64 protein-coding genes, 2 pseudogenes and 1 other annotated feature (2 of these 67 running past the window's edge) are annotated in these 57671 nt (G+C 38.2%); of the genes and pseudogenes, 9 read left to right on the forward strand and 57 right to left on the reverse strand.

Going from position 1 to position 57671, the window contains the following annotated elements; genetic code table 11:
* From ANG_RS06050 to ANG_RS06065, 4 genes and pseudogenes are all read right to left on the reverse strand, one after another.
* Positions 1–135, reverse strand: the 5' portion of a protein-coding gene (locus ANG_RS06050; protein ID WP_025271799.1) for a PTS sugar transporter subunit IIC. 1194 nt of this gene lie to the left of the window's left edge; only the first 135 of its 1329 coding nucleotides appear in the window; the start codon lies at positions 133–135; its stop codon lies off the left edge, out of view.
* A 156-nt stretch (positions 136–291) separates the two neighbouring features.
* A pseudogene (locus ANG_RS06055) lies at positions 292–1221 on the reverse strand (hypothetical protein).
* 359 nt (positions 1222–1580) lie between these two features.
* On the reverse strand, positions 1581–2447 hold the full coding sequence (gene thrB, locus ANG_RS06060; RefSeq protein ID WP_025271800.1) for a homoserine kinase: 867 nt from the start codon (positions 2445–2447) through the stop codon (positions 1581–1583).
* Between the two features lies 1 nt (position 2448).
* Positions 2449–3735, reverse strand: a complete 1287-nt coding sequence (locus ANG_RS06065) for a homoserine dehydrogenase (protein ID WP_025271801.1) — start codon at positions 3733–3735, stop codon at positions 2449–2451.
* A 178-nt stretch (positions 3736–3913) separates the two neighbouring features.
* Between ANG_RS06065 and ANG_RS06070 the strand changes: the two genes are divergently transcribed.
* Entirely contained in the window at positions 3914–4864 is a 951-nt protein-coding gene (locus ANG_RS06070; protein ID WP_003036720.1) for a polysaccharide deacetylase family protein, read from the forward strand.
* A gap of 32 nt (positions 4865–4896) precedes the next feature.
* On the opposite strand, the gene ANG_RS11105 is transcribed toward ANG_RS06070, so the two are convergent.
* The 5 genes from ANG_RS11105 to ANG_RS06090 all read right to left on the reverse strand — a co-directional run bounded on the left by ANG_RS11105 (position 4897) and on the right by ANG_RS06090 (position 9550).
* The gene (locus tag ANG_RS11105; protein WP_025271802.1) at positions 4897–5058 is read right to left on the reverse strand and encodes a hypothetical protein; all 162 of its coding nucleotides are present in this window, start codon (positions 5056–5058) and stop codon (positions 4897–4899) included.
* Positions 5059–5072: 14 nt separating this feature from the next.
* Positions 5073–6383, reverse strand: coding sequence for a GTPase ObgE (gene obgE / locus ANG_RS06080; RefSeq protein WP_020999630.1), 1311 nt, complete (start codon positions 6381–6383; stop codon positions 5073–5075).
* Between the two features lie 57 nt (positions 6384–6440).
* Positions 6441–6575, reverse strand: coding sequence for a DUF4044 domain-containing protein (locus tag ANG_RS10715; RefSeq protein ID WP_003024272.1), 135 nt, complete (start codon positions 6573–6575; stop codon positions 6441–6443).
* Positions 6576–6817: 242 nt separating this feature from the next.
* Entirely contained in the window at positions 6818–8299 is a 1482-nt protein-coding gene (gene galT, locus ANG_RS06085; RefSeq protein WP_003036692.1) for a UDP-glucose--hexose-1-phosphate uridylyltransferase, read from the reverse strand.
* A 72-nt stretch (positions 8300–8371) separates the two neighbouring features.
* Positions 8372–9550 (reverse strand): galactokinase, encoded by a 1179-nt coding sequence (locus tag ANG_RS06090; protein ID WP_003036724.1) that lies wholly within the window; start codon positions 9548–9550, stop codon positions 8372–8374.
* Between the two features lie 241 nt (positions 9551–9791).
* Between ANG_RS06090 and ANG_RS06095 the strand changes: the two genes are divergently transcribed.
* Both ANG_RS06095 and birA read left to right on the forward strand, forming a co-directional pair.
* Positions 9792–10793: a LacI family DNA-binding transcriptional regulator gene (locus tag ANG_RS06095; protein ID WP_003036635.1), complete on the forward strand. Its 1002-nt coding sequence runs from the start codon at positions 9792–9794 to the stop codon at positions 10791–10793.
* A 2-nt stretch (positions 10794–10795) separates the two neighbouring features.
* Entirely contained in the window at positions 10796–11731 is a 936-nt protein-coding gene (birA, locus tag ANG_RS06100; protein WP_003036860.1) for a bifunctional biotin--[acetyl-CoA-carboxylase] ligase/biotin operon repressor BirA, read from the forward strand.
* A gap of 61 nt (positions 11732–11792) precedes the next feature.
* Here birA and ANG_RS06105 read toward each other — a convergent pair whose 3' ends face one another.
* The 17 genes from ANG_RS06105 to ANG_RS06180 all read right to left on the reverse strand — a co-directional run bounded on the left by ANG_RS06105 (position 11793) and on the right by ANG_RS06180 (position 28443).
* Positions 11793–12209, reverse strand: a complete 417-nt coding sequence (locus ANG_RS06105) for a YjdF family protein (protein ID WP_003036787.1) — start codon at positions 12207–12209, stop codon at positions 11793–11795.
* Between the two features lie 231 nt (positions 12210–12440).
* Positions 12441–12635: a DUF3272 family protein gene (locus ANG_RS06110; protein ID WP_003024260.1), complete on the reverse strand. Its 195-nt coding sequence runs from the start codon at positions 12633–12635 to the stop codon at positions 12441–12443.
* A gap of 38 nt (positions 12636–12673) precedes the next feature.
* Complete coding sequence (gene dnaX, locus ANG_RS06115; protein ID WP_003036733.1) at positions 12674–14338, reverse strand: DNA polymerase III subunit gamma/tau; 1665 nt, start codon at positions 14336–14338, stop codon at positions 12674–12676.
* A complete protein-coding gene (locus ANG_RS06120) occupies positions 14338–14835 on the reverse strand; it encodes a GAF domain-containing protein (RefSeq protein WP_003031196.1) in 498 nt (165 codons plus the stop codon). Before ANG_RS06120 ends, dnaX begins: the two co-directional genes overlap by 1 nt.
* 65 nt (positions 14836–14900) lie before the next feature.
* A complete protein-coding gene (locus tag ANG_RS06125) occupies positions 14901–15524 on the reverse strand; it encodes an SAP domain-containing protein (RefSeq protein WP_003036853.1) in 624 nt (207 codons plus the stop codon).
* A 308-nt stretch (positions 15525–15832) separates the two neighbouring features.
* Positions 15833–18439 (reverse strand): pneumococcal-type histidine triad protein, encoded by a 2607-nt coding sequence (locus ANG_RS06130; protein ID WP_025271803.1) that lies wholly within the window; start codon positions 18437–18439, stop codon positions 15833–15835.
* A gap of 8 nt (positions 18440–18447) precedes the next feature.
* Positions 18448–19371 (reverse strand): metal ABC transporter solute-binding protein, Zn/Mn family, encoded by a 924-nt coding sequence (locus ANG_RS06135; protein ID WP_025271804.1) that lies wholly within the window; start codon positions 19369–19371, stop codon positions 18448–18450.
* A gap of 143 nt (positions 19372–19514) precedes the next feature.
* Positions 19515–20240, reverse strand: coding sequence for a tRNA (guanosine(37)-N1)-methyltransferase TrmD (gene trmD, locus ANG_RS06140; protein WP_003036718.1), 726 nt, complete (start codon positions 20238–20240; stop codon positions 19515–19517).
* Positions 20230–20748, reverse strand: a complete 519-nt coding sequence (gene rimM / locus ANG_RS06145) for a ribosome maturation factor RimM (protein WP_003036664.1) — start codon at positions 20746–20748, stop codon at positions 20230–20232. The genes trmD and rimM overlap by 11 nt, the downstream gene beginning before the upstream one ends.
* A 236-nt stretch (positions 20749–20984) precedes the next feature.
* Positions 20985–22559: an ATP-binding cassette domain-containing protein gene (locus tag ANG_RS06150; RefSeq protein WP_025271805.1), complete on the reverse strand. Its 1575-nt coding sequence runs from the start codon at positions 22557–22559 to the stop codon at positions 20985–20987.
* Between the two features lie 334 nt (positions 22560–22893).
* Positions 22894–23682: a hypothetical protein gene (locus tag ANG_RS06155; RefSeq protein WP_003036681.1), complete on the reverse strand. Its 789-nt coding sequence runs from the start codon at positions 23680–23682 to the stop codon at positions 22894–22896.
* Positions 23683–24016: 334 nt separating this feature from the next.
* A complete protein-coding gene (gene rplL / locus ANG_RS06160) occupies positions 24017–24385 on the reverse strand; it encodes a 50S ribosomal protein L7/L12 (protein ID WP_003024225.1) in 369 nt (122 codons plus the stop codon).
* 72 nt (positions 24386–24457) lie between these two features.
* Positions 24458–24958 carry a 50S ribosomal protein L10 gene (gene rplJ / locus ANG_RS06165; RefSeq protein WP_001287274.1) on the reverse strand — a complete coding sequence of 167 codons (501 nt, stop codon included), beginning with the start codon at positions 24956–24958 and terminating at the stop codon, positions 24458–24460.
* Positions 24959–24996: 38 nt separating this feature from the next.
* Positions 24997–25132: a sequence feature (ribosomal protein L10 leader region), on the reverse strand.
* A 145-nt stretch (positions 25133–25277) separates the two neighbouring features.
* Positions 25278–25703 carry a hypothetical protein gene (locus tag ANG_RS11450; protein WP_003033648.1) on the reverse strand — a complete coding sequence of 142 codons (426 nt, stop codon included), beginning with the start codon at positions 25701–25703 and terminating at the stop codon, positions 25278–25280.
* Entirely contained in the window at positions 25696–26130 is a 435-nt protein-coding gene (locus ANG_RS11455) for a MerR family transcriptional regulator (RefSeq protein ID WP_003033567.1), read from the reverse strand. Before ANG_RS11455 ends, ANG_RS11450 begins: the two co-directional genes overlap by 8 nt.
* A gap of 294 nt (positions 26131–26424) precedes the next feature.
* The gene (dapA, locus tag ANG_RS06175) at positions 26425–27306 is read right to left on the reverse strand and encodes a 4-hydroxy-tetrahydrodipicolinate synthase (RefSeq protein ID WP_025271806.1); all 882 of its coding nucleotides are present in this window, start codon (positions 27304–27306) and stop codon (positions 26425–26427) included.
* Between the two features lie 60 nt (positions 27307–27366).
* The gene (locus tag ANG_RS06180; protein WP_003033542.1) at positions 27367–28443 is read right to left on the reverse strand and encodes an aspartate-semialdehyde dehydrogenase; all 1077 of its coding nucleotides are present in this window, start codon (positions 28441–28443) and stop codon (positions 27367–27369) included.
* 346 nt (positions 28444–28789) lie between these two features.
* Between ANG_RS06180 and ANG_RS06185 the strand changes: the two genes are divergently transcribed.
* A complete protein-coding gene (locus tag ANG_RS06185; RefSeq protein WP_003033549.1) occupies positions 28790–29491 on the forward strand; it encodes a YoaK family protein in 702 nt (233 codons plus the stop codon).
* 161 nt (positions 29492–29652) lie between these two features.
* Here the strand turns inward: ANG_RS06185 and ANG_RS06190 are convergent.
* From ANG_RS06190 to ANG_RS06200, 3 genes and pseudogenes are all read right to left on the reverse strand, one after another.
* Positions 29653–30123: pseudogene (locus tag ANG_RS06190) on the reverse strand (DNA alkylation repair protein); the annotation flags it as partial.
* 1 nt (position 30124) lies between these two features.
* On the reverse strand, positions 30125–30667 hold the full coding sequence (locus tag ANG_RS06195; protein WP_003033609.1) for a GNAT family N-acetyltransferase: 543 nt from the start codon (positions 30665–30667) through the stop codon (positions 30125–30127).
* A gap of 103 nt (positions 30668–30770) precedes the next feature.
* A complete protein-coding gene (locus ANG_RS06200) occupies positions 30771–32441 on the reverse strand; it encodes a formate--tetrahydrofolate ligase (protein WP_025271807.1) in 1671 nt (556 codons plus the stop codon).
* Between the two features lie 138 nt (positions 32442–32579).
* Between ANG_RS06200 and ANG_RS06205 the strand changes: the two genes are divergently transcribed.
* From ANG_RS06205 to ANG_RS06225, 5 genes are all read left to right on the forward strand, one after another.
* A complete protein-coding gene (locus ANG_RS06205; RefSeq protein WP_003033644.1) occupies positions 32580–33272 on the forward strand; it encodes a phosphopantothenate--cysteine ligase in 693 nt (230 codons plus the stop codon).
* Entirely contained in the window at positions 33269–33820 is a 552-nt protein-coding gene (gene coaC / locus ANG_RS06210; RefSeq protein WP_003033596.1) for a phosphopantothenoylcysteine decarboxylase, read from the forward strand. Before ANG_RS06205 ends, coaC begins: the two co-directional genes overlap by 4 nt.
* Positions 33804–34367: an ECF transporter S component gene (locus tag ANG_RS06215; protein WP_003033598.1), complete on the forward strand. Its 564-nt coding sequence runs from the start codon at positions 33804–33806 to the stop codon at positions 34365–34367. Before coaC ends, ANG_RS06215 begins: the two co-directional genes overlap by 17 nt.
* A 178-nt stretch (positions 34368–34545) precedes the next feature.
* Entirely contained in the window at positions 34546–36264 is a 1719-nt protein-coding gene (locus tag ANG_RS06220; RefSeq protein ID WP_003033584.1) for a phospho-sugar mutase, read from the forward strand.
* 256 nt (positions 36265–36520) lie between these two features.
* Positions 36521–36868, forward strand: a complete 348-nt coding sequence (locus tag ANG_RS06225; RefSeq protein ID WP_003024197.1) for a thioredoxin domain-containing protein — start codon at positions 36521–36523, stop codon at positions 36866–36868.
* A 113-nt stretch (positions 36869–36981) separates the two neighbouring features.
* On the opposite strand, the gene mutY is transcribed toward ANG_RS06225, so the two are convergent.
* The 28 genes from mutY to ANG_RS06345 all read right to left on the reverse strand — a co-directional run.
* Positions 36982–38151, reverse strand: a complete 1170-nt coding sequence (gene mutY, locus ANG_RS06230) for an A/G-specific adenine glycosylase (protein WP_025271808.1) — start codon at positions 38149–38151, stop codon at positions 36982–36984.
* A 147-nt stretch (positions 38152–38298) separates the two neighbouring features.
* Positions 38299–38847 (reverse strand): site-specific integrase, encoded by a 549-nt coding sequence (locus ANG_RS10950; protein WP_003033629.1) that lies wholly within the window; start codon positions 38845–38847, stop codon positions 38299–38301.
* Between the two features lie 21 nt (positions 38848–38868).
* Positions 38869–39435: a site-specific integrase gene (locus ANG_RS10955; RefSeq protein WP_003033619.1), complete on the reverse strand. Its 567-nt coding sequence runs from the start codon at positions 39433–39435 to the stop codon at positions 38869–38871.
* A 61-nt stretch (positions 39436–39496) separates the two neighbouring features.
* Positions 39497–39721 (reverse strand): hypothetical protein, encoded by a 225-nt coding sequence (locus tag ANG_RS06240; protein ID WP_025271809.1) that lies wholly within the window; start codon positions 39719–39721, stop codon positions 39497–39499.
* Positions 39722–39831: 110 nt separating this feature from the next.
* Complete coding sequence (locus tag ANG_RS06245; protein WP_003033670.1) at positions 39832–40227, reverse strand: hypothetical protein; 396 nt, start codon at positions 40225–40227, stop codon at positions 39832–39834.
* Positions 40228–40246: 19 nt separating this feature from the next.
* On the reverse strand, positions 40247–40558 hold the full coding sequence (locus tag ANG_RS06250; protein ID WP_231847258.1) for a hypothetical protein: 312 nt from the start codon (positions 40556–40558) through the stop codon (positions 40247–40249).
* Between the two features lie 180 nt (positions 40559–40738).
* Positions 40739–41002 (reverse strand): hypothetical protein, encoded by a 264-nt coding sequence (locus ANG_RS06255; RefSeq protein ID WP_003033614.1) that lies wholly within the window; start codon positions 41000–41002, stop codon positions 40739–40741.
* Between the two features lie 20 nt (positions 41003–41022).
* On the reverse strand, positions 41023–41385 hold the full coding sequence (locus tag ANG_RS06260; protein ID WP_003033578.1) for a hypothetical protein: 363 nt from the start codon (positions 41383–41385) through the stop codon (positions 41023–41025).
* Between the two features lies 1 nt (position 41386).
* Entirely contained in the window at positions 41387–42181 is a 795-nt protein-coding gene (locus ANG_RS06265) for an LPXTG cell wall anchor domain-containing protein (RefSeq protein WP_003033553.1), read from the reverse strand.
* A gap of 34 nt (positions 42182–42215) precedes the next feature.
* A complete protein-coding gene (locus ANG_RS06270; RefSeq protein WP_003033561.1) occupies positions 42216–43286 on the reverse strand; it encodes a phage tail tip lysozyme in 1071 nt (356 codons plus the stop codon).
* Positions 43267–43455 carry a hypothetical protein gene (locus tag ANG_RS11460; protein ID WP_003033662.1) on the reverse strand — a complete coding sequence of 63 codons (189 nt, stop codon included), beginning with the start codon at positions 43453–43455 and terminating at the stop codon, positions 43267–43269. Before ANG_RS11460 ends, ANG_RS06270 begins: the two co-directional genes overlap by 20 nt.
* A 36-nt stretch (positions 43456–43491) precedes the next feature.
* On the reverse strand, positions 43492–45669 hold the full coding sequence (locus tag ANG_RS06275) for a hypothetical protein (protein ID WP_003033652.1): 2178 nt from the start codon (positions 45667–45669) through the stop codon (positions 43492–43494).
* Positions 45669–48176, reverse strand: a complete 2508-nt coding sequence (locus tag ANG_RS06280) for an ATP-binding protein (protein WP_025271810.1) — start codon at positions 48174–48176, stop codon at positions 45669–45671. Before ANG_RS06280 ends, ANG_RS06275 begins: the two co-directional genes overlap by 1 nt.
* Entirely contained in the window at positions 48154–48588 is a 435-nt protein-coding gene (locus ANG_RS06285) for a TcpE family conjugal transfer membrane protein (RefSeq protein ID WP_003033543.1), read from the reverse strand. The genes ANG_RS06280 and ANG_RS06285 overlap by 23 nt, the downstream gene beginning before the upstream one ends.
* Before the next feature lie 10 nt (positions 48589–48598).
* Complete coding sequence (locus ANG_RS06290) at positions 48599–48826, reverse strand: TcpD family membrane protein (protein ID WP_003033602.1); 228 nt, start codon at positions 48824–48826, stop codon at positions 48599–48601.
* 16 nt (positions 48827–48842) lie between these two features.
* The gene (locus tag ANG_RS06295; protein ID WP_025271811.1) at positions 48843–49718 is read right to left on the reverse strand and encodes a conjugal transfer protein; all 876 of its coding nucleotides are present in this window, start codon (positions 49716–49718) and stop codon (positions 48843–48845) included.
* 133 nt (positions 49719–49851) lie between these two features.
* Complete coding sequence (locus tag ANG_RS06300) at positions 49852–50331, reverse strand: hypothetical protein (protein WP_020999650.1); 480 nt, start codon at positions 50329–50331, stop codon at positions 49852–49854.
* A gap of 41 nt (positions 50332–50372) precedes the next feature.
* Positions 50373–50600, reverse strand: coding sequence for a hypothetical protein (locus tag ANG_RS06305; protein ID WP_025271812.1), 228 nt, complete (start codon positions 50598–50600; stop codon positions 50373–50375).
* Positions 50601–50669: 69 nt separating this feature from the next.
* Entirely contained in the window at positions 50670–50879 is a 210-nt protein-coding gene (locus tag ANG_RS11465; protein WP_229031557.1) for a hypothetical protein, read from the reverse strand.
* Complete coding sequence (locus tag ANG_RS11470) at positions 50870–51037, reverse strand: hypothetical protein (protein WP_229031558.1); 168 nt, start codon at positions 51035–51037, stop codon at positions 50870–50872. The genes ANG_RS11465 and ANG_RS11470 overlap by 10 nt, the downstream gene beginning before the upstream one ends.
* Before the next feature lie 50 nt (positions 51038–51087).
* On the reverse strand, positions 51088–52023 hold the full coding sequence (locus ANG_RS06315) for an IS30 family transposase (protein WP_020999450.1): 936 nt from the start codon (positions 52021–52023) through the stop codon (positions 51088–51090).
* A gap of 350 nt (positions 52024–52373) precedes the next feature.
* Entirely contained in the window at positions 52374–52853 is a 480-nt protein-coding gene (locus ANG_RS11475; protein ID WP_003038037.1) for a LysM peptidoglycan-binding domain-containing protein, read from the reverse strand.
* 3 nt (positions 52854–52856) lie between these two features.
* Positions 52857–53321: a GH25 family lysozyme gene (locus ANG_RS11480; RefSeq protein ID WP_003037990.1), complete on the reverse strand. Its 465-nt coding sequence runs from the start codon at positions 53319–53321 to the stop codon at positions 52857–52859.
* Between the two features lies 1 nt (position 53322).
* Positions 53323–53727 (reverse strand): phage holin family protein, encoded by a 405-nt coding sequence (locus ANG_RS06325; RefSeq protein WP_003038002.1) that lies wholly within the window; start codon positions 53725–53727, stop codon positions 53323–53325.
* Positions 53724–54065 (reverse strand): hypothetical protein, encoded by a 342-nt coding sequence (locus ANG_RS06330; protein WP_003038021.1) that lies wholly within the window; start codon positions 54063–54065, stop codon positions 53724–53726. Before ANG_RS06330 ends, ANG_RS06325 begins: the two co-directional genes overlap by 4 nt.
* On the reverse strand, positions 54031–54276 hold the full coding sequence (locus tag ANG_RS06335; RefSeq protein ID WP_003038024.1) for a hypothetical protein: 246 nt from the start codon (positions 54274–54276) through the stop codon (positions 54031–54033). The genes ANG_RS06330 and ANG_RS06335 overlap by 35 nt, the downstream gene beginning before the upstream one ends.
* Before the next feature lie 12 nt (positions 54277–54288).
* The gene (locus ANG_RS06340) at positions 54289–57582 is read right to left on the reverse strand and encodes a phage tail spike protein (protein WP_025271813.1); all 3294 of its coding nucleotides are present in this window, start codon (positions 57580–57582) and stop codon (positions 54289–54291) included.
* On the reverse strand, positions 57582–57671 hold the 3' portion of the coding sequence (locus ANG_RS06345; RefSeq protein WP_003038040.1) for a hypothetical protein. Its footprint extends 639 nt past the window's final position; only the last 90 of its 729 coding nucleotides appear in the window; its start codon lies beyond the right edge, outside the window; it ends in the stop codon at positions 57582–57584. The genes ANG_RS06340 and ANG_RS06345 overlap by 1 nt, the downstream gene beginning before the upstream one ends.

Below are 57671 nucleotides of genomic sequence, written 5' to 3' on the forward strand. Positions count from 1 at the left end.
TAGCAAGAAAAAAGGAAATAGTGATACCAAGGTTTTTTGCGTAATTTTAATAAAACTATTCCGTCGAAAAGCAATCATCTTTTTCAGTAAATATTGATTTACAAATTTTTTTCTACCTAATTTATTGAAGATCATAGCTTGATTGTAGCATAGTTGAGACAACAATTCAATTAGACTAAGTAAAAATAACATGCTAAATATTTTGACGAATAACCATAGCAAATATTCAATAGTTTGTAAGTTAAATCTAAAAAGGCTCAGATAAAAATCCAAGCCTTAAAACATTTAAACTTACCCTAATTTTCTTGTAAGATATTTCTGTGATTGTGCGGAAAGAGCACTGATAATCGTTCCCACAGCCCCAGCACCTGTGAACAATAATAGCAAACCAAGATTTGTCCAATAAGAGATATGTACTTCATTGCCATTTAAGATATAATTTATCAGATAAGTAAAAGCGGTAAAAACATCTGCTCTTTCTGCTTTTGCAAGCTGAATTGCATAGTCAAATTGGTGCGCAACCAACATCATGATAAGCATAAAAACAACACTAATCGCGATACCAACTTTAGACAACTTTTTACCTAACAATTCGTACCCTTTTACTGTACAAACTCCCATGACAATTCCTGAGACAACAGCTACATAACCAAGTTGAGCAATCACTAAGGTAACAATTCCCCCTATCAAGCTTCCCAGAAATGCCCCTACTGTACCTGCTAAGATACTTTCTTTTTGATGATCATAAGCTTGATTGGCGATAGACAAATCCGAACTTAATTCCTGAAAGGCTTCTGGTGAAAGAAGCAACAAATTTCCTCCTACCTGATAAACATCCACTTGTCCTGCTTTTCCTGTCTGCTCGCACACATTTGTAAAATTTCTTTCTTTCAAAAAAGAGATAATATCTTGTAAGCCCTGACGAATATGCTCACGTGTTTTTCCTTTGGTCATACATACTTTAATATAAAAGCTTTATTTATACAAATTAACTTGATAGGTTTTCAATGCCTTAGAAGACTTCGTCAACTCTTTAAATTCTTCCAAAGAGGGTAACGCTTCGCCATTTTTTACCGAACAACAAATACGGTATTGATTTTTTTGATTCATTTGTTCAATATAGAAAGTATAACCATCTTTCTGTCCAAAAATAACGGTTGATGTTTCATCAAGCTGCAATCCCAACTCATCCGCAAGTGCCTGCAAATCAAGTTTATTCATAATTACACCCCTTTATATATTCTTTATTTGTTATAGCATACATTTGAATAAATAGACAAGAGGGAATTTTTTGTAAGAATATTAAAAGAGGTTAGGACAAAAATTCCCAACCTAAAAGCATACTATGTAATAAATCAACGATGCAGCGACTGATTGCTCAAAGTACTGCCTTGAGGTGGCAGATAGAGCTTTCCAAGCGGGTTCACTTTTCAAGCTCGGAAGAGCCACTTTTGGCGAAAACTTCGTTTTCCTTATCTGCCACTTCAATAGGTGCTCAGACTATTGAGCAACCTTACGAAAGTAGGATTACGAACTAAATTTTCGTTTCATTAGTTCTGTTCTCCTCCTCTTCACTCTTCTCATTTTTCTACTCGAACGCCTTGGCAATCAACTTGAAGTTCAAAAACTTGTCCTTTAAATTGTTGCTCTTCTATTTTCTCTTTTATCATATTCGACTGTTCTTTTGGTGCTAGAACCATCACAGTAGGTCCTGCTCCTGATAGATAAGTCGCATACGCACCGTTTTTCTTTGCCAACATCTTGATTTTTGGAAATTCCTTAATCAAACCTTGGCGAAAATGCTCATGAAAACGGTCGGACTCAATAGCACGCCCCGCTGTTACCATATCGCCCTTCATTAAAGCGGCAATAGCCACATTCGCTACAGAGCTTGCAGTGACAGCTTCACGATAAGATAAACCTTTTGGAAGAACGCTACGGCTGTCTTTAGTACGCAATTCATAATTTGGAACATAGGCAATAAAGCTTACTTCTGGAAATTCCGTCACTACAGTTGAAACTTTCTCGTTTAAATAACTAGAAATCGTCAAATTACCATAAATAGCAGGTGCTACATTATCTGGATGTCCCTCAATTTTCGTCGCAAAATTCAATTTTTCAGCATTTGACAACTGCAAATTTGCCAATTGATTTGCAAGTTCAATCCCTGCAACAATAACGGAACTAGAAGAACCCAAACCACGCGCTAAAGGAATATCACTTGTCATTTTTAAATGATGAGGTTGAATAGCTGGAGCAATTCTGCGCGCCACTTTAATCAATAAATTCCGTTCATTTGAAGGAATACGCCGCTCCAAATCATGCTCAATTAGCCAACGGTCGATTTCTCCCAAAACTTCAATGGTTAGATATTTACTGACAGCTACACCAACCGAGTCAAATCCCGGACCAATATTTGCGCTCGTTGCAGGTACAATAATTTTCATTTTATTCTCCTAATACTTTGAAGGTGTTCAATAATTTAAAATCAGAAGTTGCCTGCAATTTTCGAGTGACATTTTCTAGCTGCGTTTTGTTGACAGCATGGGTAATAATCACAACACGTGCGGTATTTCCGTCTGTTTCTTGTTGCAGAATTTGTTTAAAGGAGACATTTTCAGCATTAAAAATTTCTGCTAAGCGTAAAACTTGTCCTTTCGCATCAGGTGCCAATATCGAAAAGTAGTACGGGCTCTTACGATCTTCTGGTTTAGCCAGAACTAATTCACGCTGAAACTCATTAAAGGCTTTTCCAACAGTTCCTTCGTTAATCCGTCGAACAATCCGAATAATATCTGCGACAACACTTGTTGCAGTGGGTTTTTGTCCCGCACCTGGACCGTAATACATCGACTCACCAATACCGATAGAGTCTACAAAGATTGCATTCATCACGCCATTCACACTAGCAAGAGGATGAGTTTTTGGTAAAAAGGTCGGTGTGACTTCTGCAGCGAGACCTGATTCCGTTTCTTCAATGGAACCAACTAATTTGACAACATAGCCTAATTGCTGCGCAACCGCTACATCTTCTGGTGTAATATTGCGAATGCCTTGGTGGGCGACATCTTCAAATTTAACCGTCATTCCAAAGGCAAATTGACTTAAAATAACCATTTTATATGCAGCATCAATTCCGTCCACATCATTGGTTGGGTCACTTTCTGCAAATCCAAGTCGTTGTGCTTCAGCAAGTGCCGCCTCATAAGACCAGCCTTCTTCTACCATTTTGGTCATCATGAAGTTGGACGTTCCATTGACCACACCGAGAATACGCGTAATTTTATCAGAAGCTAGGGAATTAACAAGCGTGCGTAAAATCGGAATTCCTCCCGCTACTGTCGCTTCATAATAAAGAGCTACCTTGTGTTTTGCAGCAATCTCAAGCAACTCAGCGCCATGAACTGCCAGCAAGTCTTTATTTGCAGTGACAACATGCTTACCTGCCTCTAACGCTTGAGTGATGAAAGTTTTTGCTGGTTCAATACGCCCCATCAACTCAACAACAATCGTTACTTCTTTATCATTTACAATTTCGTCAATCGTTGTGACAAAATTAAAATGATTTCCTGCTGCTAACAAGCGTTCTTTTTCAGCATCATCTTTTACCAATACTTTCGCAATTTCAATTTCTGAATGAGCTGCTTGCACAATCTTTTCACTATTTTCTTTCAATAAAAATGGAACACCACTAGCAACTGTCCCAAAACCAAGTAAAGCAATTTTAATAGACATGACTACTCCTTGAGATTTTATGCTTTTTATTATAGCAAATAAACTTATTTTTTTCTAGTAAGCAGACTTCAGGATTTTTATAAAAATAATAGAAATCTATTTTAAAAAATTGTGAACGGTTAGTCAGAAATATGGTAAAATATACATAGTGATTTAAAAGTAAAAGGAGTTCCACATAATGGGAAAACATTCTGGTAATCGTTCTGTACGAAATCGTATTCGTAAGAGGAGACAACGGCGTGCTATTATAAGCTTTATCTTATTGGTTGTTCTGGTGATTGCAGGAACATTTATGTGGAAACGCTCTGGAACAAATCTGGCTAATAACCATACAAGAACTGCCACTTCAAAAGTGAGAAAATCTTCTACTTCTCAAGCAACTACTAAAGAAATATCTGGATCTAGTGAAAAAGTAAGCAAAGTGAAATGGATAAAGCAAGATCAGCCTGTTAAATTCCCTATTTTGATGTACCATGCGATTCACAATATGGATCCTTCTGAAGCAGCAAATGCTGGTTTGATTGTCTCGCCTGAAACGTTTGAAAGTCATTTGAAAGCTCTAAAAGACGCTGGCTATTATACTCTCACGCCAAAGGAAGCCTATAAAGTTTTGACTGAAAATGTCCTTCCGAAAAATAAAAAAGTCGTTTGGTTGACCTTTGATGATAGTTTGAGAGATTTTTACACCAATGCTTTCCCACTTCTTCAAAAATACCAAATGCGGGCAACCAATAATGTCATTACTGGTTTTGTCGAAAATGGGCGCGAGGATATGCTGACGCTTGAGCAAATCAAGGAAATGAAGCAAAAGGGAATGTCTTTTGAAGATCATACCGTTAACCATCCGGATTTATCCCTTTCAAGTGCAGAAACACAAACGACAGAATTGCAAGCCTCTAAGCAGTATCTAGACAGCAACCTATCACAAAATACAACGACGGTTGCTTATCCTTCAGGACGTTATAGTGAAACAACGACACAAATTGCTGAAAGCCTCGGCTATAAAATGGGATTGACAACCAACAACGGACTAGCTTCTCTTAATGACGGACTTTTAACCCTCAACCGTGTTCGTATCAATCCAACAACGACTGCACAAGACTTATTAAATGAAATTGCTACAAATTAAAGAATAGGACTTGGCTCAAAAATGAGCAAGTCCTATTCTTTTTTCTTTTGTGCTAATTTCTCACGTTCCAAGCGAAATTTTCGGTTCGGATTGAGTTTGTTAAAAAGTTTTTCGAGATTTTCTTTATTCCAAACGTCAGCTGCAGAAACGAAATTGCCATTTTTATCACGAAAGGATATTGGTTTATCACCCATAAAATCGCTCCTTTTTAGTCTACAAATTCAAATTCAAATTTGCCGATACGAACCAAGTCACCATCTTTAGCACCACGCGCCCGTAATGCTTCGTCTACCCCCATACCACGTAGTTGCCGTGCAAATTTCATGACAGCCTCCTCACGGTCAAAGTTTGTCATGGTAAAGAGTTTTTCCAACTTATCACCAGATAAAACCCAGACAGCGTCATCATCGCGTGAGATTTCAAATGCTGGAGTATCTTCATCAAAGCCATAGTAGGCTTCTTCTTCCATTTCGGACTCATCATAAAGCAGAAATTCAGGTGTTTTATCAAGCAATTCTGCAGTTGCATCCAAAAGCGTTGACAAGCCTTGTTTCGTCAAACTTGAAATTGGAAAAATCTGTGGCAGTTCATCAAATTCATCATAATTTGCTACTAATTTTTCTTTAAAGACTTTTAGATTCTCTGCACTTTCAGGCATGTCCATTTTATTAGCAACAATAATCTGTGGACGTTCCATTAAGCGAAGATTGTAGGATTCCAATTCCTTATTGATAGCAAGATAATCTTCGTAAGGATCACGTCCTTCACTAGCTGACATATCAATGACATGCAAGATGACACGAGTTCGCTCAATATGGCGAAGGAATTGTGTTCCAAGTCCTACACCTTGGCTGGCTCCTTCAATCAAGCCAGGCAGGTCTGCCACAGCAAAGGATTCACCGGACTGCGTCCGAACCATTCCAAGATTAGGTACAATAGTTGTGAAATGATAAGCGCCAATTTTCGGCTTAGCAGAAGTGATAACACTCAAAAGAGTGGATTTCCCAACAGACGGAAACCCAACCAAACCAACATCTGCCAAAATTTTCAGTTCCAACTGGAGTTCACGCTCTTGTCCCGGTTCACCGTTTTCAGAAATTTCTGGTGCTGGATTTTTAGGCGTCGCAAAGCGAATATTGCCACGACCGCCACGACCGCCACGAGCTACGACGAACTTTTGCTCATTTTCAATCAAGTCTGTCAGGATTTTCCCTGTTTCAGCATCACGAACGGTTGTCCCTTGTGGTACATGAACAATCAAATCTTCTGCACCACGACCGTGCATTCCCTTGGTCATTCCCTTCTCACCAGACTGAGCCTTAAAATGACGATTGTAGCGAAAATCCATCAAAGTGCGAAGCCCTTCATCTACGACAAAAACAACATTGCCGCCACGACCACCGTCACCGCCCCAAGGTCCACCATTTGGGACATACTTTTCACGGCGGAAAGCTACCATGCCATCACCGCCATTGCCAGCCTTGACTTTTATCTTAGCTGTATCCAAAAACATACTCATATTTTTCTCTTCTCTCGTTTTTCACTCTAAAAAAACGCTCTTTCAAGCGTTTGAGGATTAGAAATTGCTCAAAGCACCAAGTGCACTTGCAAAGATTGCTCCAACCGTTACCAATAACATGATAACAACTACAATCAAAGTCAATTTTTCAAATCCTGTTTTTTTCCGTTGTCCATTATCACCAAAAGCCACGATATTACCTCTATGTATTTAATTTGTTCTCTTAATTGTAACATGAAGGTGAGAGTTTTTCAAATGCTAGCTGAAAAGAATGCATTTCAATTGCAAATTTCCGCAAAGAAAAATCCAGCAAAGTTCCTACTGGATTTTGGTATCAAACATTGTAACTATCAGGATTGTCAAAGACTGTTTTCAAGTTGTTTCTATCATTATCTTAACATAAGCCAACTCACCCTATTATCATAAAATGAGCATTATTTCACAAGACCTATAGACTCAATGAAGCGCATAAAAGCCGCTTGCCCCTCTTTTGTTCGCTTGTAAACACCCGCATCTTCCAAGACGCTTTTAAAAATCCGACCGACTGAAGCGCGCACGATTGTTTGCGCTGATTCTAGTGTTGCATCTGGATGATGAGCTTTTAACTGGTCAGCCCATGCCTGATGATAAGGAGCCACTTCTTCTCTTTGTCCCAAAAGAAATTCTTCAACTTCTTTTAATTCATTTTTCAAACGAGGTGGGAGAATCGCCAAACCCATGACCTCAATCAAGCCAATATTTTCTTTCTTGATGTGCTGAACATCTTTATGAGGATGATAAATACCATCTGGATGCTCTTTTGACGTTTGATTGTCCCGCAGAACCAAATCTAACTCAAACTTACCATTTTTTTGACGTGCTATTGGAGTAACCGTATGATGTAGTTCACCATTTGACTCAGCTACAATCTGAACAGTCGAATCGGAGTAACTGCACCATTTCTGTAAAATTTTATCCGCCAAATCTATCAATACGGATTTATCAGTTGATTGCAACCTTAAAACCGACATGGGCCAGTTGACAATACCAGCTTCTACATTTTCAAAACCTGCAAAGATGAAAGTTTTGTCCAGCTCTGCCTTTTCCATAGGAAAAGTATGTCGTCCACCTTGATAATGGTCGTGAGTGAGAATGGAGCCTCCTACGATAGGAAGATCCGCATTGGAGCCTGCAAAATAACCCGGAAAAGTCTCTACAATGTCCAAAAGACGTTCAAAAGTAGCACGACTGATAGCCATAGGAGTATGCTTGCTATCTAAAAAGATACAATGCTCATTAAAATATGCATAGGGCGAATACTGAAAGCCCCATTCTCGTCCGGCTAAATCAAAGCGGATAATTCGATGATTCACTCGCGCTGGATGATCTAGTCGCCCTTGATACCCTTCATTTTCAAAACAAAGCTGGCAGGCTGGATAGTGGCTCGTCTTGGCTTTCTTAGCTGCTGCAATTTCCTTGGGATCTTTTTCTGGCTTAGAAAGATTGATCGTCATCTCCAAATCACCATATTCAGTCGGTATTTGATAGGCAATATTCTTAGCAATGGCTTTGACCTTGATATAATCATTGCGCTTACTAAGCTCATAAAAATCAGCAATAGCCCGCTTGGGATCTTGTTCATAAGTCTGCCAAAATTGCTGATTGAGCTGACCGGGTGCTGGCGTGACTAAATTCATCAACTCTGCCCCAAGAATATCCTGTTCTGCAAGAGTTGAGCCGATTTTTCCAACTGCTAAAGCAACTTCTAGTAAATCATCTTTGAGATCAATTAAGCTGGTTGCTGCTGTCTCTTGCTTTGCAGCTTCTTCTCCAACCAGACTCATGACGCGATTTGCTAGATAAATCCGGTCGATTTCTGTAAAAGAGCTATTTGCTATGACCTCCGTTACAAAGGCATTCAGTAAATTTCGTGCCATTGATTTTCCTTTCTTTTATAGAAAGGGCTGAAATTCTCGTCAGCCCTCATTACTATTATGTAAAACGCTTGCTTAATCCAATACGCGACTGCCACCAGCAATTTCAGCAATATAGAAGCTCGGTGCATAACCTACGACTTCTTCATATTTTTGACCAACATTTTTTTGAAAAGCTTCCACTGCGTCTTTACGAACCAAAGCAATGGCACAACCGCCAAATCCTGCTCCTGTCATGCGGGCGCCCAGCACTCCTTCTTGCTCCCATGCAGTATGAGCCAAGGTATCCAACTCTAATCCTGTGACTTCATAATCATGTTCAAGTGAGACATGAGATGCATTCATTAAGCGACCGAATTTTTCCAAATCGCCAGCTTGCAATGTAGCTTGAGCTTGAAGTGTCCGTTGATTTTCCAACACAGCGTGACGAGCGCGTTTGAGTCGATTTTCATCTTGAATTAGGTAGCTGTATTTATCAAAATCCCACTCATTTAATTCACCCAAGGTTGCAATAGAGAGTTTTTGTTTTAATTCCTCGACTGCTTTTTCACACTCTGCACGGCGTTCATTGTATTTGGAGTCTGCTAGTTCACGACGCTTGTTTGTATTCATGATGACAACCACATTGTCTTTGAGATCAAGCGGTACCAAGTCGTATTCGAGCGTGTTCGTATCTAAGTAAATTGCCCGTTGATCTGCTCCCATGCCAATGGCAAACTGATCCATGATTCCAGAATTAACACCGATAAATTCGTTCTCTGTTTGTTTACCGATTTTTACTAAATCTAAACGGTCTAATTTTAAATTAAACAGTTTCTCTACAATAATTCCTGTCAGTAGCTCTAAAGAAGCAGATGAAGAGAGACCCGAACCATTTGGGATATTTCCAAAAACATAGACATCCATCCCTTTATCAATAACATGTCCTGCTTTTTGCAAGAAATGAAGTACCCCTTTTGGATAATTCGTCCAATTATGCGCTTTTTCAAAACGAAGATCTTCTAGCGGCACCTCAATAATTCCCTTGTCTTCAAAGTTTGCTGAGTAAAAACGAAGTAAGTTATCGTCACGCTTGCGCGCTGCCCCATAAGTTCCTAGCGAAATAGCTGCCGGAAAGACGTGACCACCATTGTAATCTGTATGTTCACCAATCAGGTTAATGCGTCCCGGTGAAAAGAATGTGTGATCTGCTTCTGCCCCAAAAACTGTTGCAAAATCTGAACGTAATTGTTGAATAGAAAGAGTTGTTGACATAAAAAGTCTCCTTTTGTTTTGTTAGGTCTTGTAACCGTTTTATTATCTTTATTATAAAATATCATTAGTAAAATTTCAAGTATTTTAGTAAATTTTTACCAACATTTTATCAATCAAGTTGTAAAAAATAATACTCATCAATCTTTCATACTAAACTTTAGGAAATTTACTAAATATTTTTGTATTTTACTAATTTTTAAGATATAATAGACATATTCTTTAAAGAAATTAGGAAACAATCATGGCAACAATTAAAGATATTGCAAAAAGTGCTGGTGTCTCTCCAGCAACTGTATCACGCGTTTTAAATCACGACCAATCCATGTCTGTGAGTGACGAGACTCGCCAAAAGATATTTGACATTGCAGAAGAATTAGAATATAAAAAAACAAAAAGAGGAAGCAAGCGAAATTCCCAAAACCGCAGAATTGCGATTGTAGAATGGTACACAGAAGAGGAGGAACTAGACGACCTCTACTACTATGCCATTCGTCTTGGGGTAGAGAAAAAAGCTCAAGAATTGGCCTATGATGTTATGCGCTTTTTCAATAATGAAGAATTAAATCATCTCGATCAAGTTGACGGCATCATCGCGATTGGAAAATTTAGCACTCAAAAAATTAAAGAACTAGAACTCTATACAAAACACCTTGTTTTTATTGATAGCAATACACTTGCCTATGGACATAGCTGTGTGATGGCTGACTTTGAAAATTCTGTTATAGCTGTTCTTAATCACTTTTTAGAAAAGCAACACCAACAAATTGGACTGCTGATTGGGCAAGAACAGACTTCTGACAAAACCACTATCCTATCTGATCCACGCTTAGTAACCTTTAAAAATTTTCTAACTGAAAAACAACTCTATCAAGAAAAATATGTCAAAATAGGAAACTTTTCATCTGAATCAGGTTATTCTATGATGAAAGAATTGATTGAAAATTTAGGTGACCAATTTCCAACTGCATTTTTCATGGCAAGTGACGCCTTAGCTGTTGGCGCCCTTCGAGCACTTCAAGAAGCGGACATCCCTGTACCAGATCGTGTTAGTTTGATTGCTTTTAACGATACATCTATTGCAAAGTACGTCTATCCACCACTCAGTACGGTTACTGTCTTTACAGAAGAAATGGGCAGACAAGGCTTGCAACTGCTGCACGAGGAATTTCAACATCCTGGCTCGACCATTCCACGCATGGTAACACTTGCTACCACCCTAACCCTTAGAAAGAGCAGTTTATAGAAATGAAAACATACGAAATTTTATTTGACATTTTAAGTCGAGAATCTGACTATATCAGTGGTGAAAAATTAGCACAGGAGTTAGGAATTTCACGCACTTCTATCTGGAAAGCCATTCAACATTTGGAAAAAGAAAGCATTCATATTGAATCGATAAAAAATAAAGGCTATAAGCTCCTTTCAGGTGATTTATTGATTGCTAAAAAAATCGAAGAAACTGCTCCCATTCAAGTTTCCTTCAATCCAAACTGCAAATCCACTCAACTTGATGCCAAAGCAGGAATTGAAGCTGGTAATCCTGCCAACACGCTCTATCTGGCTTCTTCTCAGACAGCCGGTCGTGGACGCTTTGGCAGAAGTTATTTTGCTCCAGTTCAAGGCGGGATTTATATGTCTCTTCACTTGAAACCCAATCTCCCTTTTCAACAAATTCCCGCCTATACTATCCTGACTGCTGGAGCCATTTATAAGGCTATTAAAGACCTCACTTTAATGGAAATGGACATTAAATGGGTCAATGACATTTGCTACAAGGGCAAGAAAATAGCCGGCATTTTAACCGAAGCTATTACTTCTGTCGAGACGGGCTTAGTCACTGATGTGATTATTGGAGTGGGCATCAATTTCGCAATCTCTGATTTTCCGAAAGAGTTAAAAAATAGGGCTGCCTCTCTCTTCCACGAAAAGCAACCTATCACACGCAATGAACTCATTGCTGAAATTTGGAAAGATTTTTATGAATGTGATCCAGACGAGCTGATTTACCTTTACAAACAACACTCCCTTGTCTTAGGTCGGACAGTCACTTTTTGCCAAAATGACAAAGACTACAAAGGAGTTGCCAAGGAAATATCAGATACCGGGCAGCTATTGATCCAATTAGATACCGGACAAGAAATGTGGCTAAACAGCGGTGAAGTTTCTTTAACAAGTTGGTAAATAAAAGAAGGAGATAAATTGAATAAACATCAACTTGTCTCCTTCTTTTTTCGGCACAAAATCAATGACCTTTGTGCTTTTCTTTGCGTTTTTGCTGTTTTAATTGGAATTTTCTATTTTGCATATATTCTTTTTGAGCTTTCAATCTGGAACGTTTAGCTTGTTTATCTAACTCTTGTTGCAGTTTTAGTGCATCTTGTGATTTCGTTGAGCGTTTTTCACGCTTCATTTCTTTTTTTGCTAATCGCTGCAAGCGTTTGGGATTTGCACAATGTCTTTTTTTCTTTAGTGCAACAGCCGGGCTAAATTGTAGTTGTGAAAACTTCTGATTAACAAATTCCAAAACCTCGTTCATCTGGGGTTCAACTCCAAATGTCACCCGACAAACAGACAAACCTTGAGCATTTTCTTGCTCAAATAAGCCATAATAAAAGCCATTTTCAAAGTATATGGTCAATTCTAATGAAACATGTTCCATACAGCATCCTCCTTAAATACATTACAAAGAAGGGACAACCAAGGAGGAGGGTTACTGATAGTCGTGACCTACTTCAATTGTCATTAGAAAAACAAATCTAGCATTTCACGAATATATTCGGACTACCAACCGAAACTGTGTTTTTATCTTTGCACTTTTATTCTATCGCAAGTAGAATATTTTTTCAAATTGAAAAGAAAAGGTTGAGGATTTTTGCCCCAACCTTTCTTGTTATTTTTTACGTTTGATATGTTTGTCAATTTCGTCCACTATTTTACCCATGACATAGCTCACCTGTAAATTGCGAATCACTAAAAGTGCCCAGAAAACAGCGAATAAATAGTGTCCTGACATCATTGCTTCGTTAAAAAAATACGTTTCAATTGCTGTGAAGAAAGCTGTTGTAAGAAATTGTTGTCTTGTCATGATTCTATTATAGCACGAAACAGCAGAAAAATCTAAATTCAGTCCTCCTGAACGGTAATTTTTTCCGCTAAGAAATCAAATCCTTCTGGAATGACTGTATTCTCCTTTTCTTCAGCTTGTGGTGCGTTTTCTCCACGCGCTTTAGCCGAAAATTCAGCCCGAATCTCTATCCAATCCGTCATAGAAACCGCCAAGATGTCTGGTGAAAATCCAGCCGCATTGCTCAAGAGATTTCCAAACATGGTGTTGAGATTTTCCCGTTTCATGGTTTGTTCTGCATTAAAGCTCGACTCAAATGCCAGAATAGCGTGGTTTTCGTTAGCTGCGACGGGTTGTGAGCCGACTAAAAGTGCCTTATCTGCTCCGGCTAAACTTTCAATAATTTCTCCCCAAGCATTCTGCAACTTGGTTAAATTACTGCGAGCCAGGCTAGGATTTTCAACTGCTTCTTGCAGAATGGCATTCACTTTATGGCGGTCTACTCGATAACCCTTGCTTGTTTTGGCTGGGTGTGTTGTATGTACTGGCTTACTAGGTGCAGAACTTGACTGCAAACTTGCCAATTGATTCTTAAGCTGGTTGATTTCTTCTTTGAGCGTTTCTATCTCGCCTGCTATATTGGAGGGTAATTCTGCTTTATCTTGCCCTTCTGCCAGTCGAATGGTCATCATTTCTGTATAAATTTTGGGTTGCAAGCTGTTCTTGATTTCCGCAAGGCTCTTCGTTGCAATCTCAATCAACTCAAACAATCTTTCCTGCGGAGTCTTGAGGTTTTCTAAAAAGCTTTCACTCGTATGCGTATTTTCTCCACCCGTTTTAACGATGAGCAAATCTCTAAAATAGTGCAGCAGGTCTGTGACAAAGCGAGCCATATTTTTGCCGCTGTCGAATATGACATCAAGATTTTTTAATGCCACTGACGTATCATGCGCTAATACAGCTGCTACATACGCGTCTAATGCTCCTAAACTGATAGAACCCGTGATTTCTTCAGAAATAGCCGTTGTCAGCTGATTGTCTTGGGTTAGGCTGAGAGCTTGATCCAAGATAGATAGAGCGTCTCGCATACCGCCTTCTGCTCGTCTTGCGATAATCTGCACCGCTTCATTTTCAAAGTCAATATTTTCTTGCTGCAAAATCCACTCAATGTGCTCTACAATATCTTTGGTTTTAATCGACTTGAACTCAAAGCGCTGAACACGCGAAAGAATGGTTGCTGGTATTTTATGCAGTTCTGTCGTTGCTAAAATAAAGACGACATTTTCTGTCGGCTCTTCCAAAGTCTTAAGAAGCGCATTAAAAGCGCCCGTTGAGAGCATGTGAACCTCATCAATAATATAAACCTTGTGCTTCGCTAGACTGGGAGCGTAAGTAGATTTATCACGAATATCTCGGATTTCGTCCACACCATTATTGGAAGCCGCGTCAATCTCGATGACATCTTCTAGGCTTCCTTCGGTAATGGCTTGGCAAATATAGCACTCATTGCAAGGCTCGCCACCCTTTTGGTTAGGGCAATTCATCGCCTTAGCGAAAATCTTAGCTACGCTGGTCTTCCCAGTTCCTCTGGGACCTGAAAAGAGATAGGCATGACTGATCTTATCTTGTTCAACTGCCTGCCGCAAGGTTGTCGCCACAACCTCCTGACCGACTAGCTGACCAAAGGTTTGGCTTCTATATTTTCGATATAAAGCTTGATACATTAGGCTTTGTCTCCAAACATTTCAAAATTCCAACTTGTTTTCTCTAGTAAGAGAGCCACAAAATTTTCCAGATATTCTCGGTCAATCTCATCATAATCTGCCACCAGATGAGAATCCAAATCCAACACCCCTACTAGGCTGTCGTTTTTGACCATTGGTACTACAATCTCGCTGCGAGCTCTGCTATCACAGGAAATGTAATTGCCATGTTGGGTCACATCTTCTACAATCATCGTCTGCCGTTTGGCTGCTGCTTCACCGCAGACTCCTTTTCCTAGCGCAATATGTACACAGGAGACACCACCTTGAAAAGGTCCTAAAATCAACTCGTTTCCGTCATAAAGATAAAAGCCAGTAAAGACAGAATGAGGCAAGGCTTGGTTTAGCAGGGCAGAGCTGTTTGAGAGATTCGCCAACGCATTGCTTTCGCCCTCTAGTAATGCTTCAAGCTGCGCTAAAAGTAATTGATAATTTGAAATTTTTTCTGATTGATTCATACTTTCTATTATATCAAAAAAACAGCCTCGTGACTGTTTTTTCGCAAGTGGACAAATCATTCTTCTTATTTCCCTTTCCAATACATAGAAATATCATCCCAAAAGTTCTTTACTAGCTGCTGGTGATAGACTTTAGAAGCAGTTGAATGTTTCACTTTCTGCCAAAGAATAGCTGCAACTTTAAGTTTTTGTTGGAAAGTAGCATTATTTTTATCAGCACAGAAATCTTTGACAAATTGATTCCATTGACAGCTGGTATTGTCATACTTAGCGTAAGTTGATTGACCTTGATAAATTGCTAACATATCTCGCAGTGTAAACTCGACATCCTTTTCTGCTTTTACCTTCCGCCAAGCTGCCGCCATGTCCGCTGTAAACTTGAATGAACTAACACCTGTCTGCTGGGCGAAAAACTCCCGAAAGCGGGTATTAAAGGCAAAACCACAGGATAACAAGGGCGTGTCTAAAGTAAGCTCTATGCCTTGCTTTTTCTTGGTTTTTAAAGGAACTTTCTTCTGAACAACATTCCCTGCAAAATACTGTTTGATTTCCTCTTCTAGCTCTGTTTTGATACCTGAATACTCCAATCCCAATTGTTTACAAATATCTGCTAATTCTGTACGATACCAATAATATTGTGAAAACTCTTGATAGGTTTTCATCGTTGTAAAATCTGGTCTATCTTTCATTGCATGTATCCCTTTTTTCTTTCTCTATGACCTATTATACCACCAGTAAAGTAATTCCTCAAAAATGATAGATTTGTCAATTTATAGAAGATCGTCCGACCCTCGGATGGAGCAAGCTACTTTTACTTGAAGCAATCTGACCCTCGGACGAAGCAAATCAATTGTGATTAAGGCTAGCTGACCCTCGGACGGTGTGAATCTCTTTTAGTTTATCTTATCCGCCCGGCGGACAAGATAAACTTCCCTTTATAAACATAGAACAACAAAAGAGGTGGAAAATAAATTTCCAACTCTTGAGGGGGGCGTTGTTAAGAAACCAATTCTCCTGTGAGTACATTGATAGACTTGACAGTACCTGTTGTATCAGTATAGCTGACCGTCTTGTTTTCAGGATGATAGGTAAACTTTTCTAAGCTCAAACCATATTTAAAAGCAATTTTAATCATTTTTGCTCGGAAATCTTGCAGAGACAATCCATAGCTTGCTGCGCGTGCCTTTTCAGCTTCTTCTTCAGCATTAACTGTTGGTTTTTCAGTCCCTTTTGAATTTTCCTTTTCATCATCTACCTCTTTACTTGCAGAGTCGTCTTTCTTATCTTCTGGCTCTTCATTTGGTGCATAGTTCTTTCCGTTATCTGATTGATTTTTCTTACCATGCTGACTAGAATTACCAAAACCATTGTCAGAATGCGGACGGTCTCCTGGATGAGTGACGTAATATTTCACGGTCGCAAGGAAATCTTCCATACTGTAGCCGTCAGGTGCTTTGTAAAGTCCTTGATCAAACCAAGAAAGAGAGATATTATGATAATGGTCATGATGCGGAATAATGAGCTGACCGTTTTTCATGTCTACAACATAGGCTGTGTTATAAGGCATCGCTTCAACCGGCACCTTTTTAGCTGGGGTTACACGATTGTAAATAGACAAAGCTGTTTCCTTATTTGGATTCGTTTGGTTATCTTCAGATTTTTGAGGCTTTTTATTCTTCATATAAGCTTCTGCCGCCTGTCTTTCTGACTTGGACAAATCGCTCTTAGGAATATAATGACTGTGATTCATGTGCGGAGCTGTATAGCCATCGCCTTGGTCTTCCGTCAAATCATGTGGATCAAAGATATAACCGTCTGATGTTGCATAACGACCTGCAGCTTTAGCTAATGCTACTTCATCAGCCGTATAAGCAATTTGCGAATTTGCTTTGCCTGCGCGTTCAGGGTGCTGTACCTCACTTGACAATTTCAAAACCTTATCCAATAAGGCAAGCTTATCCACATTCGGATTGGCAGCCTGTTGCATGAGGTCTTCAACCGTTGCCAGTTGTGCTTTATCCCCTTTGCTTTCAAGCGTTTGACGAATTGGTGTTAAGACTTTCTTGAAAGCAGCAACGATTTCAGCATTTTTCTTTGTCAGTCCCGCTTGTGTTTCCGGATCAACCGCCTTGACGATTTCAGACAACAAATCTTTCACTTTTTGAAGCACTGTTGCTTTTTCTTCTGTTCCAAGAGTGAAGCCAGATTTGATACCAGCGAGTTGCTCTTCAAAGTTTGCCTTTTGACTAGCATTTGTCACCTTACTCATCAAACTTTCAGCCTTATTGATAAAGGTTTGAATCTGTTCATCCGTCACTTCTGTCTCAGATGGTTCTTCTTTTGGCTTTTCAGGCTCTTTGCTTGGCTCAGTTTGCTTGCCATCATTAGGTTTGTTTGGCTGTGTTTGGTCCTTGCCCGTATCTTGGTTCGGTTTACTTGGGTTTGTCTGTTGATTACTTTGACCAGCTAGCTTTTTCGCTTCTGAATAGTCCATACCAGGAACAATCATCCGCGAAATTTTTTCTTCTAGTGGCGACATTTGACTATAGTAAATGAAATGATAATGATTACCATGTGGCACTGCCACCCCACTAGAAGATTTTTTAGTAATCTGTGCCGGGTCAAATATCAAACCATCAGATTCCACATGACGTTGGTTTAACGGCATCAAGTACAGTTGTTTTAACAGATTGATGATTTCTTGATGAGCAGATGGAGTATTCTGATGACTTGGTTGTGATGGCTGCGCATGATAATTATTGCCCTGATGGGTCTGTGTTCCCGGCGTTGATGGTTGGTAATGAATAGAAGGTAGTGTAGTTCCGCCATTTGATGGTCTTGATGGCGTTGGACTTGGACTCGGAGTTGATGTCGTACCGCCAGATTTGTGTTTGTTGTCCCAATAGCTCTGAGCAGCAGCTAACTCACTAGGAGACAAATCTTTCTTTGGAATATAATGGAAATGATTACCATGCGGTACGATGAAGCCATCTCCAGTATCTTCTATCACATCTGTCGGATTGAAGACATAGCCGTCATCCGTCGTATAACGACCTTGCGCACGAGCTTCTTTGACAGCTGTTGTTACAGCACCACCTTTCGCTCCCTTATGGCCTTTGCCACTATATTCTGCCCTTTGGCGAGCAATTTCTTCTTTTGTACGAACATTACTGGTATGATTTGGATCTTTCAAGTAAAGGTAATATTTCCCATTTACCTTGATAATGTAGCCATCTTTCACTTCGTTGATAATATCAGACTGCTGCAAGGTATAGTTTGGATCCCGCATAATCAGCTCTTCACTGATAATCGCATCATAAGGGACTTTCCCATTATAATAATGATAATGATCACCGTGAGAAGTTACGTAACCTTGGTCTGTAATTTTGACAACAATCTGTTCCGCATTGATTCCTTCTTTTGCGCTCACTTCATCAGGCGACAAATTCTCTGCTTGCTTGCCCTTGTTTGCTTTAGATTTTCCATTTACATAAGCAACACGGTTATTTTCCTTGCTAGATACTGTCTGATGACGCCCCAGCTCATAGCTACACAAACTTAGGACAACAACTGCAACAGAACCGATAAGATATTTTTTCTTCATGATTCTCCTCATTTTTTCAATTCTTTTGCCAATGTCGCTAGATTGGCTTCTAGATTTTCAAGATAAGTATGATTATTTTGCGGATCAGCTTCCAAAGGGTTTAATTGTTTTAGTTTAACGCCTGTAGATTTGACCAAAGTTTTCGCAACTTTTGATGAAGCATTACTTTCCACAAAAATGGTTTTAACTTTATAAGTTTTGACAAATTCTTCAATTTCCGTCAATTGGCGCGGACTTGGTTCCTGCTCTGGAGAAATCCCGGCAATCCCCAACTGCCTCAATCCAAATCGCTTCGCCAAATAAGAAAAGGCAGTATGCTGCGTCACAAATGTTTTTTGCCTTGCAGCTTTGAAAATCGGTTGATATTTTTTAGTCAATTCTTTTGCCTTACCTGCCAGCTCTTTCGCGTTTTTTTGATAGGTTTCTTTATTTTTACTATCAATCTTCGAAAGTTTATCAGCGATAATCTGTGCTTCTTCTGCCACTTTTTCTGGGTCTAACCACGTGTGTGGATCGTAAAGAGTCTTTTCATCCACTCCTTCACCAGCAGCTACATCTTCTAATCCCGGCACACGCTCCAGCTTCATCCCTTCTGAAGCTTCAAGTACCTTCACTTTAGATTTTTTTAGATTTGGATCCAATTTTCCTGCCCATGACTCTAGTGTATGAGAATGGTAAACAAAGACATCCGCATCATAGATAGCTGCTACATCGTTGGCTGATGGTTCAAAGGAATGAATACCGCTACTGGATTGAATCATCCGAACATCGTTTAAATCGCCTGATACTTCTTTGACCATGGCATAAATCGGGTAAAAACTTGTTACAATTTTCATTCCCTTGCTCTGCTTTTTGCTACCTGCACCGCACGCCGTCAGCAGCAAAACCAGTCCTGCCACAAAAATAGAAAATAAATATTTCCTTAATTTCATATATCACTCCTTAACTAGTGTTTAACCAGTTTATTAACTGGTTAATATGATACCATGATAGAAATTAGCTGTCAAGAATTTTTTATCTGTTTTTTTAACAATAATAAAAAAGCTTTCTAAATAACATTAGAAAACTTTTACTCTTACCAATCGCTTTTTTCTTTACGAATCTCTTCCAGCATTTCAGCTTCTTCTGCTGTGAACTCATATTTTTCTAGCAAATCTGGACGACGCTCGTAAGTCTTTTTCAAACTCTCATACAGACGCCATTTTCGGATATTTTCATGATGACCACTCATCAAAATATCTGGCACAACCATTCCACGAAAATCATACGGGCGAGTATATTGAGGATATTCTAAAAGCCCTGATGAAAAACTATCATCAGTATGACTGGCTTCCTTACCAAGAACTTCAGGAATCAGCCGTACCGTCGCATCGATCATCGTCATGGCAGCCAATTCTCCACCGGTCAAAACATAGTCTCCAAGCGAGATTTCGTCTGTCACCAAACTTTTAATCCGCTCATCATAACCTTCATAATGTCCACAAATAAAAATCAATTCTTCTTCTTGGGAAAGCTCTTCCGCATAGGCTTGATTAAATGTTCGACCAGCAGGATCCAACAAAACGACTCGTGGCTGCTTTTTTTCAATCGCATCATAAGCATCAAAAATTGGTTGCGCTCTGAGCAGCATTCCCTGACCGCCCCCATAAGGCTCGTCATCAACGTGTCTCGATTTCTCTGCATTTTCTCGAAAATTATGATAGTGAATCTCTAGTAATCCTTTTTCGCGCGCCTTGCCAACTATTGAATGCTCTAAAGGGGCAAACATCTCCGGAAATAGGGTCAAAATATCAATCTTCATCGTCCAGTCCTTCCGGAATTTCCACATCTACTCGACTATTTTCAAGATCAATATTCAATACAACAGGCGGAATATAAGGCAACAGTAAATCACGCTTGCCTTTGCGCTTTACCACCCAGACATCATTAGCACCGGGCTGCAAAATTTCTTTAATTGTTCCAATCAAAATATCCTGTTCATAAACATTCAAGCCAATAATTTCATGATAGTAAAATTCGCCTTCATCTAAATCCGATAAATCTTCTTCAGCCACTTTCAAAGTAAAATCCCGATATTTCTCAATGTCATTGATATGGTACATTCCTTTGAATTTGATAATATCAAAATTTTTCATCTTACGATGACTAGCAATTTCCACATTCATGACAAAATTATCTTTCTTATCAAAAAGTCCCAACATACTTCCCTTTTTAAAACGTTCCTCTGCAAAATCCGTCACCGATAGTACACGCATTTCACCTTGCAAACCTTGCGTATTCACAATCTTTCCAACATTATAATAGTTCATTTTCTCTCCAAGTACTAGCATTATCTTTTTTATTTTATCATTAATAAAGGGAATTCTCAAGAAAACAAAAACCCACCCACGCCATGATATGATATACTCCCCTTATAGTGGACAATGAAAAAACAAAAATTCACTAAAACTATAAGGGGAGTTTTTCTATACTTTCTATAAATTAGCTCAAGCGTATTATATATAGCTTGGAGCTTCTATCACAAAAAAGAGCTATCAAAAATAGCTCAATATTTTCCTAAGTCTAAAATTTGATTATATCTACTTTCATCCTCAATATGGTGAGCAATTTCTAGCATCATAACAGGTAGAGAAAACAGTAGATCACGCACCATCTGGCTGTTTTCCTCGTCCAAGGCAGCAGTTACCTCATCTACTAGTAAAACATCCTTTTTACGCAGAAGAAATCTTGCCAGTTCAATCCGAACCCTCTGACCACCCGAAATATTGTCACCATTGTTACTGACAACAAAGTCCAACCCTTCTGTTAATTCATTGTCGAGCTTGACTTGTTTTAAAACAAACCACAAATCTTCATCAGAAAAGACTTGTCCCAAAGTCAAATTATATCGAACTGTGTCATTAAAAAGGAATGGATGCTGGCTAATAATACCAACACTAGATACAAAATGAGATGTATAGTTATTAGTTGTTGTCACACCAGTAATCTGACCTTCATCAGCCTGCTCCTCACCAATAATTATCCGAAACAAGGTCGATTTCCCACAGCCACTCGGTCCCTTGATTAAAACTTTCTGACCAGTTTGGATGTCCAAATTCAGATGGGTAAAAAGCTGTCTGCTACCATAAGATTTACTTAAATTTTGGATGTGCAGGGCACGAAGTTCTTGCATATCATCTTTCGCCAGTTGTTTATCATCTTTACTGTCTAATACTCCATAAATCTTGTCCGCAGTCGTTTTTGCCCCTTGGATATCTACTGTATCATACATGATTGTCTGGATAGGACTCACCAACTGACCAGCTGCGATATACATGGCGACAAGACTAGCGACAGATACCCTATGACCATTCATGGAAAAGAAGAAACCTAACACAAGCGGTAAAACCTGACTCAGAAATACCATAAAGCCATTACAAAAGAAGACGATATTATGGGTGAAGCAAAATTTTTGGATAGCTCGTTGATATTTCCAATTCACATTCCATAATTTTTGTCTATTTTCCAGAATCGCTTGATTCATGAGCAGAGTCTGCGCCCCTCGGATGCTGTCAGATACCTGATTATGAACCTCCACTCTGTCTTGAGCCATATCGTCACCAGTATGTTTGAGCCTTTTGTTCATTAAATATTGAGGAATAGGGCGTAAGATAGTAAAGAAGACAAAAATACTCCCCAGTAACAGATTTTGCGTAATAATATAAATTGCTGTTAGTAAAGCAACAAATCCCCAGCAAATTATGTTAATGTACTTTTCTAAATAATTATCCCCCAAATACTCCATATCCTGTGTGAGCATGGTGATTTTTTCATCTTCACTATAATCCTTATTTGTCATTAACTTACCAAATAAATCTGCTCTCATATTCATCTGAATCTCACGTCGAAATACGTTATGCGTGTGATTGCAAAAGAGCATCAAGCTATACAAGACAAAGTAGACTGTAAAACCAAAAAGAGCAAATTGCACTATCTTAAAATAGGTTAGTTCTCCTTGGTTTAAGGACAAAGCTCGAGATACTACTAAAGGTTGAGCAAGAGCCAATCCTCCATTTGCCAGTGCCCCGATGACAGTATAAAATTTCGTTTTCTTATCCAGATAGTGAAAAATTTTATTCATAATGTCCTCCTGGAAAAATAGAGAGGCTAGCACTCCTCTCCATATTACCGTTTCTAATCTACTAACTGCAAATATTACAGGTATTGGTTACAGTTTCTGATCTCTTAGGAAGTTCTTTGTTTTTCTTTAAATGCATTATATAATTATACATCAATTTTATAAAAAATAACCCCCCACAAAAATTATGGGGATGTTTGTAGAGAAGTTCTAAAAGAAAACTTCACTTTTTATATCACTTTTACTATTAACAAAAAGCTATAAAACTCGGATTACAGCCTTAAAAAATTAATAATTAATTATTTAGGAATAGTTCTAACAATTACTAAAATACTAACTAGATAACAATTATACTATCTCTTCCAAGGGAAATTGAATCTTCTTTATTTAGTAAAAAAGTTTCCTCATAACTGTTCATTGAAATTTTGGATATTGAATTATAAAGGTCACAATCATCTGGTAATTCATAATTATAATTTGAGTATTCTTCTAACAGATAGAATATTTCTTTATTAATTCCAATCTGATAACCTTCAAATTCTACTAAAGTATATTCTATTCCATTTAAATTTTTGATTTCTATTTTTTTATTATTAGACGACAATAATTCGATAATATTTTTATAATAGTGTAAAATTGCAACATTAGCGTCTAAAGAGTATTCTAATTCCCCATCATATTCAGGATCAACATCACAAAATTTTAATTCATCATCTTGGAAATAAGAACCTGTTATATGTCTCTCAAAGCGAGTTATATAATGGTAATTACCAGAAGACTCCTTAAATGTCAATTGACCAATTGAGTTAACCTGTTTTTTTGCTTTGGTAATAGTACGATTATCTATACTATTCTTCACACTACCTTTAGCTTCAATTAAATAAGCATTATTTATACTACCATATCCTAAACCAAAGAAATCAGGAAAATATTTAGTGGTGTTTACTACCCTGGAGATAGCAGGATCCTTTAGATGATATAAATAAGGAATTTTATATTCTTTTTCTGCAATTGCATATGCTGATAGTATGCCAATAAAATAGGAGATAGCTGATTTAATAGATGTTTCCGAATTAGAATAATCACCTGTTATATAAAACTTCTGATTACTCTCTGTTAAAGCCATATTAACTAAATGAAAATAAAATCTTTGTCCACTAAAGGATACACCTTTATTCCTAAAACCACCAGCATTTATAAGATATCTTATAAAATCCTTTTTTGAAAGAGGAATTGTTTTTTTATATTAACTTTCTTATTGATATAATTATTAACAGTATTATAAAATAATACATCAATCATAAGTTTAAATCCTTAATAAAATTTAGAAAACACCCCCACAAAAAATTGTGGGGGTGTTTGTGGGGAAGTTTCTAAAGAAACATTTCCTATTCTATCGCCTTTACTATTAACTAAAGGCTTTTAAACTCGGCTTTCCCCCTTAAACAATCAATGAACGATTATTTAAGAGTAACTGAAGCTCCAGCTTCTTCCAATTTAGTTTTGATTTCTTCTGCTTCTGCAGTTGCAACACCTTCTTTAACAACAGTTGGTGCTCCGTCAACCAATTCTTTAGCTTCTTTAAGACCAAGACCTGTAATTTCACGAACAGCTTTGATAACGCCGACTTTCTTGTCGCCTGCTGCAGTCAATTCAACGTCAAATGAATCTTTTGCAGCGGCAGCTTCACCAGCGCCAGCAGCAGCTACAGCTACAGGAGCAGCTGCAGTTACACCAAATTCTTCTTCGATAGCTTTTACAAGGTCGTTCAATTCAAGGATTGAAGCCTCTTTAATTTCAGCAATAATATTTTCAATGTTCAATGCCATTGTTATTTCCTCCAAATATGTTTTCGTTATTTATTATTAGTTTGTAGCTAGGCTACGCTGCATAGCTTAAGATTAAGCTGCGTCTTCTTTGTTGTCTGCAACCGCTTTGACCGCAAGAGCAACGTTGCGCACTGGCGCTTGAAGTACAGAAAGGAGCATAGAAAGAAGTCCTTCGCGGTTTGGAAGAGTTGCAAGAGCAACGATTTCTTCTTTAGATGCGACAGCGCCTTCGATTGCACCACCTTTGATTTCAAGTGCTTCAGCGTTTTTAGCAAAGTCGTTCAAGATTTTCGCTGGTGCGATAACATCTTCGTTAGAAAATGCTACTGCAGATGGTCCAACAAATACTGATGCAAGATCTTCAAGACCAGCTTTTTCAGCTGCACGACGCAAGATTGAGTTTTTAATGACTTTATACTCAACTTCGCTTCCACGAAGCTCACGACGAAGAACTGTATCTTGCTCAACTGTCAAACCACGAGCGTCTACAACGACGATAGATGCAGCAGCTTTCATTTTTTCAGCTACTACGTCAACTAGTTCCGCTTTTTTAGCAATAATTGCTTCACTCATTAGTGTGTTCACCTCCGTAATTATTTTGCTTGGGGAATTTTTTCAAAAGAAAAACGCGCCCAAACCTAGACACGAAAGTACAATACGCTTCTTTTTACATGATACGTTTTGTCCTCGGTAGGATCTTTATGAGTCGAACTCCCCTACTGTCTTAGGCAGTTTTTTCAAACCATTAATGATTGTAACATAAGAAAAAAAAGATTGCAAGAGTTTTTAATAATTTTTTTATAATAAAGTGAAAGTCTATCCTTTGGGGTAAGCAGATACATTAAATTTTTGAAAAAAGCACCAGCTCACTCGGAGTAGATGCCTTATACTCTTATAACTCTCTAGCTTTCAAATATTGCTCGTTTGCAATAAGTATTTTTTTGTAATACTGATCATAACTCTTACTAAATTTCCTTATTAGTGGAATTGCTATTTCATAATATTTATTGTCTAACATAAATGTTTGTAATTTATCTTGAATTGTTTTCATAAGACTATTTTTATAATTGTCGCTATTTTTATAATCTTGATATTGAGCTATAATATTCTTATTTTCTTTTAGCCACTTTTCGACATTTTCTATTGCTTCAATTTTTGACGCATTAACTTCTTTTAGTACTTTCATATCAAAAGCAGAGCTTACTTCTTCAATATAATCTTGTTCTTCTTTACTAAGATTAAAAGAAGGAAGACTATCTAGATAGTTAACAAATTTTTTATAAGCTTCTTTTCCATCCTCTCTTAAATGTTCATTCAAAAATGGCTGGTATGCAGAAAAAATTAATTGCCCAAAATATCCTGGAAATGTTTTTTTCTAATCTCTCATAAATACTTTCTTCTGCTTCTATCAAAGCTATCTTATCATCAATAAGAGTCTGGCTTTCTTTCTTAACGATTAGCTTAATAACCTCTTTCCTCTTTTGTTCAATATCCAGCTGATGTTGTTTTCTTCTAAGTATGGAAGATAATGAATTCCCATTTGAAGATAAGCATTCTTTTATCTCAGATATACTAAGCCCAACTTTTCTAAATAAAGATATCTTACTCAAGATTTTCATGTCTTCGTCGCTATAATCTCGATAACCATTTTCTAATTTCAAAGGCTTAATCAATCCTTTTTCCTCGTAGTACTCAATTGCTTTTCTGGTCAAACCAGTTTTATTTTGAATTTCATTTCTCAACATGATGCACCACCTCCTCAATTAGATGATATCCCAGCCCCTAACGGACAGGTCAAGCCCTTAATTAAATATTTTCTCGTAATATCTGGTGATGAAAAACATAATTAATGGAAAACATTCAACTGAAATCGCAATAGAATTGCCGGTAAATAAGCCTTTACAGAAATACAAATAACAGCAATAATCCACATCAAAGGCATTAGATGCCAAAGTCCTCCGTAATGAAAAAAATTAATTACTTTAATAAGAAATTTTAACAACATCTTTACGACTTTTTACAAATCTAAAATGGTTATTTCAATCTTCAAAAAATGGAAGGATAGAGGCTTTTTCTGCCTCTGTACAGGCAACAAGCGGGAGGCGGAGTGGTCCGACTTCAAATCCTTGAGAATTTAGCACAGCTTTAAGTGGTGCTGGGCTAGTCACAGAAAAGAGAGCTTCTATTTTGGGTAACAACTGACGTTGAATCTGAGCAGCTTTTTTCAGCTTACCCTCATCTAAAGCAGCAAACATTTCATAAAAGTCATCTCCATTGGTATGAGCCGCAACAGATATAACGCCCTGTGCTCCGATTGCCTTTGCATGAAAAGCTTGTCCGTCTTCCCCAGTATAAATTAGAAAGTCCTGTGGAGCGTTTTCAACCAAATGAGTAAGAGCATCTATGCCTGTACAATCCTTGATTGCAATAATATTTGGCAATTGTGCTAAGCGCAAGGAAGTTTCTACTGTCAAACCAGCAACCGTTCGGCTAGGAACATTATAAACGATGACTGGCAGATTTGAAGCTTCCGCAATCGCTTTATAATGCTGATATAGACCTTCTTGAGTCGGTTTGTTGTAATAAGGAGTCACTGCAAGTCCGGCAGCAAAACCACCAAATTTGTCAACTTCACGCGCGAATTCAACTGAATCTCGAGTATCATTTGTACCAATTCCGGCTATCAACGGAACCCGCCCTTTTACAATCTTTTGAACTGCTGCAAATAATTCTAGCTCCTCTTCATGCGTCAGAGTTGGGCTTTCGCCTGTCGTTCCTGCGATAATCAATCCTTCTGTATGATGCGCTAAAAGATGTTCAATCAGCTTAGAAAGAGCCTCAAAGTTAATGCTACCGTCCTCTTTAAACGGTGTTACAAGTGCTGTTATGATTCTTGCTTTTTTTAAATCTTCTATAGACATAAACTTCATCCTTCCTCTCCTAGCTTGCAAAGTACAATAATATGAATGCTATCTCATACTTCATTTCATCTCAAAAACAACTTCTGCTATTGGATGCACCAAGCCACGTTCATGCAAGGTCTCAGCAATTTGAACAGAATTCCAAGCCGCACCTTTGAGCAGGTTGTCTGAAACCACCCACATATGAATCCCTTTTTCAGCATCCAAATCTTTGCGGATACGACCAACAAATGTTTCTTTTTTGCTGACAGCATTAACAGCTTGAGGGTAGATTTGATGAGCAACATCATCCTCTAATACTGCTCCAGGAAAATTGGCAATAGCTGCTTTGACCTCTGCGATGGGTGCTACTTCTTTTGTCTCGATGTAGACAGACTCTGAGTGCGCTGAAAGAACAGGGATACGAACACAAGTAGCAGAAACCGCAATCGTGTCATCTTCCATGATTTTTTTGGTTTCATTGGTCATCTTCATCTCTTCGTAAGTGTAGTCATTGTCCGTGAAAACATCAATTTGAGGAAGAGCGTTGAAAGCAATCGGATAGTGCTTCTTGTCACCACCAGAAGGCAAAATCTCTGCCTTGATATCACGCGGATTGACACCGTTATTTAAGACCTCCCGCAGTTCACGCTGAGTCTCAAGAATAGCCCCCATACCAGCACCCGAAACGGCCTGATAGGTCGATACGATGATACGCTCTAGGCCCCATTTCTGACGAACAGGTTCCAGCACCACCATCATCTGGATAGTGGAGCAGTTTGGGCAGGCGATAATTCCGTTATGAGCATCAAGTGCATGTGCATTGACCTCTGGTACAACCAAAGGAACATCAGGATTCTGACGGAAATGAGAGGTATTGTCAACGACAACAGCTCCTGCTTTGACAGCGTAAGGAGCATACTTGGCAGACGTTGAGCCACCTGCTGAAAAGAGAGCGATATCTACACCTTCAAAGGCAGTTTCCGTTGTTTCTTCAATTGTGATGTCTTGGTCTTTAAATTTCAAAACTTTCCCCGCTGAACGAGCTGAAGCCAAGTAGCGTACTTTCTCAATCGGAAGAGTTGATTCTTCCAGCATTTTGATCATTTGAGCTCCAACGGCACCTGTAGCACCTACCACAGCAACTGTGTATCCCATAACATACCTCTCTGAATTTTCAAAAAATTTGTGTATTGCTGGTATTATACTACTTTTCTAAAGAATTGAAAAGACTTATAAGAAAAAAATCCCCACTAAAAAGTAGGGATTAAGGGCACTTTCGTGTGATGAGCAGGTTCACACAACTCATCAAGGTCCGCTCCTGCGTATATGACCTCCCATGCTCAATATGTGGCTTGCGCCACCTATCGACTCATCGCATATCTAGCATTCTACTATAGAGAATCCTAAAAGTCAAACTATTTTTTATGAGAGATTTTCTAGCTTATCCATATTTGAAATTGGTGCCTTAAAAGAGTAAAATAGTCTTTAGGAGGATAAAGTTATGGATACTACGAAACAGCCTGTCCCCATGCCTCAAGATAGGCGAACAATGGCTCTCTTGCTCGGAGCTGTGGGTGGTTGCCTAGACGTTTTTTCGCATATACAATTTAGTACACTAATCGCCACTCAGACAGGGAATATTATTTTAATCGTAGCCGATTGGGATGGGCCGACCGTAAAGACTGCTTACCGTATTCTTTCGCTTATCTTCTTTACCTGTGGCTTTGTCCTCGGTATTCTACTTAAGGAACGGGCGCAAAGCTCACATTGGCGTACTTGGGGAGTCTTACCGTTAACTCTCACGACTTTCCTCTTTCCTTTCTTTCATTCTCATTATTTTATCTGGGTGATATTGCTTGCAACCTCTACCGGAATGGTCATGCTAACTTATACAGGCTCAAAAATTGAGTCTTATCCCTACATGATTATGATGACTTCAGGAAACTATCGGAGAATGGTCACTGCTTGGTATGAGTATATTCGTTTTAAAGACCGCAGACATATTATTAGAAGGCAAGCGGCTAATTACTCTATGATTGTCGCTAGTTTCATCGGCGGTGCTATTTTTACTGGATTTCTCACACGTTTCATTCATCAATACGCTATCTGGACAGTCACTACTATTTTGACGATTATTATCATTCATTATACTAGATACAATCATATACATCACTTAGAGCAAAAAATATCTAACACTCAATGAAAATCGAAAAGCAAACTAGGAACTAAGTAAGACAAAAAACCGAACCAATCCTCTTGGGTAATGCTCACAAAGAGAATTGGTTCGGTTTTTGCTAGTTCATCAATACTTGCCTGCGATATTTCATTTATCGATCCTCTTCATCAGTTTTTAACTACTGATGGGACATCTGTTTCTTCTTTTTGAAGCAATTGGTGTTCAATGGCAAGGCGCCGCAGCCAAAAATCTTCATCCCTGCTCCACTCCAACACAAATTTCTTTGTCTCAGGATAGTGCAGGCAAATAAAGCCTACTGAGCGGCACAAAAAGTCAATCGTGTCCCACCATGGCTTTGTTTGTGCTAATTTCTTTATCTTTGGCAAATCGTTTGAGGTCAAAAATTTTTGTTTTAGTTTTAAATAATCCAGCACCGCATATTGCATTTCACGATAGGGGTTCTCCCAAGCCTGATTGACAAATTCCCAATCTATCGTAGACTTGTGATTTTTCTTAAAAAATATCTTAGAAACTTGGCGTCTAACAGGTGTTTTAACTCCTAAAAACTCAAATTGGTCTTTCATATATGCTTTCATGTGAATAGCATCTTCAGGATTTGCTACTTCTTTTAATTCTTGGAAAATATCTTCTACTTTCATATTACCATTCACTTTCAACATTCATATCTTTGAATAATTTAATTGGTCTTGCTGGTTTATCTAAACTCTTCTGCAACCAAACTGTATCATGCCAGCAGTCAAATTTATAGCCGATTTTTGGGAAATGTGCTACTTGCTGATAACCACGTTTTTTATGGAAAGAAATACTGGCGTCATTCGGCAGAGCAATACAAGCTAGAAAATGAACAAAACCTTGCTGTTCAAGAATTTCTTCCAATTTGTCATAAAGCTGCTTCCCAATCCCTCTGCCGCGATTCTCATCAGCTACATAGACCGATAGTTCAACAGCCCAGTTGTATGCCTCTCGACCATAATAAGTCGAAGCATAAGCATAACCCAGAATGACTCCCTCTTCTTCAGCCACCAGATAAGGATACCTTTCCAAGGTCTTCTCAATCCGACCAGAAAATTCCTCCACCGACGGAACATCATACTCAAAAGTAATGGCTGTTTTCTCCACATAAGGTGCGTAAATAGCTACAAGAACAGCGGCGGCGTTTTTATTTGCTAATCTGATGTTCATCCGAACCTTCCTTTCTTCTTATTACTTTCATAAAAATGAAGTATATCACCATGTATATTTTACCAAATTCAAAAAGAAAAGGCTCTCTCGAACCTTTTTCGTTTTAAAATAGTCCAATAGCAGTTCCGTCTGCTGCTACGTCCATATTGAGGGCTGCTGGGCGTTTTGGCAGACCGGGCATCGTCATAACATCACCAGTTAGGGCGACAATAAAACCTGCACCCAATTTTGGAACTACTTCGCGGATAGTGATTTCAAAGTTTTCTGGCGCTCCTAGAAGATTTGGATTATCTGAAAAACTGTACTGGGTCTTGGCCATACAAATTGGCAGCTTATCCCAGCCGTTCTTGACAATTTGAGAAATTTGAGTTTTTGCTTTCTTTTCAAAATTGACTTTTGTTCCACGATAGATTTCCTTGACAATTTTCTCGATTTTTTCTTCGATAGACAGATTGTTGTCATAGAGTCGAGTGTATTTGGCAGGTCTCGTTTCAATCGTTTTGACCACAACTTCCGCAAGAGCCAATCCACCGTCAGCACCATCTGCCCAGACACTAGCCAATTCCACCGGGACATCAATCTCTGCACAAAGTTCCTTGAGAACGGCAATTTCAGCTTGGGTGTCCGTCACAAATTCATTGATAGCCACCACGACCGGAACACCAAATTTACGGATATTTCCCACATGGCGTTTGAGGTTGGCAAAACCTGCTTTAACCGCTTCAACATTCTCAGTTGTCAGATCTTCTTTAACGACACCACCGTTCATTTTCAATGCTCTAAGAGTTGCAACAATAACCACTACATCTGGAGCAGTCGGCAGATTGGGCGTTTTGATGTCTAGGAATTTTTCAGCCCCTAGATCCGCACCGAAGCCAGCTTCAGTCACCGTGTAGTCCGCCAAATGCAAAGCTGTTGTCGTTGCCAAAACGGAATTACAGCCGTGAGCAATATTGGCAAACGGTCCACCGTGAACAAAGGCAGGGGTTCCATAAATAGTCTGTACTAGATTGGGCTTTATAGCGTCTTTCAAGATGAGAGCAAGAGCCCCTTCTACTTCCAAATCTCGAACATAAACAGGCGTCCGATCATAACGATAACCAATAACGATATTAGCTAGACGTTCTTTCAAGTCTTCAATACTTGTCGCTAAACAGAGAATAGCCATGATTTCAGATGCAACCGTAATATCAAAACCATCTTCCCGCGGAATTCCATTAACCGGACTGCCCAGACCGACGGTCACATGCCGCAAAGCACGGTCATTCAGATCTACCACGCGCTTCCAGATAATGCGACGTTGGTCAATTCCTAGAGCATTTCCTTGATGTAAATGATTATCAATCAAAGCAGAAAGGGCATTGTTGGCAGTGGTAATCGCATGCATATCTCCTGTGAAATGCAAATTGATGTCTTCCATTGGTAGAACCTGTGCATAACCACCTCCAGCGGCTCCACCCTTGATTCCCATAACTGGTCCAAGAGATGGTTCACGAATAGCAATCATGGTTTTCTTGCCGATTTTATTGAGAGCATCCGCTAAACCAATAGTAATAGTCGATTTCCCTTCGCCAGCCGGTGTTGGATTGATTGCTGTTACCAGAATCAGCTTACCAACTGGGTTCTTTTGCAATTCCTGAATCTTATTAAAAGACAATTTAGCCTTGTATTTACCGTAAAGCTCCAAATCATCGTAATCAATTCCAACTTTCTTCACTACATCAGCAATCGGCTGCAAGTCAACACTCTGAGCAATTTCTATATCCGTTTTCATTTGGAATCCTCCAGTTTTGATAGGATTATTATACCAAAAAAATAAAGAAAACAAACACTTTCAAAGCTAAACTTCTCAAAAACGTTCGGGAAAGTCTTTTTGATTTACTAATGAGGCTTTTTTGTGTAAAATCTAAATATGAAATTATTGATTACTTCTGGTGGAACGAGCGAAAAAATCGATCAAGTTCGTTCTATTACGAATCACTCAACAGGAAAGCTTGGTGCTCTTATTGCGGAGAGTTTTTTAGCACAAGGCGATCAAGTTACATTAGTCACTACACAGAATGCTGTCAAACCTGCTGCTCATCCAAATCTAACTATTCAAATCATTGAAAATGTACAAGATTTGCTGGAAACAATGCAGCCTTTGGTCAAAACTCATGACGTTTTGATTCATTCAATGGCTGTCTCTGACTATACCCCTATTTATATGGCAGGATTTGACCAAATCACTGCTTCACAGGATTTAACAGAATTTTTGAACAAAACAAACGTACAAGGGAAGATTTCATCAAAAGATGAATATCAAGTGCTCTTTCTCAAGCAAACACCGAAAATTATCAGTCGAGTAAAAAATTGGAATCCAAATATCCGTCTAATTGGTTTTAAACTCTTAGTTGGTGTTTCTAAAGAAGAATTACTGACAGTTGCTCGTGCTAGTTTCATAAAAAACAAAGCAGAAATAATTGTGGCAAATGACTTGTATGATATTTCCAATAATCAACATCATGCTTACTTAGTCAAAGAAAATTCTGTGATAAAAGTTAATACCAAAGAGGAAATCGCTCAACAACTCGTAACACACATTCACGCAAAGGATAATCTATGAAACATATTACTTTAGCTGTCACAGGAAGCATTGCCGCATATAAAGCTGCTGACTTGACCAGTCAATTGACAAAAGACAATCAAAAGGTGACTGTTCTGATGTCTCAAGCAGCCACAAATTTCATTACCCCCTTGACTTTGCAGGTATTGTCGAAAAATTTAGTGCATACAGATGTTATGGACGATCCTACGCCAAACAAGGTCAATCATATTGAAATTGCCAAGCAAACGGATCTTTTCTTAGTTGCACCTGCTTCTGCCAATACAATCGCTAAATTAGCCAATGGCTTTGCAGACAATATGATAACCAGTACCGCACTTGCTCTGCCATCAACAGCCAAAAAGGTATTAGCCCCAGCTATGAATACCAAAATGTATGAAAATCCAATCACTCAAGAAAATCTATCTAAATTAGAAAAATACGGCTGGCAAATGATTCAGCCTAGAGAAACCGGCCTCGCCTGTGGCGACAAAGGAATCGGCGCACTTGCTTCTGTAGAAACAATTATAAAAAAAGTAAAGGAAATGATTTATGAAGAAACAATCTAATATTGCTCAAATTGCTATCTTTTTTGCGATTATGCTCGTCATTCATCTATTGAGTTCAGTAATATTTAACCTTTTTCCCGTCCCAATCAAACCAACGATTGTCCACATTCCCGTTATTATTGCAAGTATTTTATATGGACCAAAGGTAGGTGCTATTTTAGGGGCGCTAATGGGTATCATTAGTCTGGTTACGAACACACTTGTTCTCTTGCCAACCAGTTACTTGTTTAGCCCGTTTGTCCCTAATGGGAATATTTATTCGCTCATCATTGCCCTCGTTCCGCGAATCTTAATCGGAATTACTCCTTATTTTGTTTATAAATATCTTAAAAATAAGACCGGACTTATCTTAGCTGGAACAGTCGGTTCATTGACAAATACTATTTTTGTTTTAGGAGGGATTTTCCTACTATTCTCCAAAGTATATAACGGAAACATTCAACTACTGCTTGCTTCTGTCATTTCAACCAATTCCATTGCTGAAATGATTATTTCTGCGGTTCTAACAGTTACCATTATTCCAGTCCTTGAAAAAGTTAGAAAATAATCACGTGAAATCGTGATTTTTTTATGAAAAAATGCTATAATGAAAACGGTTAAACAATGCAGAAAGCTGAAAAATTGAGAAAACTGGATGTGCTCGCTCCTTTATTAAATAGATAATGACATTTCCTGTTTTCACTGATTTTTCATAAGCTTCCCTATTTTAAAAAGGAGATTTCGTAATGACTTACCAAGAAAATTTCAAAAAATGGCTTGATTTTGCAGAACTTCCAGACTACCTTCGTAAAGAATTGGATTCGATGGACGAAAAGACAAAAGAAGATGCTTTTTATACCAATCTTGAATTTGGTACTGCTGGTATGCGTGGTCTGATAGGCGCTGGTACGAATCGTATCAATATTTATGTCGTTCGTCAGGCAACTGAAGGTTTAGCACGTTTGATTGATGAAAAAGGTGAAGATTTCAAAAAACGCGGTGTCGCTATCGCTTATGACTCTCGTCACTTCTCTCCAGAATTCGCCTTTGAATCTGCTGCTGTTTTAGCAAAACATGGCATTAAATCTTATGTATTTGAAAGTCTCCGTCCAACACCAGAACTGTCATTTGCGGTTCGCCATTTAGGAACTTTTGCTGGAATTATGATTACTGCTAGCCACAATCCTGCTCCATTTAATGGTTATAAAGTTTATGGTGAAGATGGGGGGCAAATGCCACCGCATGATGCTGATGCTCTAACAGCTTATATTCGTGCCATTGAAAATCCATTTACTATTGAAGTAGCTGATGTTGAAGCCGAAAAAGCATCTGGATTGATTGAAATCATCGGTGAAAATGTCGATATTGAATACCTAAAAGAAGTAAAAGACGTGAATATCAATCAACACTTGATTGACGAATATGGCAAAGACATGAAAATTGTCTACACTCCGCTTCACGGTACAGGTGAAATGTTAGCACGCCGAGCATTTGCCCAAGCTGGTTTTGACTCTGTTCAAGTCGTTGAAGCTCAATGTGTGCCAGATCCAGACTTCTCCACTGTCAAATCACCAAATCCAGAAAACCAAGCTGCTTTCGCTCTTGCTGAAGAATTGGGACGTAAAGTTGGTGCGGATGTCCTTGTCGCAACAGACCCAGATGCTGACCGTGTGGGCGTTGAAGTTCTCCAAAAAGACGGCAGCTACCGCAATCTTTCAGGAAATCAAATCGGTGCGATTATGGCCAAGTATATCCTTGAAGCGCACAAGACTGCTGGAACACTTCCCGCAAATGCAGCACTTTGCAAATCCATTGTGTCTACCGATCTTGTGACCAAGATTGCTGAAAGCTACGGCGCTACCATGTTTAACGTCTTAACTGGTTTCAAATTTATCGCTGAAAAGATTCAAGAATTTGAAGAAAAACACAATCACACTTACATGATGGGCTTTGAAGAAAGCTTTGGCTACTTGATTAAACCATTTGTACGTGATAAAGATGCTATCCAAGCTGTTTTGGTCGTAGCTGAGCTTGCAGCTTACTACCGTTCTCGCGGCTTAACTCTTGCAGACGGAATTGAAGAAATCTACAAAGAATATGGTTATTATGCTGAAAAGACGATTTCAGTTACTTTGTCTGGTGTTGATGGCGCTGAACAAATCAAAGCTATTATGAGCAAGTTCCGTGACAATGCACCGAAAGAATTCAACGCTACTGCTATTACAGTCACAGAAGATTTCAAAGCACAAACCGCTACCGATTCTGACGGTAATGTAACGAAATTAACAACTCCAGCAAGTGACGTATTAAAATACACACTTGCTGATGGTTCATGGATTGCTGTACGTCCTTCAGGAACTGAACCAAAAATCAAATTCTACATTGCTGTTGTCGGAAATTCTAGCCAAGACGCTCAAGCAAAACTTGCAAAAATTGAAGCAGAAATCAATGATTTTGTAAAATAAGCAAAAAGTAAGAAGGTTTTGATTTCTCAGTCTAACTTCTACAATATTCAAACTTCGAGTCTGGGACAATAATATCTCAGGCTCGAACTGCTTTTATAATAGAAAATAATATTTTCTCTGTTTACAACTTCAAACAGTCTAGCAGACTGTTGTCCTGTTTCACTTCTCTTTCAATATTTTACATTTCATTTCAAATCTCTGCATTATTTTCCTATTTGTGGCATACTAGAATGAACAAAAGAAATGAGGTTATTTTATGGATAAATTTACACAAGATATCAAAGATTTAGAAGTCACGACTGTTGAACGTGCCCGACAAGCCATTGCAAATAAAGAAAATGCAACTTTTTTCATTGGGCGTAAAACGTGCCCTTACTGTCGTAAATTCGCCACTACGCTAGCTAGTGTTGTCGCTGAAACTCAAGCACATATTTTCTTTATCAATAGTGAGGAACCTAGTGAACTGGAAGAGCTCCAAGCTTTTCGTTCCGAATATGGAATCCCAACTGTACCAGGATTTTTACATACAGAGAATGGTCATGTGACTGTCCGTTGTGACTCTTCTATGACGGCTGACGAAATCAAGACATTCGCTAACTTATAAAAATGAAGCTGAGATAAATCACCAACTTCACAGCATATTATAAACCAACTAGGCAATAGCTTTTTACAATCACAAAGCGAGGCAGGGAGCATATTATCCCTGCCTCTTAACATTTAATTTCCTTTTAATTTTCCTTTTTGAAAAGTTTGCCACATCTTTTGCTGAGGTTTAGCAAATGGATAGTTGGTAAAGTCATCAGGATGCAGCCACAGAACTTGTTCCTCTTTTTGATTTTTTATCATATTTGCTACTCGACCGTAAAGCAAACGAATCTGCCACTTGCGATGACTAAATACATGCTGAATCTGTGGGAAGTGTACTGACTGCCAATCCACTACTACATCATAATCCTGTTCAAAGCTTTCTTTGGGAGATAAGTCAAATGAAACTTGATTTTCAGCTATTTCAAAAAGCGATAACTGTTCATCATCAGGAAATTCACCTACTTCAATTAAAGGAAAATGCCAAAATCCGGTCAAAAGGCCGCTAGTCTCATTTTTTTCCAAGAGAAACTGTCCTTGAGCATCTTGGATAATCAAACCATATAAATAAACTGGAACTGGTTTTTTCTTAGGAGCTTTGATAGGGTACTTCTCCATGGTTCCATGTAAGTAAGCAGCGCTAAATTCCCTTACTGGACTGTCATCAGGTCTAGGGTTGATAGGTGCTTCAATATCTGAGCCTAAATCCATCAAAGCTTGGTTGAAATCTCCCGGTCTTTGGGGGTCAATCAGAATTTCCATCATCGCTTGAAAAACCTTTCGGTTAGCAGGGACACCAATATCCAAATTCACTTCAAATAAACGGCTCAGGACCCGCATAACATTCCCATCAACCGCTGGCTCAGGCAAACCAAAAGCAATACTTGCAATAGCTCCTGCTGTATAAGGACCAATTCCTTTCAGACTAGAAATCTCCTCGTAAGTGTGAGGAAACTCGCCACTAAAATCTGTCATAATCTGCTGAGCAGCCTGTTGCATATTGCGCACTCGCGAATAATATCCTAGTCCCTCCCATGCTTTTAATAAGCGTTCTTCTGGTGCCGTTGCCAAATCTTTGATTGTCGGAAACCAGTCTATAAAGCGCTCATAGTAAGGAATGACCGTATCTACTCGCGTCTGTTGTAGCATAATTTCTGAAATCCAAATATGATAAGGATTACTGCTTCTCCGCCAAGGCAAATCACGTTTATTCTCATCATACCAAGCTAATAATTTTTGGCGAAAGGAGGCAATTTTTTCATCCTCCCACATCTCAATTCCATATTTTTTCAAATCTAACATAACTTTAGTATAACATAATCTATCCATTTTTACCGAGACAAACCAATACAAACCTATTCATATCAGCCTTTTTCAAAAACTTAACACACCTTTAAATAAAACAATATTAGACAAAATTCGTCGTTTTTTCTCTCATTTTTGGTTAAGTTATGGTACATGCAAATCAATCTGTTCCAACTTATCAACCACTTCTAATTTCATGTTCTGAGTAACATGAGTATAAATCGACAATGTTGTTTTTTCATTTGAATGTCCGACTCTTTCCATAATAGCCTTTAAAGGAACACCTAACTCTGATAACAAAGAAATATGCGAGTGTCTAAAAACATGGCTAGTCAACCTAAAACCTTCTATTTTTCTAACTCCTGACCTCTCAAAAGTTCTCCTCAAAAAACAATTAAAAGTATTCAATGATATAGGGCATTTCCCCTTATAAATAAACACTAAATCAACTTTAGCTTCAAGTTGACTATATTCATTTAAAATTTCAACCACTCTACTTGTTACTTTTATCCTACGGACAGAACTAACAGTCTTAGGAGAACTCAAATAATAATTCTTTACGCTCCCTTCTGTAATCAATGTATTCTTAATATAAATCTCTTTTGCTTCTATATCTACATATTTCCACTTTAACCCTAGCGCTTCACCAACTCTCATTCCTGTCAAATACAGAAATTCTGCCAACAAAACCAATCTTTTATCTTCATTTGAATTTCACAAATAAAGTAAATATTCACTCATTTCGTCTTTCGATAAAAAATGCTCCTTTTTTCGCTGGATCATTTGAACATTCTTTTTAGCCTTCGGTAAAACAATTCTTTCAACTGGGTTTTCTTTAATATAACCAACTTTAAAACAATAAGAAAAAAACGAATCTAAAACCGTTCGAAATAATTTACGATAACCCACCGACCAATCATTTACCATCAAATACTTTTGCAACATCACATTTGACACCTGTCTAACCTTTTTTGTACCAAATTTCCTTAAAAAGGCATCAAACATCACCTTTTGTCTAACATATGTATTCCTCTTTAATTCCGACTCTCGAATAAGAAAAAACTCACCAGCTATTTCAGAAACTAATAAATCTTGTGAAACACCAAATACTGTATTTGTCTTTCGTTCAATTTTAGCTTCTAAAACTTTTCTTGCTTCAGCTTGAGCTGCCCTTGTCTTAGAAGTTAATGTACACGATACCTGTTTCCACTTCCCCTCACTTTCATCATAATATTTCTCGTAATAACGCACTTTTTTAGCACCAATTACCTTAAAAAACATAGAACCTCCTATTTCTAGCAGGTATATCTTTAGTCAATACCTACAATTATATCATTTAAACTTATTTTTTCTCTTTATACAATAAAAACAAATAGAAACCTCTCACATTAATCATGACTTTTCCACCCGTTCCAATCGAAATATTTTTAAATTTTCTAATAGCCTTTGCTTCTTCTAAATGTCTCTCAATTGTTTTAACAGAAATAGCCGAAAACCAACTCTCTTTCAACTGTTTCTTTGAAACAAATTTATCTGGATAATTATTATATAATTCTTGTACTTCCAAAAGTTTTTCCTCACTTTCTTATAATTACTAAAAAAATAAAGCAAGCCATTATTGACTTGCTTTCATACTCTCTTTAATTGATGTTCATACAACTATTCAATAAATACTAATTAAGAAGAAGCCGTCAATGCTGTAAATATCATTGACCCACCAAATATAACAACGATTGCAGCTCTTAAAATTGGATTATTTATATCTTTAAAAATAATAGCTACTAAAATAACTGAAATGACTATTAAAAATATCAACGTCAACATAGAATAACCACTCATTCTAGAAAATACATGAACATGATACCATATTAAAAATCCAGCAAGAGTCGTAAAAATTAACGCAAACCCTAAAAGATACCATGCCTTCCCATCATCTTTAAACATAATATCAACAGGATTTGTCACTCCTACTACAGAACTATTAAACTCCCTCAACTCATGCAAATAATACAAAGTACTTGCAACATACAATAATTGAGCAAGCAAATTCCCTAAAATTTCTTCAAATATCATCTCAAAATATTCTCTCATGTTAACCTAATAATCCCTTTTCCTTCATAAGAACTTCAACATAATAAAACTTCTTTTTCTTATCATAAACTCTATAAAAATAAAAGAGTATTAAAAAAGAAACAATCACAAATAACGTGATACTTAAAAACATTAAACCATTCATCAAAACCAAAGATTTCTCACTACCACCATAAATTCCTGTAACCTTATTAGAAAAATCTACGAATAGTTTATATAAACCACCTAAAAAAGCAAGAAACATCACAAGAACTAGTGAATTAGCTATTGTGCCTTTTCTTTCCGAAATGGACTTTAACTCACTATATTCCATCTTTAGCTCATCATCAGAATAAGACTTTACTTTGTTGATATAAGCAACATTAAGACCACTATGCTTTTTAACAATTAACTTTAAAAAAAGTTTTTTATCTTATCACTATTGTTACTCATAGCTTAGCCTCCTATTCTATTCCTAATAAAATTATAACATAAATACAAAAAAACAACTTCCTCAACGTCCATTCCACCGAGAAAGATACCATTTAATTTCTTCTATATTTTCATCAACAGAATAGCCTAGAGTCCATTCTACGTGTAGATCACGAAACTCAACCATATCTTCATCAATAACATTGAAATAAGCAAAAATAAACTCTGAACCACCAATTAAAAGAGATAGCGTTTGTTGACCGCCATCTCCTCTAACAAAAATATGATAAGAAACTTCAATTCCTAAAGAATCTCTTATATAAGAAACAATCTCTTCTTTTGTCATTAATCTTTTCACCTTTTATTTTAAACCTCTCCAGCAGCAAAATATTCTTTTATCCTACGTTTGATATCATCAATTTTATCGACATAATCATTAAGTTCAAAAAATAATTCATCTACATCACCATGAACTGTACTTAATTCTTCTGCAAATGCCTGTTGAATCTCTTCCTCGTGCTCTCTAACCCACTGAAAAGCACTCGAAAACTTAGAACACCATTCATACTCTCGAATATCATACGTATAAATATCTTCACATACACTTTCAATTTTTGAATCATCCTCTAAGCTAAGCCACATACCTCTATTTATCATGCCATAAGTCACATCATCAAACACCAATAAGTTTTCATAAAAAGGAATTTCTGAAAGAACTAATTTTTTCATTTTACTTACCTCCAAATTTAATTTTTTTCAACACTCCTAAAGCAACTAACATCAAAACACCTACAAAGCTCATTCCAATACTAGCAACCGTTCCCGTTTTAGGTAAAACTTTTAATTCACCTTTCTCATCTTTCAAGGCAACTGTACCATCTTGTTGCTTAACTGCTCCAATTTCAGATGCATTCTTCAGTTCAACTGCTCCATCTGGATTTTGAACATAAACTTGTCCTTCTTTTGTTCCAACAACTGTATGACCTGTATTCGTCACAATTGGTTGCTTCTCAATTTGTTCTTCCGTAACATTGATTTGTTTTGGAGTATCAGTCGCTTTGACACCTGTATTTTCTTCTGCTTTCTTTTCCTCTGGTGTAGGAATAATCGGTTTTGTAGTCTCATCCGTCTTAGGAGTTTCTGCAGGCTTTTCTTCCTTTTTCTCCTCTTGAGAAGGTGTCGCCTCTTCCTTCTTTTCCTCATTCTTTGAAGGTTCAGTTGATGGCTCAACTGGTTTTGTGGAAGGTTCGCTTGGTTCGACTGGTTCCTGATTTTCCCCTGACTTATCTGGAATAGTCGGATTAACTGGTGTCTCGGGAGTTACCTCACCCGTTTGCGTTTTGTCGTCTTTGGGTTTCTCCTCTTTTTCCGTCGGAACTGGAACTTTTTCATTATCCGAAGGAGAAGGAACTACTACATCTACTGGACTTGTTACCTTTCCTTCTTCCGCTAAAGCAGCCAAAGGGCTTGTACCTAAAACACTAACTGCTACTAATAAACTTGCAACTACTTGCTTTTTCTTCATTTCTTTTTTCCTCATTTTCTTTCTATTAGTCATTTCAATGACCGTCTACATACCATAACTGACTAGCTGTTCCCTTATCTAATACCCGATAGGAAACCGTCATTGCTGGTACTCCGAATACATTCATTTCTGAAATTAAAATGGTTCCATCACTTCTTACCTCTTCACAAAAAGCCACATGACCATAAGTTGGATCAGAACCAGCCAAACCTTGAACAAAGGAAACTGCTGTATGCTTTTTCGGTGTATGGCTAGAAGAAAAACCTGCTTTTCTAAACCAATCACCACCATTTCCCATAAAGGAATCAAACTGAATGCCTAACTGTTTTGCACGATTATAAACATACCAGGTACATTGACCTGCTGGATAAGAACCACTTCCGTCGTATGCATGACCATCATATTGGCTGATATTGCCCCAACCTGCAGGAATCGCTGTGGTACTTGTACCCGTATTATTATCCTTAGAAAACGTACCTTGTGCTGTTTTCAAAATATCATAGATGACTTCTGCCCACTCTTCAATCGCACTTACCTTCGTTTGAGAATCGGAAATTGCCACTCCTTCATAATATTGTGACCAATCCCTAGCTGCCTGTTTCGGATCTCCACTAGAGCCCATTTTTATAACCACTCTAGCATAAGCTCCCTCTAACTCGGTACTCATCAAATCCATTTGAATTTGTTTATCGAGTTTCTTTTCTTTCGCTTGACCCCAACGATTGCCATTGATTATACTACCCCAACCAGACCACTGATAAAAACCAGCTACACCACCACTAGGATTCACCGCCTTTACATCAAAACCACATTCTCGATAAGCTACCGCCAACGAACCACTAGTCGCCTGAAGCGTAAAATGATGACGGGAAATGAGTCGATTTGCGAAATCCAACGCATTTTGTGCATTGTCTTCACTCAACTGCCGACCTGTTTTTTCTGTAAATTGTTGCGCAAAGTCTTTAGCAGAGATGGTAATGCCTCCTGTTGTGGATTCAAATGTTTGTGAATCAGCAGCTCCACCTCCAACAATTAGAATCATAAAGCTTAAAAAAAGAGTAAGAAGCAAAAACAAACCAACTAAGCTACGTTTTACTAGTTTCATTTTTTCCTCTTTTCAAACAATTCTCTTGAATAGCCGATTTTTCTTCTACAATAGGAGAGCTTTCTAAAGGTTCTTTAGACTGAATGGACGGTATTTCCTGTTTCCGTTTCAATTGTTCCCTATGAAATTCTCGTTTCATTTGCGGCTTGACCAATTCGTTTTCAACCATAGAAGAAAGTGTTGGCTTCTCATCAGACTGTTGTTGTTAATATTCCCTAAAAGCAACTTGTTCTCTTTTGCGTTCTTCTTGTCTTTCTTGACGTTCCAAGTAACGATTTTCTCGTTCTTTGAAAGCTACTTGAGCAGGGGCATTCGTATCTCCAGCTAAATCATGTAACTTAGACCGAAGACGTTCTCCTTTTGGAATGGTTGCGACATGACGTAAATGATCTGCCGTATCTAATAAACGTTGTTTAAATTCCGTTCTCTTATCCAAAGCCACCTGTTTATCCAATGTTTCACCTGCACCATAACGAAGCGTATCATAGCCTTCTAATGCCCGATTAGCTCCTTGCTTCATGGTGTTTTTAGTTGCTCGAAACAATGTTCGCACCCCAGAAGATGATGGAATAGATGGCTCTAAAACTTCATTCCCTAGACTATCTGCCAAAGGTTGTGATGGTTCAACTGCTGAACGATCTAGAGTTCGATTTTTGGAGAAAGGGTTCACCGTTGGAATTAAATCTGGTTGGTACAAGTGCCCAAGATTTTGTTGAACACGTTGTGCCACTTCTTGAGCAGACAAGGTGCCTCGAACAAACAAACCCATTAACATGGAGCTACAACGCCAAAGGACAAACCAAATCAAGCCCTGCAGAATTGCTACCCAGAAATAAACCTTACTCATACCGCCTGCGACCCCTTCAATCAAACTATTGATAAAGAGAAAAGCCCGAATCCCAAAGAGACCCAAACCACCTAAAAAAGCAAACTGAAGAATCTTCTTTCCTGCATTCCCCAGAACCTGCTCAAAGCTTGGAATCATGGCAATAAAGAGTAAGAAAACCAAGGCTACAATCATCAGAAGTACCATGTACTTAAAGACTAGCGAAATCAAACCAATCATAATTAAAGCCAGACCAACTACCATAGCCTTCACTAATGACGCAAAAGCAGTTAGGAACTTGCTACCAATACTTGACCAAGATAAATTGGATATTTTTTCATTTTCATCTGAAAATGTCTTTACATCTTTAGTTTTCCCCTCTGTTTCAAACAAAGCCCTCACTTTCTCTTCTGAGACATCTGTCGTATTGAAGTTTAAAGCGAGAAAAGGTTTATAGACCATTTCTTGAAAAATCGCTTCTTTAACCGTTGCCAAGTTATTGGCATTTGTGCCAATGGATTGATGTTCTTTATCCAGCTGATCAAAGCCAGAAATCGCAATCTTTGTCATATCCGAAGAAACACTATCCACAATCTGAATCACTCGAGACAGATTATATTTGGCTTCAAACTGTTGATTCCCAACATTCGTTGAAAAAATAGACGGACGATACAAAAACAGCGCTAAGAACCAAACCAACAAAAAGCGAAACATTTGAAAAGGGAAACGTTTCGTTTTAAAAAACTCTACCAAGCCACCTATCATCGCTAACGCATAAACCAAATATTGGTAATCATCCATAAAGGTTTGAAACATTTGAGCCGAGAAAGAAACAATCTGATCCAATACTTGATAGACATTTGCACTAAAGACTTGTTCTAAAATGATAATCACTAAGCAATATAGTGTCTTTGTCACAAAAAACAAGCCCTGCACAATGGCATTAACGACTTTAGGAAAAATATCTGTTATTCCAAAAAAGCCATCTTCCAAATAAATATAACTCGTTAATTTAGACAATTTTGTGGGATCAACCGTATTTTTAGCCTGTTCCAAATAAGTCTGTGCTTCTTCCCGCTTTTTAGCAGCTTCTTCTAAAGAAACAAATTTTTCTTCATAGTTACGAATGGTTGTCCGCAAACCTTGTATCTGGCTTGAATCATTTTTATCCGCATTCTTTGCAATGTAATTTTTAATACTTTCAATATCTCTTGCAGCCTGTTCTAATTCTTTTACAGTTGGAGATTTTTTCTCTAGTGTTTGGTCTACGCGTTCAGCTACTTGCTTAACACTCTCATAGGAAGAATCCTTTTGAATCGCTCGCTCGTTTTTTTCTTTTTTCTCTTGTGCTTGCTTCTTTCTAGCTGCTTCCTGACTTTGACTTTCCTGGACATTGACAGGTACATAACCCTGATTTGAATTTTTGGGAATGATTTTCTCATTTGGATTTGGAACAGTATTATAACCATTTATTCCTGGAGTATCTGCCAAAACACTAATTGGAAGAAATAATAGAAACAGACTAACAAATAATAGCTGTTTCATTGTTTTATTCATTAAGCCACCTCCTGCTCTTCAGGTTTCCGTACTGTTTCAAACAGTTTCGCAATTTCTGGGAAAAACAAACCATCAACCGTCACTCGCTCTACGCGACCATAAGTATCTTTATAGAGACATTGAGCCTTAGTCATATTGTTAAACCACTCTTTACTCTCTTCTGTAACTTGCACTTTCAAGCGACGGAGTACCTTTTCTGCTGCATTCTCCGCTTCATTATGAAAACAGAAATACATCCCAAAGGCAGAGGTTTCTCCATCTTCTCGGTTTGAATCATCTGGTTCTTGCGAAATAAAGACCAAGAAATTATTTTGAGAGCGTCCAACCCGTTTGATTCGATTTAACAAGCCACGACCGTAAGCCGTAATTTTAAACAACCAGGCTTCATCCATAAACTCTACTGTCTTACTAGCATAATCCCGTTCACCAAACTTGATACAATAATGACCTAAAGCGTACATCACCGCCAAAGACTTCTTATTTTCATAAGATAATTGCACCTTTTCGTCATTTGGTAAATCTAAGTTCGCAATTTCCAAGATTGTATTTCGAGCTGTGAAGTCAACTGCTGGATTGATACCGTCAGAAAAAATCAAGCTCAAAACCGAATCCTTCGTTTCTTCTATCAACAGTTCCGCTGTCTCTCGAACCTCTTCATTTTCATGTTTAGCTAAAGCCTTAAAAACAGAAAGTGTCCCAACTTTTTCTCCTTTTGCCCGTCTTTCTGCAAACTCTCGAATCATTTTTGATAACTCTGTCTTGAATTTTTTCTCTTTGTCAAGAGGCATAAACTCATCAATCATCGAAATAATCAAGCCTTTTGCCTGTGTACGATCTAAAAAGACAAGCGGATCCAATACTCCAGCATTTTCTTCCTTAGTATAATCTAATGTGATAAAATGAAGACTTCGGATATAATCTTGAATTTCTGGAAAACAATCTGTCTCCTCTAATTCTCTTAACATCTTTTCATACCAATAACGCTTTTCCATTTTCGGATCAATATATAAGGTTTGGTCATTGAGTAAACTAGAGTAGAAATGAAGCATACTAGCCGCAAATGTCTTCCCTCTTCCTGTATCTCCTGATATAGAAATATGAGGATTGTTTGTCTCTCTACCGTCTGCCTGCTCATTCGCTTCTAAAATATTAACAAAGACTGGTTTATCACTTGCTGCAATCGCTTTTTCAAAGCGAGAATGCCAAGACTTTCTTTGATTATCAATCATGCCAAAATAAAAGCCAATTTCCTCACCAACCATTTGACTTGTAAAAAACAAGTCTTCCGCAAAAGCTCCCGCTTCAACTGGCTGAATAAAATTCTTATCTCCTGGCATAAGAATTTCACCAAAACGATTTTTTGAAAACAAATATAACTGATAAGGTGTTGCCCTGGAAAGACTAATCTTACTATCTTTCATGGAATCCATGAGAATATTGATTTTTTGTTTTAAAACTGTATAATCTGCATCCGATACGACCATCGTCTGCAAATAACTAATCATTGGAATACCTTCATCAATCTTCTCTTCCATTTTTTCAACCAAGTATTTTGATTGACCAACCGACTTCTTCCCAACCGAATCCGCCTGTTGGGCTTCTGTTTGTGCTCCCTTTAATCTCGCACGGGCAAAACGTCCTTTTGTACGAATATTATTAAATGGCAAACCTTTCGTTTTCGAAAACTTTGCTTTCGTCCACACCTCAACTGGAAATCCTAACGCTCTGGCTCGTTCAATTGTATGCAAATAAGAAGCATTCTCTGCTTTATAAGCCACTGGCAAAAATACCACATACTGACTACCTTCCTCATTAAACAACTCCAAAACATTCATCTTCTTAAAGTCAACTGACTTATCCCCTAGATTTCCCATATAATTTTCAACCAACTTCACTTCATACTCTTTATCTACGTTTAAAGAATGAAGATAAGCATACCGATTGACAAAAATCGTTTCTTGGGTTTCTAGCCGTCTAAACTCTAACAAATCTAGCTTTTTTTCTAATTCTTCACGTTGACGAACATACTTTTTTTCCCAGCCTTCCAAAACATTCTTTTGAAAGCCTAAATTTTCAATCAGTAAATCAGAAGCAGCTTGAATAGAAGATTGGATTACTTCTTTTACATCTACCGAAATAGAAAAAGATTTTAACGGAATCGAAATGAAATAATGATAATCGCACAATTCCTTCGTAGCCATCAAATAATCATAAGATTTTTCCAAAACAGAATACGCCATTTCTTCCGTATCCTTAGAAAATTTATGAGATAACTGTCTAAATTTCCCCAACAAATCTTTTGGAAAAGGTAACATGACAACATCAAAATCACCATATCCTTTTATTTCTTCCAGCCAATCTACCACTAAATTCTTAGAATCCTCTTTTTTAACTTCATCCACTGGATTGAGAACTTGTGGTTCGATTTCATACAAAGCAAAGACACTTCCATCTTTCTTTAAAATCAGATTTTCAACAATATCTTCAACTTCGTTGTTTAATGCCATTCTTTTTCCTCTCTTTCTTTAAAATGTAAGATGGTTTAAAATACAATAAACCATCATTCAAATAGAAACGTTTTCGCTTTCGTCCGTATTTCCAATAAAAACGGACATAATCTTTTAAAAATTTTCCTACTGGCTGTTGTTCAATTTTCAAATCTGATAAAATGATCCCCAAACTCCAGATTGGAAGAAAGCCTAAGGTTGCCCAAAAGATCAACGGAATCGGAATCACTTTCTCTACACGAGACATTAGCCACAAATACAACACATACAAGATTAAACTCCAACCAATCGTTGATAGTTTAATCGCATTTGACAGAGATATTTTTTCAGACAGCTTCTGAATCCAAATGGGTTGCTCTAAAGCCGACCGATAATTATAGACTTTTTTATCTACTCGCTGTTTTTCTGCCATTACTTACCCCTTAAAATTTAATATGACTCAACGCCCAATTCATGCCTTCCCCAAATTTCGCTAAAACTTGTTCTGGATATAAACAGAAAAATGCAATCACAAAACCAGCCGACAAAACCGTCAAAGATTTTCCAAAACTCTTGGTTTTCATAAATTCATAAATCCCAGCACCAACACCAATACCTAATGCAACCCATACCCCTTGTTCCTTTAAAAACGTTGTTACTAAATCTTTCATTTATTCTTTTCCTCCATTATTTCAATTCTGCTGCATATTTTTTTGAAATACCATGCTCTAGTTTTTGAATACGATACGTTTCTTCTTTTTTATCTACTTGTAAAGTAACTACGAAATTCTCCTGGTGAGTTAGCCCTAATCCGTCTGTAAAAGTGACCTGTACTATATTTACCAGTACATCTTCTTTTTGCTTATCCTGAATAAAATAAGAATAATCTACGGACTTAAAGACATAACCTTTTACTGGACGAACTTCCTTAGAAAAAGGAGACATTTGCGTCTTGTCACCACTTGCATAAGCCTTGAAAAACGCTTCTACATATTCTTTAGCCTTAGAATACTTTGAATCGTCTGCTTGAAGATTCAACTGCACCTTATTTGTCGGATTTTTCGCAATATAAGAATCTTCATCAGTAAAGTAAGGCAAATCAGAAACATAATATTTGCTATTTTTTACTCCATAAGGAATATTGATCACTCCAACATTATTTTTCCATTCATCATTGACCTTTACTGTATATCCCACACGATAAGTCGCAAGATGATTTGTAATTTCAATCAAAACTGCACCTGTCAATTTACTTTCAAGATTCGTTGTTTTAGTAGTTTTCACATCTATTCCTGCACCATAAAACTTCTTTAATTTCTCTTGATTTTCAGGACTATTATCTGAAAAATAAGAGTTTAAGAAATCTGTCATGAATAAACCAACTTTATTTGACAAGTTCCGTGAATCTTGATTTGTTACCTGGACTATTTTCTTTTCACCTCGCAATGTTCTAACTGCATTAGAAACAATTACTAAACCAGCCAAGCCAACCACACCAACTATAAAACCAAGCAATAAAAAATTAGCCGCTCTTTGACTAATCTTTCTTGGTCTTATCTGCACATTTTCTTGTTTCCGTTTTGGAAACTTTATTTTTTTCTTTTTTTCCTAGAAGAAAAGAATTTCAACCCTCTCAATTGTTTTCTCCTTTCACGTTTTATTTCCTTTAAAATGGAAATTTTTAAAAATTTCCGCTCTAAAGGACATTATCTACATCTACATAAAACCCTCGTGTTGTATTGAGTACCACTCCTTTCTCTATATAAGCCTGAACAGCTGTCACCCAATTATTAGCCTTGTAAAAAAATTCAACAACTGAGGACATTTCACATTGATTCAAAATTTTTGTCATTAGCTGCACTTCATCTTTTGTCACAAAACAATAATGATGACTAATGATATCACTAACCGACCAATGATTTTTCAAACAATGAACAATAATAAAATCATCTCCAGCGTACAATCCTTCAATCACCCGTCTTAACAAATACGCTTCATCAAGACTCATCATTGTATCTACCTGCCAATCTTCAAAGCCACAAATAAAAAATGATTCACCACTGAATCCTCTTTCTACCATTCTAGCCTCAATAGCCTCTTTAGGATATTTCATAATATCTAACTGACACAATGAACTGGATTGACCGTCTGCATGCACTCGAATATTTGCAATCATCCTTCTACCTCATAAATAAGAAAATAAGGTTTCTTACATTTTTATTTCCCATTCCACCTTTTAACAATACTTTCCACTTCCTCAATCTGTTCTTCACCAAAAATTTTCACAAAGACATCTGGCATATAGCCAAAATCTCTAGCTATCTCTTGACCACTTTCATCAAGTACAAAAAATACCATTAAGACATACTTGCCATTTTTAAAAAACGTCAAATCATATCTTATCTTCCTAGCATTAGTGCGAACTTTAGCACGATGATAAGACATTCTCTCACCATGTGCCAACGAAACCAATCATTCAAATATCTCTTCTGCAGTCATTTCATTCTCTCCCTCTCATATAAACACGTGCCATTGCTTATTAACATAACCCAGAAAATAATATCTAACTCTTAATCGCTCCTTAATTTCTTCCAAATGTTGTTCAATATATTCATCTAACTTACCACTTTCAAGAAGTTCCTGATAGTCTTCGTCAGTCAACATCTTTGTCTGATAAGTCAAAACTTCTTCTGTATCAAAACATTCATAATGATTCACCCACATATCATCTTGATTTCCATCTCCAAACGCTTCAAGTTCTGCACCATCAAAGCACTTATCAATGGCATCCTTGATTTTTCTGGCAAAGCCAAAAATTTTTTACCATACATATAATCTTCGCATAAATTGATATAACAATTATAAGTCACTTTTACAGACATCTCTTCATCTCCTATTTTTAAATGATAAATTGCAAGAATAAGTGCAACATTTACTCGTACTCATCCACTAGAGCTTCACAAGCAGTTCTGTAAGCTAAACATTTTCGTGGTCGGTGATTGATATCATATAAGGCCTTGTTCAAAGCCTCATCAGAGATAGCGGCTAAATCTGTTTTCTTTGGAAAATATTCTCTTAGTAAGCCATTGGCGTTTTCATTGCTTCCTCTCTGCCAGGATGAATAGGCGTCCGCAAAGAAAAAGGAAATTCCTAAATTCTCTACCAGAGGATAGCAGGCAAACTCTTTTCCCCTATCTGAAGTGAAGGTTTTAAGAGCCTCTTTTGGAAATAGCTTATAAAGTTGTTCGATGGCTGAAAACATGGATTTGGCTGTTCTGTCTGGTATCTTGAAAGCTAAGTAAAAGCGCGTTTTTCGCTCCAGAAAGGTCGCTAAACAGCCCTTGCTTTTGCCTCTGGAAGACACCACAGTATCGAGCTCCCAGTGACCAAAGGTCTCACGATTCCTGACCTCTTTAGGACGTTTGGCAATCGATGTGCCAATCCTAAATCTTCCACGTGTTTCTTTAGGTTGTCGAGTTTTTCCTTTACGACGAAGGACACTCAAATCCAGAGCAATCAAACCAGCATAGAGCCAGTTATAGATTGTTTTAAAAGCTACCATCGGCCTTTGTTCAAGCTGATAGCGGCCACAAATCTGTTCAGGCGACCAGGAGGATTTTAAACCGTCCTCAATTTCCTTTTTCAACGTTGGTGTCAAACGAGACTTCCGACCTTTTTGCTTAGCCCTGTGGTCATACTGTTCCTGTGCTAGGGCTGCGGAGTAACCATTTTGGCATCGTCTTAACTCTCTTGAAATGGTAGACTTATGGACGCCAAGTTTACTTGCAATTTGGCAAGGTTTCAAACCTAATTCCAAGTAGGTTTCTATCTTTATTCGGTCGGTTATGGTAAGATGGAAGTAGCTCATAGTTTTTCCTCGGGATTCTGTTTGTGTGGTTACTTACAGTTTACACCAATGAAACGCTATGAGTTTTTTTGTTGCACTATATTTTACAATTTATCTTTTATAAAAATGATTATAGTAGGCTTGCTGATTGGTGAGGGAATCTTGTTGCTTTTCTGTCATGGTTGAAACCCGCGCATAGGCACAAACTCTTATCTTTCCTGGCTTCATCCCACTCTCCTTTCTTCCTTACTATATATCACTCTAAAGGCTAGATTTATCAAGTATTCAGCCCACTCATTCAAGCATTTTTAAGTCCAAATGCTGTCTATGTAAAGAGCCTGCATGAAGGGTTCCAAACAGACTCTGTTTGCTTATTCAATCTGCAGTACTTGGCCAGGGTAAATCAAATCTGGATTTTCAATTCCATTAATGGCAGCTAAGTGCTGGTAGTTCGTTCCATACATGTCCGCAATGGCTGAAAGCGTATCGCCACTTTCAACTGTATAAGTGGTGCTGCTAGGTGCTTGAGGATTTCCAGTAACCTGTAAAACTTGCCCTGGATAAATCAAGTCAGGATTGGCAATCCCATTGATAGCCGCTAATTCCTGATAACTTGTTCCATAAAGAGCTGCAATAGCAGATAAGGTATCCCCTTCTTGAACTGTGTAATTCCCAGTCGACGCTGGTGCTGCCGGTGCTGGAACCGCAGGGCGAGGTTCAGGGATTTGGCCAGTATAAACTGAGCGTAAATCCCGATACATATAATTGGAATCTACTCGGCCACTGATACCACCAACAATTCCATCACTTGTAAACTGCCAGATGTCTGTTGGAACTGCACAAGCTCCCACCTGTCACTGAGCTACCCAATTCGTATAGCGGGACAAGTCACCCATATTCTGGAACCAGTACAGGCTTGCATACACGCCAGCCCAGTAACCAGCGGATTCTACATTGTCACAAAACAGTCGGCAGATAGCCGTAGAAGTTTCCCAACTCACACCACCGTTGTTGGCTTTCCAACCGTCCGCATCCTCCATATCAATGTAGAGCGGCATAGAAGGATGGAATTGACGAGCAAAGTTCAAAAAGGCATTGACCTCAGCTTGTGCTTCTCCCAAATTTCGAGCATAGCTATAATGGTAAAATCCGTACGGAATGCCAACCCGCTCACATTCAGATGCATTTCGTCGTGCACGCAGGTCTTCCGCAAAGCTACCCCAAGACGAACGGATAATGACAAAGTCAACATTGTTTTTCAACTGATCAAAGTCAATAAAGCCATTGTGTTCACTGATATCTACTCCAAATAATGCCATCTTATTTTTCCTCCGATTTTAATTGTTTCAAAGTTTGTTTGAGTTTCTCTGGAACTGGCAGACCAATCCGTGCTGCATTTTCTAAAATACTGAGCCCCTCGTTAGACAAGTAATAGAAAATAATAGCGGTTCGGATGATGCCTCCCTGTTTCAAGATATGAGTATCAATAATCTGCCCCATAGCCACTAGCATCAAAATGACAACTTTTTTAAACAGTCCTCGAAAACCAACTGCACTGGATAGCTTCTTTTCAACAACTGCTGCCATCAATCCACTGATATAATCAATAGATATAAAGACAACAATCAAGGCAAAAATAAAACCATCCCAATCGCCAAAAACACTTCCTAAAAGTCCTCCTACCGTAGTAAATAGGACTTTATTCGCAAAAACTAACTGCTTCATGATACATTTCCCTTTCTATGCGGTTCACTCCAGTCGGGATTTCCCTTTTCATCAAATTGCATGATATAAAAGTTTTTATGGAATAACTCAGACAAATTCATGGTAGGGACTGTCGCTCCCCACTGAGTCAAAACTCCCACTGTTTCAATTTCCATCAATTGACGTCGACCTTCTTTAATCACGGGACGCTTTTGTACTTCTCGGTACATATAAAAATCCTCCCCCTCATTTTTGCAGCGAATGAATTCACCATTCTCGCGCATATAAGTGAGAGCCGCCGCCAAATCAAAAGGTTCTGTAATTCTACTTAGATCCGGTAGTAATTTCTTTTCTTCCATCTTTCTTTCCTCCATCTATTTTTAATGGTGTAGTTGCTTCTTTGAGATTAGCTTCCAATTCTTCTTTCTTCTGAAGGAGAACTTGGTAAGCTTCCTCTTTCTGCGTCAATTGAATGGCTAAGAGGTTCTTTGAAGTTACCTCATCAGCAAGCTTTCTGGTCAGCTCTTCAATCGTTAAACGAAGAGCCTGATTAATTTCTTCTTGGTTCATTTGTTTCCTTTCTTATAAACGTCCGACTAGGTTTCTGGTATCCCACCAAGATGGATGCCCTTCACCATGATTAGTCCGATACTCATAAAGTGCTCCAATGCTATTAGACAAGCATTGGAGAATCTCATGGAGTGAGACATAATTTCCGCTTGTATCTAAATAAAGCCAAACGTCCCCAACATTAATAGTCGAGTCTCGTCTATCCTGTTTTCTGCTTGGACGAAGCTGAAGCTTTCCTGTTGTTGTCATAACCCAACCGTCTTTATTATCATAGGCAGAACTGGCAAAGGACAATTCATCTCCAACCACATCAAGTGAGTCAACATTAACCCCATTCCAAGCCCGAATACCTACAAAGCCACCATCATTTGAGCTTTCATTGCCATAGCGATTAGACCCAATGACCGTCACACCAGCTCTTCCCTTACCATCGACATTTCCTGTCGCAAACTTAATGAACTGGGTTGGATAACCAGCTAGAACTCGTTTCAATGCAGCTTGGTCTGTATAATACAAAATTTGACCCGCATTGAGACTGATTTCCATAGCTCGGTTAATGGCTGTTAGGATACCACCTGATATCTTGTTCGCAGATAAAGTTACCGACTGCACCTGACTGATGAAGGCCTGCTTTGAAAAAAGCTTCCTCAGATAAGCTTCGGTCGCAGATAGCTTGTTAAACAAGGCATCATCTACTTTCAATTTCTCAGCTGTCACTGCTTCTGCACTTAGGATAGCTGTTGTGACTGATCCCGATTCAAAGTTGGCTGTCTTTAACTTATCCACCATGGCAGACTTAATCACAGCATGGTCAATTAAAGTTTGTCCTGTGATATGAGTGAGTCTACCATGGATATGATTTACTCCATTCGCTAATAGATTCAAACTGTTTAGTACTGCCCCACTTGAAGTCAAATACTGAACCGACCAACTGTTTGCGAGCTGAGTTTGAACAGTAGAAACTTTCTGGGTCAAATCCGTCACCTTGGTCACATAGGAAGAATCTGTCAGGACAATCTGGGCCAAGTTATGTTTGACGCTGTCTTCCTTTGAGCCAATGAGCCGTGAGTACAGATTAACTGTTTCCTGAACCTTTTGAAAGTCACTGCTGCTGGTTTTGCCATTGACTGCCTGCATGATTTCTGAAAAACGTCCCTCCACTGTTTGAGAATAAGAAGCAATCTTGGCTTCTGTGTACTGTCTATCATCCTCTGGAGCTGGACTCGGTGTCGTCGCAATTGTCCCATCTTCCAATTGTGGATCCCGAATATAAAGAACATCACCAACAAGCCAGCCATTTGAATAGCACACCCAGGACCAATATCTCTCAAACTTCACGGTAAAAGGGTGAACAAACCTATGCCATTCAGTTTGAAGTGTCACGGTCGAAACACCACCTGTCTCAAAACCAAACCGAACAACTACCGACCGACTCGCTTTCATATCAGCTGCATAGACCATTTTCTTCCCTTGCCATTCAGATCCCCTTAAATCAAAAATGGGCTTATGAAAGCCACCATTTCCTGCTTTTGTACAGATGGCTTTGAGATAGTAGCCACTTTTGGCATTCGTATCCGGTACCCTTTCAAACTTCCATTCTGATACATTAGGCGAGAGGGGTAACAGACCATCAAAATCATAATGACGGATGTAGTTGCGCCCACCAATTTGCAAACTCTCAAAGCGACGATTTAAGCCTTTCACATCTTCTGAATAGGAGGCTTTTGCGACATAGTCCTTGGCTACTTGCTCTCGGACAGTTCTGGACTGATTGGCTGTTTCCATCCGTACATACTGCTCCAGTCGTTCCCGCCGTTCACCATCTTTTGAAACATATCCCTGAATCTGTTGGAGAGTTGTTTCAAGGCCAGATAGAGTTTGCTTGACTTCTGTCTTACTGACAAAAGTGCCCATTTTCTGAAGAGTTTCTGTTTGAAAATTTTTCAAATTTGCTGTTGTTCGATTCGTTACTTCTTGGACGTTATTCAGAGCTCTCTGAGTATCTCCTGCCTTCCCTAAGGCTTCTTCCGTCTTTTGAGTAATCGTATGAAGAGACGACTCTGTCGTTTTCTTAAAAGGAGTAAACGAACTCTGAATCTGATCACGAGTCTGAGCTGCAATTTCCTCTGCCCTTGCTTTTGCCTTTTCAATGCCATCTAATACCTTACTCTCTTGCTTCTCAAAAACTGCACCAAAGGCTCGATTGGCATTTTCTAAGGCTTGTTCAATCATCAACTCTTGACTGCCTCGAGCAAAATTCAAAATGGAATGTGCTGCAGCAGTTATATTTGAAGAGCTCCCATGGCTACTTACTTTTGCAGTATCATCAAAGGTTAATGAGATATATTCTTTAGTCAGCGCATCATATTCATAAGCTACTGCTTGTTTGATGATATCTACATGGTGTTTTCTGCTCTTTAGAGTAATCCAGTCGGCTAAATGAACCGTTTGACCATCTAGCTCATAGGCTTCTATCACAATTGCATCTTGCTCTCGGTCAATCTTATCATGATAAAATTTACTCTCACCCCATTTTCGCAATTCCTCAAGGGTTTTAAGATTGTTATTCGTGAATTCTTTTTCGTTGATATAGGGATAAGCATCAAGTAAAGGACTATCAACCGTCACGGTTAACGTCTTTTCTTCTTTAGCCCCTTCTGGTTTAAAGGTCGAATGTACATGGATACGGGTCACAACATTTTGTGAGCTTCTATTCCGTTTGTAGGATTTCAGATTCTGATGAGTCGTAACAATGACTCCACGATTCTCTCCTCTGTGCTCTTGAATGGAGAATGAGAAATTATCTCGAATAAGCTCCCCTTCCCAAGTTCCGACAATAGAATGAGCACCATCTAACAGGACGTTATAAAGCGTAGTTGTCTCAGTCATGTTAAAATCCCTGTGTTTGGTAATATCACTTGTGAAAGAAAAAGACCCAAGACTCGTCTTGGCTGCCTGGACCATGCTAGATAAGGCTGTCATACAAGCTACTTGAGAATTTCCAATTGGCTTAATGGAATGCTGCATGACATCATCCGTAATGTGATAACACAGAACCTCCACGTAATCATCCATCTCAACTGGTTTCTTAATACGAAAAAGCTGTTCTCCTAATTCAGGGACAGGAGCCTTAATGAGTTTATCTACTTTCAATAGCCGATAAAGATGACTGTCCGTTATAGGATACTTGAGGGTTAAGGTAAAATCTCCATTCAACGTTTCCTTTACCCTAGCAGATACTGCTTCATAAAGAGGGATACCGTTCCATTTAATGGTCTGTACTTCCTTATCCAATAAATAAAGCATTAAGCCCACCCCCAGACAATCTCAAAACGAATGGACTGAATCCCAGTTCCCAATATGACTCCCACTGTTTTATCTTTTGAAGGGTCAAT

It is taken from the genome of Streptococcus anginosus subsp. whileyi MAS624 (assembly GCF_000478925.1).
Taxonomy (GTDB): domain Bacteria; phylum Bacillota; class Bacilli; order Lactobacillales; family Streptococcaceae; genus Streptococcus; species Streptococcus whileyi.

What these genes read in the sequence shown, in the direction of transcription:
- thrB (WP_025271800.1), bottom strand. Translation starts at nt 2,447, where the DNA reads ATGAAAATTATTGTACCTGCAACGAGCGCAAATATTGGTCCGGGATTT.
- ANG_RS06065 (WP_025271801.1), bottom strand. Translation starts at nt 3,735, where the DNA reads ATGTCTATTAAAATTGCTTTACTTGGTTTTGGGACAGTTGCTAGTGGT.
- ANG_RS06070 (WP_003036720.1), top strand. Translation starts at nt 3,914, where the DNA reads ATGGGAAAACATTCTGGTAATCGTTCTGTACGAAATCGTATTCGTAAG.
- ANG_RS11105 (WP_025271802.1), bottom strand. Translation starts at nt 5,058, where the DNA reads ATGGGTGATAAACCAATATCCTTTCGTGATAAAAATGGCAATTTCGTT.
- obgE (WP_020999630.1), bottom strand. Translation starts at nt 6,383, where the DNA reads ATGAGTATGTTTTTGGATACAGCTAAGATAAAAGTCAAGGCTGGCAAT.
- galT (WP_003036692.1), bottom strand. Translation starts at nt 8,299, where the DNA reads ATGGCACGAAATTTACTGAATGCCTTTGTAACGGAGGTCATAGCAAAT.
- ANG_RS06090 (WP_003036724.1), bottom strand. Translation starts at nt 9,550, where the DNA reads ATGTCAACAACTCTTTCTATTCAACAATTACGTTCAGATTTTGCAACA.
- ANG_RS06095 (WP_003036635.1), top strand. Translation starts at nt 9,792, where the DNA reads ATGGCAACAATTAAAGATATTGCAAAAAGTGCTGGTGTCTCTCCAGCA.
- birA (WP_003036860.1), top strand. Translation starts at nt 10,796, where the DNA reads ATGAAAACATACGAAATTTTATTTGACATTTTAAGTCGAGAATCTGAC.
- ANG_RS06105 (WP_003036787.1), bottom strand. Translation starts at nt 12,209, where the DNA reads ATGGAACATGTTTCATTAGAATTGACCATATACTTTGAAAATGGCTTT.
- ANG_RS06110 (WP_003024260.1), bottom strand. Translation starts at nt 12,635, where the DNA reads ATGACAAGACAACAATTTCTTACAACAGCTTTCTTCACAGCAATTGAA.
- dnaX (WP_003036733.1), bottom strand. Translation starts at nt 14,338, where the DNA reads ATGTATCAAGCTTTATATCGAAAATATAGAAGCCAAACCTTTGGTCAG.
- ANG_RS06120 (WP_003031196.1), bottom strand. Translation starts at nt 14,835, where the DNA reads ATGAATCAATCAGAAAAAATTTCAAATTATCAATTACTTTTAGCGCAG.
- ANG_RS06125 (WP_003036853.1), bottom strand. Translation starts at nt 15,524, where the DNA reads ATGAAAGATAGACCAGATTTTACAACGATGAAAACCTATCAAGAGTTT.
- ANG_RS06130 (WP_025271803.1), bottom strand. Translation starts at nt 18,439, where the DNA reads ATGAAGAAAAAATATCTTATCGGTTCTGTTGCAGTTGTTGTCCTAAGT.
- ANG_RS06135 (WP_025271804.1), bottom strand. Translation starts at nt 19,371, where the DNA reads ATGAAATTAAGGAAATATTTATTTTCTATTTTTGTGGCAGGACTGGTT.
- trmD (WP_003036718.1), bottom strand. Translation starts at nt 20,240, where the DNA reads ATGAAGATTGATATTTTGACCCTATTTCCGGAGATGTTTGCCCCTTTA.
- rimM (WP_003036664.1), bottom strand. Translation starts at nt 20,748, where the DNA reads ATGAACTATTATAATGTTGGAAAGATTGTGAATACGCAAGGTTTGCAA.
- ANG_RS06150 (WP_025271805.1), bottom strand. Translation starts at nt 22,559, where the DNA reads ATGAATAAAATTTTTCACTATCTGGATAAGAAAACGAAATTTTATACT.
- ANG_RS06155 (WP_003036681.1), bottom strand. Translation starts at nt 23,682, where the DNA reads ATGGCTTTAACAGAGAGTAATCAGAAGTTTTATATAACAGGTGATTAT.
- rplL (WP_003024225.1), bottom strand. Translation starts at nt 24,385, where the DNA reads ATGGCATTGAACATTGAAAATATTATTGCTGAAATTAAAGAGGCTTCA.
- rplJ (WP_001287274.1), bottom strand. Translation starts at nt 24,958, where the DNA reads ATGAGTGAAGCAATTATTGCTAAAAAAGCGGAACTAGTTGACGTAGTA.
- ANG_RS11455 (WP_003033567.1), bottom strand. Translation starts at nt 26,130, where the DNA reads ATGTTGAGAAATGAAATTCAAAATAAAACTGGTTTGACCAGAAAAGCA.
- dapA (WP_025271806.1), bottom strand. Translation starts at nt 27,306, where the DNA reads ATGTCTATAGAAGATTTAAAAAAAGCAAGAATCATAACAGCACTTGTA.
- ANG_RS06180 (WP_003033542.1), bottom strand. Translation starts at nt 28,443, where the DNA reads ATGGGATACACAGTTGCTGTGGTAGGTGCTACAGGTGCCGTTGGAGCT.
- ANG_RS06185 (WP_003033549.1), top strand. Translation starts at nt 28,790, where the DNA reads ATGGATACTACGAAACAGCCTGTCCCCATGCCTCAAGATAGGCGAACA.
- ANG_RS06195 (WP_003033609.1), bottom strand. Translation starts at nt 30,667, where the DNA reads ATGAACATCAGATTAGCAAATAAAAACGCCGCCGCTGTTCTTGTAGCT.
- ANG_RS06200 (WP_025271807.1), bottom strand. Translation starts at nt 32,441, where the DNA reads ATGAAAACGGATATAGAAATTGCTCAGAGTGTTGACTTGCAGCCGATT.
- ANG_RS06205 (WP_003033644.1), top strand. Translation starts at nt 32,580, where the DNA reads ATGAAATTATTGATTACTTCTGGTGGAACGAGCGAAAAAATCGATCAA.
- coaC (WP_003033596.1), top strand. Translation starts at nt 33,269, where the DNA reads ATGAAACATATTACTTTAGCTGTCACAGGAAGCATTGCCGCATATAAA.
- ANG_RS06215 (WP_003033598.1), top strand. Translation starts at nt 33,804, where the DNA reads ATGAAGAAACAATCTAATATTGCTCAAATTGCTATCTTTTTTGCGATT.
- ANG_RS06220 (WP_003033584.1), top strand. Translation starts at nt 34,546, where the DNA reads ATGACTTACCAAGAAAATTTCAAAAAATGGCTTGATTTTGCAGAACTT.
- ANG_RS06225 (WP_003024197.1), top strand. Translation starts at nt 36,521, where the DNA reads ATGGATAAATTTACACAAGATATCAAAGATTTAGAAGTCACGACTGTT.
- mutY (WP_025271808.1), bottom strand. Translation starts at nt 38,151, where the DNA reads ATGTTAGATTTGAAAAAATATGGAATTGAGATGTGGGAGGATGAAAAA.
- ANG_RS10955 (WP_003033619.1), bottom strand. Translation starts at nt 39,435, where the DNA reads ATGTTTTTTAAGGTAATTGGTGCTAAAAAAGTGCGTTATTACGAGAAA.
- ANG_RS06245 (WP_003033670.1), bottom strand. Translation starts at nt 40,227, where the DNA reads ATGATATTTGAAGAAATTTTAGGGAATTTGCTTGCTCAATTATTGTAT.
- ANG_RS06250 (WP_231847258.1), bottom strand. Translation starts at nt 40,558, where the DNA reads ATGGAATATAGTGAGTTAAAGTCCATTTCGGAAAGAAAAGGCACAATA.
- ANG_RS06255 (WP_003033614.1), bottom strand. Translation starts at nt 41,002, where the DNA reads ATGACAAAAGAAGAGATTGTTTCTTATATAAGAGATTCTTTAGGAATT.
- ANG_RS06260 (WP_003033578.1), bottom strand. Translation starts at nt 41,385, where the DNA reads ATGAAAAAATTAGTTCTTTCAGAAATTCCTTTTTATGAAAACTTATTG.
- ANG_RS06265 (WP_003033553.1), bottom strand. Translation starts at nt 42,181, where the DNA reads ATGAAGAAAAAGCAAGTAGTTGCAAGTTTATTAGTAGCAGTTAGTGTT.
- ANG_RS06270 (WP_003033561.1), bottom strand. Translation starts at nt 43,286, where the DNA reads ATGAAACTAGTAAAACGTAGCTTAGTTGGTTTGTTTTTGCTTCTTACT.
- ANG_RS11460 (WP_003033662.1), bottom strand. Translation starts at nt 43,455, where the DNA reads ATGGTTGAAAACGAATTGGTCAAGCCGCAAATGAAACGAGAATTTCAT.
- ANG_RS06275 (WP_003033652.1), bottom strand. Translation starts at nt 45,669, where the DNA reads ATGAATAAAACAATGAAACAGCTATTATTTGTTAGTCTGTTTCTATTA.
- ANG_RS06280 (WP_025271810.1), bottom strand. Translation starts at nt 48,176, where the DNA reads ATGGCATTAAACAACGAAGTTGAAGATATTGTTGAAAATCTGATTTTA.
- ANG_RS06285 (WP_003033543.1), bottom strand. Translation starts at nt 48,588, where the DNA reads ATGGCAGAAAAACAGCGAGTAGATAAAAAAGTCTATAATTATCGGTCG.
- ANG_RS06290 (WP_003033602.1), bottom strand. Translation starts at nt 48,826, where the DNA reads ATGAAAGATTTAGTAACAACGTTTTTAAAGGAACAAGGGGTATGGGTT.
- ANG_RS06300 (WP_020999650.1), bottom strand. Translation starts at nt 50,331, where the DNA reads ATGATTGCAAATATTCGAGTGCATGCAGACGGTCAATCCAGTTCATTG.
- ANG_RS06305 (WP_025271812.1), bottom strand. Translation starts at nt 50,600, where the DNA reads ATGTCTTATCATCGTGCTAAAGTTCGCACTAATGCTAGGAAGATAAGA.
- ANG_RS11465 (WP_229031557.1), bottom strand. Translation starts at nt 50,879, where the DNA reads ATGTGGGTGAATCATTATGAATGTTTTGATACAGAAGAAGTTTTGACT.
- ANG_RS11470 (WP_229031558.1), bottom strand. Translation starts at nt 51,037, where the DNA reads ATGTCTGTAAAAGTGACTTATAATTGTTATATCAATTTATGCGAAGAT.
- ANG_RS06315 (WP_020999450.1), bottom strand. Translation starts at nt 52,023, where the DNA reads ATGAGCTACTTCCATCTTACCATAACCGACCGAATAAAGATAGAAACC.
- ANG_RS11480 (WP_003037990.1), bottom strand. Translation starts at nt 53,321, where the DNA reads ATGGCATTATTTGGAGTAGATATCAGTGAACACAATGGCTTTATTGAC.
- ANG_RS06325 (WP_003038002.1), bottom strand. Translation starts at nt 53,727, where the DNA reads ATGAAGCAGTTAGTTTTTGCGAATAAAGTCCTATTTACTACGGTAGGA.
- ANG_RS06330 (WP_003038021.1), bottom strand. Translation starts at nt 54,065, where the DNA reads ATGGAAGAAAAGAAATTACTACCGGATCTAAGTAGAATTACAGAACCT.
- ANG_RS06335 (WP_003038024.1), bottom strand. Translation starts at nt 54,276, where the DNA reads ATGAACCAAGAAGAAATTAATCAGGCTCTTCGTTTAACGATTGAAGAG.
- ANG_RS06340 (WP_025271813.1), bottom strand. Translation starts at nt 57,582, where the DNA reads ATGCTTTATTTATTGGATAAGGAAGTACAGACCATTAAATGGAACGGT.